This is a genomic window from Streptomyces sp. JLYT201 (genome assembly GCF_059448825.1).
Genome location: NZ_CM182551.1, coordinates 5,018,204 through 5,075,874 on the forward strand (window position 1 = coordinate 5,018,204; position 57,671 = coordinate 5,075,874).

Annotated in this window: 47 protein-coding genes (2 of these 47 running past the window's edge); 24 read left to right on the top strand and 23 right to left on the bottom strand. The window is 70.2% G+C overall.

Features of this window, described 5'->3' with window-relative positions; genetic code table 11:
• Nucleotides 1-1,999, bottom strand: the 5' portion of a protein-coding gene (locus AC5WAM_RS20825) for a DUF6049 family protein (protein WP_495518453.1). The gene continues 422 nt to the left of window position 1, outside the view; 1,999 of the gene's 2,421 nt are visible here — the first part of the coding sequence; it begins with the start codon at nt 1,997-1,999; the stop codon falls past the left edge of the window.
• A gap of 227 nt (nt 2,000-2,226) precedes the next feature.
• On the opposite strand from AC5WAM_RS20825, the gene AC5WAM_RS20830 reads away from it, so the two are divergent.
• A complete protein-coding gene (locus AC5WAM_RS20830) occupies nt 2,227-3,702 on the top strand; it encodes a CCA tRNA nucleotidyltransferase (protein WP_495518454.1) in 1,476 nt (491 codons plus the stop codon).
• 214 nt (nt 3,703-3,916) lie between these two features.
• Here AC5WAM_RS20830 and AC5WAM_RS20835 read toward each other — a convergent pair whose 3' ends face one another.
• From AC5WAM_RS20835 to AC5WAM_RS20850, 4 genes are all read right to left on the bottom strand, one after another.
• Nucleotides 3,917-4,450: an LppU/SCO3897 family protein gene (locus tag AC5WAM_RS20835; RefSeq protein WP_495518455.1), complete on the bottom strand. Its 534-nt coding sequence runs from the start codon at nt 4,448-4,450 to the stop codon at nt 3,917-3,919.
• Between the two features lie 128 nt (nt 4,451-4,578).
• Nucleotides 4,579-5,835 carry an MFS transporter gene (locus tag AC5WAM_RS20840; protein WP_495518456.1) on the bottom strand — a complete coding sequence of 419 codons (1,257 nt, stop codon included), beginning with the start codon at nt 5,833-5,835 and terminating at the stop codon, nt 4,579-4,581.
• A gap of 78 nt (nt 5,836-5,913) precedes the next feature.
• Entirely contained in the window at nt 5,914-6,996 is a 1,083-nt protein-coding gene (locus AC5WAM_RS20845) for an inositol-3-phosphate synthase (protein ID WP_138960684.1), read from the bottom strand.
• A 58-nt stretch (nt 6,997-7,054) separates the two neighbouring features.
• Entirely contained in the window at nt 7,055-7,744 is a 690-nt protein-coding gene (locus AC5WAM_RS20850; protein WP_495518457.1) for a PadR family transcriptional regulator, read from the bottom strand.
• Between the two features lie 374 nt (nt 7,745-8,118).
• Between AC5WAM_RS20850 and AC5WAM_RS20855 the strand changes: the two genes are divergently transcribed.
• Together AC5WAM_RS20855 and AC5WAM_RS20860 are read left to right on the top strand one after the other, a co-directional pair.
• The gene (locus tag AC5WAM_RS20855; RefSeq protein ID WP_495518458.1) at nt 8,119-10,824 is read left to right on the top strand and encodes a transglycosylase domain-containing protein; all 2,706 of its coding nucleotides are present in this window, start codon (nt 8,119-8,121) and stop codon (nt 10,822-10,824) included.
• A 233-nt stretch (nt 10,825-11,057) separates the two neighbouring features.
• Nucleotides 11,058-12,587, top strand: coding sequence for a glycosyltransferase family 87 protein (locus AC5WAM_RS20860; protein WP_495518459.1), 1,530 nt, complete (start codon nt 11,058-11,060; stop codon nt 12,585-12,587).
• A 230-nt stretch (nt 12,588-12,817) separates the two neighbouring features.
• Here AC5WAM_RS20860 and AC5WAM_RS20865 read toward each other — a convergent pair whose 3' ends face one another.
• From AC5WAM_RS20865 to AC5WAM_RS20875, 3 genes are all read right to left on the bottom strand, one after another.
• Nucleotides 12,818-13,849 (bottom strand): alanine racemase, encoded by a 1,032-nt coding sequence (locus AC5WAM_RS20865; protein ID WP_172382871.1) that lies wholly within the window; start codon nt 13,847-13,849, stop codon nt 12,818-12,820.
• A gap of 78 nt (nt 13,850-13,927) precedes the next feature.
• Nucleotides 13,928-15,049, bottom strand: coding sequence for a lipid II:glycine glycyltransferase FemX (locus AC5WAM_RS20870; RefSeq protein WP_030676906.1), 1,122 nt, complete (start codon nt 15,047-15,049; stop codon nt 13,928-13,930).
• A 208-nt stretch (nt 15,050-15,257) separates the two neighbouring features.
• A complete protein-coding gene (locus tag AC5WAM_RS20875) occupies nt 15,258-15,569 on the bottom strand; it encodes a hypothetical protein (protein ID WP_030676909.1) in 312 nt (103 codons plus the stop codon).
• Between the two features lie 310 nt (nt 15,570-15,879).
• On the opposite strand from AC5WAM_RS20875, the gene rpsF reads away from it, so the two are divergent.
• The 4 genes from rpsF to rplI all read left to right on the top strand — a co-directional run bounded on the left by rpsF (nt 15,880) and on the right by rplI (nt 17,645).
• Nucleotides 15,880-16,170: a 30S ribosomal protein S6 gene (gene rpsF, locus AC5WAM_RS20880; protein ID WP_006604399.1), complete on the top strand. Its 291-nt coding sequence runs from the start codon at nt 15,880-15,882 to the stop codon at nt 16,168-16,170.
• A 101-nt stretch (nt 16,171-16,271) separates the two neighbouring features.
• The gene (locus AC5WAM_RS20885; protein ID WP_138960679.1) at nt 16,272-16,871 is read left to right on the top strand and encodes a single-stranded DNA-binding protein; all 600 of its coding nucleotides are present in this window, start codon (nt 16,272-16,274) and stop codon (nt 16,869-16,871) included.
• A 72-nt stretch (nt 16,872-16,943) separates the two neighbouring features.
• Nucleotides 16,944-17,180 (top strand): 30S ribosomal protein S18, encoded by a 237-nt coding sequence (gene rpsR / locus AC5WAM_RS20890; protein WP_003949403.1) that lies wholly within the window; start codon nt 16,944-16,946, stop codon nt 17,178-17,180.
• An 18-nt stretch (nt 17,181-17,198) separates the two neighbouring features.
• Nucleotides 17,199-17,645, top strand: a complete 447-nt coding sequence (gene rplI / locus AC5WAM_RS20895; RefSeq protein WP_366790805.1) for a 50S ribosomal protein L9 — start codon at nt 17,199-17,201, stop codon at nt 17,643-17,645.
• A gap of 206 nt (nt 17,646-17,851) precedes the next feature.
• Here the strand turns inward: rplI and AC5WAM_RS20900 are convergent, their stop codons facing one another.
• Entirely contained in the window at nt 17,852-19,189 is a 1,338-nt protein-coding gene (locus AC5WAM_RS20900; RefSeq protein WP_495518460.1) for an MATE family efflux transporter, read from the bottom strand.
• Nucleotides 19,190-19,649: 460 nt separating this feature from the next.
• Between AC5WAM_RS20900 and dnaB the strand changes: the two genes are divergently transcribed.
• A complete protein-coding gene (gene dnaB, locus AC5WAM_RS20905) occupies nt 19,650-21,113 on the top strand; it encodes a replicative DNA helicase (RefSeq protein WP_172382873.1) in 1,464 nt (487 codons plus the stop codon).
• Nucleotides 21,114-21,145: 32 nt separating this feature from the next.
• Here dnaB and AC5WAM_RS20910 read toward each other — a convergent pair whose 3' ends face one another.
• Nucleotides 21,146-22,276 carry an NAD(P)/FAD-dependent oxidoreductase gene (locus tag AC5WAM_RS20910; protein WP_495518461.1) on the bottom strand — a complete coding sequence of 377 codons (1,131 nt, stop codon included), beginning with the start codon at nt 22,274-22,276 and terminating at the stop codon, nt 21,146-21,148.
• Nucleotides 22,277-22,661: 385 nt separating this feature from the next.
• Between AC5WAM_RS20910 and AC5WAM_RS20915 the strand changes: the two genes are divergently transcribed.
• Nucleotides 22,662-24,035: a serine hydrolase domain-containing protein gene (locus tag AC5WAM_RS20915; protein ID WP_495518462.1), complete on the top strand. Its 1,374-nt coding sequence runs from the start codon at nt 22,662-22,664 to the stop codon at nt 24,033-24,035.
• 181 nt (nt 24,036-24,216) lie between these two features.
• Here the strand turns inward: AC5WAM_RS20915 and AC5WAM_RS20920 are convergent, their stop codons facing one another.
• Both AC5WAM_RS20920 and AC5WAM_RS20925 read right to left on the bottom strand, forming a co-directional pair.
• Nucleotides 24,217-24,669 carry a GNAT family N-acetyltransferase gene (locus tag AC5WAM_RS20920; RefSeq protein ID WP_030676931.1) on the bottom strand — a complete coding sequence of 151 codons (453 nt, stop codon included), beginning with the start codon at nt 24,667-24,669 and terminating at the stop codon, nt 24,217-24,219.
• A gap of 126 nt (nt 24,670-24,795) precedes the next feature.
• Complete coding sequence (locus AC5WAM_RS20925; RefSeq protein ID WP_495518463.1) at nt 24,796-25,254, bottom strand: MarR family winged helix-turn-helix transcriptional regulator; 459 nt, start codon at nt 25,252-25,254, stop codon at nt 24,796-24,798.
• Nucleotides 25,255-25,400: 146 nt separating this feature from the next.
• On the opposite strand from AC5WAM_RS20925, the gene AC5WAM_RS20930 reads away from it, so the two are divergent.
• The gene (locus tag AC5WAM_RS20930) at nt 25,401-26,612 is read left to right on the top strand and encodes an MFS transporter (RefSeq protein WP_242719886.1); all 1,212 of its coding nucleotides are present in this window, start codon (nt 25,401-25,403) and stop codon (nt 26,610-26,612) included.
• 84 nt (nt 26,613-26,696) lie between these two features.
• Complete coding sequence (locus tag AC5WAM_RS20935; RefSeq protein ID WP_495518464.1) at nt 26,697-27,128, top strand: GlcG/HbpS family heme-binding protein; 432 nt, start codon at nt 26,697-26,699, stop codon at nt 27,126-27,128.
• A gap of 113 nt (nt 27,129-27,241) precedes the next feature.
• On the opposite strand, the gene AC5WAM_RS20940 is transcribed toward AC5WAM_RS20935, so the two are convergent.
• Nucleotides 27,242-28,120 carry a GNAT family N-acetyltransferase gene (locus tag AC5WAM_RS20940; protein WP_495518465.1) on the bottom strand — a complete coding sequence of 293 codons (879 nt, stop codon included), beginning with the start codon at nt 28,118-28,120 and terminating at the stop codon, nt 27,242-27,244.
• Between the two features lie 5 nt (nt 28,121-28,125).
• Nucleotides 28,126-28,707, bottom strand: coding sequence for a DUF2269 domain-containing protein (locus tag AC5WAM_RS20945; protein ID WP_495523618.1), 582 nt, complete (start codon nt 28,705-28,707; stop codon nt 28,126-28,128).
• A gap of 76 nt (nt 28,708-28,783) precedes the next feature.
• Between AC5WAM_RS20945 and AC5WAM_RS20950 the strand changes: the two genes are divergently transcribed.
• Together AC5WAM_RS20950 and AC5WAM_RS20955 are read left to right on the top strand one after the other, a co-directional pair.
• A complete protein-coding gene (locus AC5WAM_RS20950) occupies nt 28,784-29,455 on the top strand; it encodes an HAD family hydrolase (protein WP_495518466.1) in 672 nt (223 codons plus the stop codon).
• A 349-nt stretch (nt 29,456-29,804) separates the two neighbouring features.
• Nucleotides 29,805-31,721: a globin domain-containing protein gene (locus AC5WAM_RS20955; protein ID WP_495518467.1), complete on the top strand. Its 1,917-nt coding sequence runs from the start codon at nt 29,805-29,807 to the stop codon at nt 31,719-31,721.
• A 105-nt stretch (nt 31,722-31,826) separates the two neighbouring features.
• Here the strand turns inward: AC5WAM_RS20955 and AC5WAM_RS20960 are convergent, their stop codons facing one another.
• The 5 genes from AC5WAM_RS20960 to AC5WAM_RS20980 form a co-directional block, all read right to left on the bottom strand.
• Entirely contained in the window at nt 31,827-32,309 is a 483-nt protein-coding gene (locus AC5WAM_RS20960; RefSeq protein WP_138960666.1) for an NUDIX domain-containing protein, read from the bottom strand.
• A 59-nt stretch (nt 32,310-32,368) separates the two neighbouring features.
• Nucleotides 32,369-33,274: a LysR family transcriptional regulator gene (locus tag AC5WAM_RS20965; RefSeq protein ID WP_366790816.1), complete on the bottom strand. Its 906-nt coding sequence runs from the start codon at nt 33,272-33,274 to the stop codon at nt 32,369-32,371.
• Between the two features lie 250 nt (nt 33,275-33,524).
• On the bottom strand, nt 33,525-34,853 hold the full coding sequence (locus AC5WAM_RS20970; protein ID WP_495518468.1) for a cystathionine gamma-lyase: 1,329 nt from the start codon (nt 34,851-34,853) through the stop codon (nt 33,525-33,527).
• On the bottom strand, nt 34,850-35,383 hold the full coding sequence (locus AC5WAM_RS20975; protein WP_495518469.1) for a low molecular weight protein-tyrosine-phosphatase: 534 nt from the start codon (nt 35,381-35,383) through the stop codon (nt 34,850-34,852). Before AC5WAM_RS20975 ends, AC5WAM_RS20970 begins: the two co-directional genes overlap by 4 nt.
• Before the next feature lie 8 nt (nt 35,384-35,391).
• On the bottom strand, nt 35,392-35,772 hold the full coding sequence (locus AC5WAM_RS20980) for a phage holin family protein (RefSeq protein ID WP_138960663.1): 381 nt from the start codon (nt 35,770-35,772) through the stop codon (nt 35,392-35,394).
• A 71-nt stretch (nt 35,773-35,843) separates the two neighbouring features.
• Between AC5WAM_RS20980 and AC5WAM_RS20985 the strand changes: the two genes are divergently transcribed.
• The 4 genes from AC5WAM_RS20985 to AC5WAM_RS21000 all read left to right on the top strand — a co-directional run bounded on the left by AC5WAM_RS20985 (nt 35,844) and on the right by AC5WAM_RS21000 (nt 39,025).
• The gene (locus AC5WAM_RS20985; protein WP_144319868.1) at nt 35,844-36,161 is read left to right on the top strand and encodes a cupin domain-containing protein; all 318 of its coding nucleotides are present in this window, start codon (nt 35,844-35,846) and stop codon (nt 36,159-36,161) included.
• Between the two features lie 382 nt (nt 36,162-36,543).
• Nucleotides 36,544-36,771 carry a DUF5326 family protein gene (locus tag AC5WAM_RS20990; RefSeq protein ID WP_138960661.1) on the top strand — a complete coding sequence of 76 codons (228 nt, stop codon included), beginning with the start codon at nt 36,544-36,546 and terminating at the stop codon, nt 36,769-36,771.
• A gap of 977 nt (nt 36,772-37,748) precedes the next feature.
• A complete protein-coding gene (locus AC5WAM_RS20995) occupies nt 37,749-38,486 on the top strand; it encodes an IclR family transcriptional regulator (RefSeq protein WP_366790948.1) in 738 nt (245 codons plus the stop codon).
• Nucleotides 38,487-38,587: 101 nt separating this feature from the next.
• Nucleotides 38,588-39,025: an SsgA family sporulation/cell division regulator gene (locus tag AC5WAM_RS21000; protein WP_172382886.1), complete on the top strand. Its 438-nt coding sequence runs from the start codon at nt 38,588-38,590 to the stop codon at nt 39,023-39,025.
• Nucleotides 39,026-39,179: 154 nt separating this feature from the next.
• Here the strand turns inward: AC5WAM_RS21000 and AC5WAM_RS21005 are convergent, their stop codons facing one another.
• A complete protein-coding gene (locus tag AC5WAM_RS21005; RefSeq protein WP_495518470.1) occupies nt 39,180-40,742 on the bottom strand; it encodes a YibE/F family protein in 1,563 nt (520 codons plus the stop codon).
• Between the two features lie 209 nt (nt 40,743-40,951).
• Between AC5WAM_RS21005 and thiC the strand changes: the two genes are divergently transcribed.
• Nucleotides 40,952-42,763, top strand: coding sequence for a phosphomethylpyrimidine synthase ThiC (gene thiC, locus AC5WAM_RS21010; protein ID WP_495518471.1), 1,812 nt, complete (start codon nt 40,952-40,954; stop codon nt 42,761-42,763).
• 235 nt (nt 42,764-42,998) lie between these two features.
• Here the strand turns inward: thiC and AC5WAM_RS21015 are convergent, their stop codons facing one another.
• The 3 genes from AC5WAM_RS21015 to AC5WAM_RS21025 form a co-directional block, all read right to left on the bottom strand.
• On the bottom strand, nt 42,999-43,877 hold the full coding sequence (locus tag AC5WAM_RS21015; protein ID WP_366790821.1) for a hypothetical protein: 879 nt from the start codon (nt 43,875-43,877) through the stop codon (nt 42,999-43,001).
• 205 nt (nt 43,878-44,082) lie between these two features.
• Complete coding sequence (locus tag AC5WAM_RS21020; RefSeq protein ID WP_495523619.1) at nt 44,083-45,501, bottom strand: metallophosphoesterase; 1,419 nt, start codon at nt 45,499-45,501, stop codon at nt 44,083-44,085.
• Between the two features lie 232 nt (nt 45,502-45,733).
• Complete coding sequence (locus AC5WAM_RS21025; protein WP_030677002.1) at nt 45,734-46,855, bottom strand: LacI family DNA-binding transcriptional regulator; 1,122 nt, start codon at nt 46,853-46,855, stop codon at nt 45,734-45,736.
• 449 nt (nt 46,856-47,304) lie between these two features.
• On the opposite strand from AC5WAM_RS21025, the gene hisC reads away from it, so the two are divergent.
• The 6 genes from hisC to AC5WAM_RS21055 form a co-directional block, all read left to right on the top strand.
• Nucleotides 47,305-48,384, top strand: a complete 1,080-nt coding sequence (hisC, locus tag AC5WAM_RS21030; protein ID WP_495518472.1) for a histidinol-phosphate transaminase — start codon at nt 47,305-47,307, stop codon at nt 48,382-48,384.
• 419 nt (nt 48,385-48,803) lie between these two features.
• Entirely contained in the window at nt 48,804-50,339 is a 1,536-nt protein-coding gene (locus tag AC5WAM_RS21035; RefSeq protein WP_495518473.1) for a cytochrome ubiquinol oxidase subunit I, read from the top strand.
• A gap of 14 nt (nt 50,340-50,353) precedes the next feature.
• Nucleotides 50,354-51,373 carry a cytochrome d ubiquinol oxidase subunit II gene (gene cydB / locus AC5WAM_RS21040; RefSeq protein WP_495518474.1) on the top strand — a complete coding sequence of 340 codons (1,020 nt, stop codon included), beginning with the start codon at nt 50,354-50,356 and terminating at the stop codon, nt 51,371-51,373.
• Between the two features lie 65 nt (nt 51,374-51,438).
• Complete coding sequence (gene cydD / locus AC5WAM_RS21045; protein WP_495518475.1) at nt 51,439-55,134, top strand: thiol reductant ABC exporter subunit CydD; 3,696 nt, start codon at nt 51,439-51,441, stop codon at nt 55,132-55,134.
• A 205-nt stretch (nt 55,135-55,339) separates the two neighbouring features.
• Nucleotides 55,340-57,334, top strand: a complete 1,995-nt coding sequence (locus AC5WAM_RS21050) for a GAF domain-containing sensor histidine kinase (protein ID WP_495518476.1) — start codon at nt 55,340-55,342, stop codon at nt 57,332-57,334.
• A 300-nt stretch (nt 57,335-57,634) separates the two neighbouring features.
• Nucleotides 57,635-57,671, top strand: the 5' portion of a protein-coding gene (locus AC5WAM_RS21055; protein WP_495518477.1) for a M23 family metallopeptidase. It continues 1,022 nt past the right edge of the window; 37 of the gene's 1,059 nt are visible here — the first part of the coding sequence; its start codon is at nt 57,635-57,637; the stop codon falls past the right edge of the window.

A 57,671-nucleotide genomic window follows, 5' to 3' on the forward strand; every position in this document is an offset into this window, starting at 1 on the left:
CCGGCTGCTCCTCGTAGAGGCCGTCGCCGATCTTCAGACGCGTGGGGTTCGTCGACGTCAGCCGGAGCCTGAGGTGGTCGACGCCCTGGACGAGGTTGTTCTGGACCGTCACCGGGATCGTCGCGCTGCGGCCCGACAGCTTGGCGTCGGACTTCTTGATCAGTGAGACCTGGCCCATGAGGCTGGTCAGATAGCTCTGCACGCTCTTGCGGTAGTCCTGCCCCGCCTCCGCGCGACCGCGCCACGACGTCGACATCTCGCGGTCCATGGCCCGCCCGAAGGGCGTGATCACCCGGTCCGGCTCGGAGAGGACCATCTTGAAGACGTCGAGCTCGTCCTGCGTCTCCCGGATCTCCTCGAACGCCGACCGGGGCAGCTCCTGCTTGCGGAGCGACGCCGGGTAGGAGGCGGCCGACGGCACCTGGGTGGTGGCGTCCGGGTCCGGCTTGGCCTTCGCTGCCGCGGTCAGGTCCTGCGGCTGCGACCAGCGCTCGTCGTCGAGGGCGGTGAGTGCCTTGGCCATCGCCTGGGCCTGGCTCGCGGTGGGCGTGCGCTGCGGGGCGACGACGATGTTGCGCTGCTTGGTGTCCTGGAGCGTGATCATGAAGCTCTGGGCGAGGAACTCCTGGACCGCGAGAGTGGAGTTCTCGGCCCGCGTCATGTCGCCCTGGAAGGCCGTGGAGAGCCGGGCGTCGGCGACCACGGCGGTGGTGCCGCCGCCGATGGGCCGTGCGGCGCTGGGCGTGTACGGCAGGCCGTGGGTCTCGCGCAGGCTGTCGCTGCGGGTGATCACCCGGTGGGCGCCCGCGGACGTGGCGACGTCGACGACGGACGGGTCGATGGCGCCGTCGGCGGGCCAGGCGAAGTCGGTGGTCGGCTTCACGAAGAGGATGTCGCGCACGGCCTTGGCGCCGACCTCGGTGGCCTCCTTGAGGTGGCCGAGCGACCCGGAGACCGCCTTGCCGTTGTGCGCGAGCGAGGCGAGGTCGGGGTCGGCGAAGGGCAGCGCGACGACCTTCTTGTCCTTCACCGTCTGCTGGAGCTCGGTGAGCCACTGCTGCGCGACGGCCTCGTAGCGGCCGGGAACTGTCGTCCCGTCCGGCCCCTCGACCTCGTACTTGTCCGCCATCGCCTCCACGGAGACCAGCAGGTCCGGGTCGATGACCCAGGTGACGTCGAGCTGCTCGCCGAGCGTCACCAGCTGCTCCAGGCGGCCGCCCGGCTGGATCTCCTTGGCGAGGTCCTCGTTCTTGAAGACGGGGGTCTGCTGTTCGTCGGAGCGCGTCTGCGCGGTGAGGTGCGTGGTGGAGATGAGCGGCCACAGGTACGTGGTCTTCGTCTTCGTCTCCGCGGACCCGTCCTGCCACGGAAGGAAGGTCCGCTCGATGCCGAGCACCTGCGGGTACGGCTGGGCCGCCGTCTGGCCCGTCAGTGTCACACCGAGCTGGTAGACGCCGTCCATGCCGAGGTCGAGGGCGCTGACGGGCACGGAGATGCTGAAGCGCTGCGGGACGCCCGGGGCGAGCTTGGTGATCTTCTTGACGTACTTGCCGCCGACCTCGGTGCCGTCGGTGCCGGGCTGGAATCCCTTGCGCTGCGCGGCGGTGTCGATCGCGGTGCGGCTGCCGAGGGGGGGAGCGATGCGCAGTCCGACCTGTGCCGCGGTGACCGGCTGACGGCCCTCGTTCGTGACCGTGCCGGAGACGGTGATGGTGTCGCCCTTGCGGGGCGCGCTGGGCGTCAGGGCGTCCAGGGAGACGTCGACGGTCCGGGAGCCCGTGGCGGCGGCCTTCAGGTCCGTCCGCACGCCTGCGGCGGCGCTCTTCGCGCCCGTGGCCGCGGTCTTCACGTCCGGTGTGGCGGCGAGCGCGGCGGAGCCCGCGGGCACCTGGAGCAGACCGGCCAGTAGGGGTGCTCCGGCCAGCAGTGCCGCTGTGCGCCGGAGCCACCGGCGGGCAGGTGAGGGGGTGGTCCCCGGGAAGTCTGCCGCCTCGGCCACGCGTTGCCCGTCCCTCGTCGTCGTCAGCTGTGTCGGTGGTTGTCGGATGCTGCGTCCACGCATGGTAACGAGGCGCGCCGGGCCTGAGTGCCGCGGACCACTCCACAAGATCGCGAGACCGCGCCACCCGTGCCGTAAGGGCCGAGGTGAGCGCTGTGGACGGGCTCCGCGGAGGCCGGGGAAATCGAGGCGGCCGCGGGGCGCCGGGGCACGTACCCTTTTCTGTTGTGCCGAACGCCAACGAAGACAACCCCCGTGCCCTGAGTCAGGTCCAGCAGCGCGCCGTGAGCGAGCTGCTGCGCGTGTCCCCTGTCGCAGACGACCTCGCCCGCCGCTTCCAGGAGGCCGGGTTCTCGCTCGCCCTGGTCGGCGGGTCGGTCCGGGACGCCCTCCTCGGCAGGCTCGGCAACGACCTGGACTTCACGACGGACGCCCGCCCCGAGGACGTCCTGAAGATCGTCCGTCCGTGGGCGGACGCGGTGTGGGAGGTCGGGATCGCCTTCGGCACGGTGGGCTGTCAGAAGGATGCCCGCGTGGACGGCGTCGAGCAGCGCTTCGAGATCGAGGTGACGACATATCGATCGGAGGCGTACGACAGGACCTCCCGCAAGCCCGAGGTGTCGTACGGCGACTCCATCGAGGACGATCTCGTGCGCCGCGACTTCACGGTGAACGCCATGGCCGTGGCGCTCCCGGAGAAGGAGTTCATCGACCCGCACGGAGGTCTCGACGACCTGGCGGAGCGGGTCCTGCGCACCCCCGGCACCCCCGAGGAGTCGTTCTCGGACGACCCGCTGCGGATGATGCGGGCCGCGCGCTTCGCCGCGCAGCTGGACTTCGAGGTGGCCCCGGACGTCGTCGCCGCGATGACGGCGATGGCCGAGCGCATTGAGATCGTGTCCGCCGAGCGGGTCCGGGACGAGCTGAACAAGCTGATCCTGGCCGCGCACCCCCGCAAGGGCCTGGCCCTTCTGGTCGACACCGGTCTCGCGGCCCACGTGCTGCCGGAGCTTCCGGCGCTGCGCCTGGAGCGCGACGAGCACCACCGGCACAAGGACGTCTACGACCACACCCTGATCGTCCTCGAGCAGGCGATGGCCCTGGAGACGGACGGCCCGGACCTGACGCTCCGGCTCGCCGCGCTGCTGCACGACATCGGCAAGCCGAGGACTCGCCGCTTCGAGACGGACGGCCGGGTCTCCTTCCACCACCACGAGGTGGTGGGCGCGAAGATGACCAAGAAGCGCATGACGGCTCTCAAGTACTCCAACGAGCTCGTCAAGGACGTCTCGCGCCTGGTGGAGCTGCATCTGCGCTTCCACGGCTACGGCACGGGCGAGTGGACGGACTCCGCCGTCCGCCGCTACGTACGCGACGCTGGCCCGCTCCTGGAGCGCCTGCACAAGCTGACCCGCTCCGACTGCACGACCCGTAACAAGCGCAAGGCCAACGCGCTGTCGCGGGCGTACGACGGCCTGGAGGAGCGCATCGCCCGCTTGCAGGAGCAGGAGGAGCTGGACGCGATCCGCCCTGATCTCGATGGCAACGAGATCATGGAGGTCCTGAACGTGGGCCCCGGCCCGGTGATCGGCCAGGCCTACAAGTTCCTGCTGGAGCTGCGGCTGGAGAACGGCCCCATGGAGCGGGACGCGGCGATCGCGGAGCTCAAGGAATGGTGGGCCGCACAGAACGCGGACAGCTGACGCTCAGCTGACAACGAGAAGGGGCGCGGTGTTTCACGTGAAACACCGCGCCCCTTCTCGTTGCACTCGACTTCTGGTTGCACTCGAGGCTCGTACGACGAGGTCGCCTATGCCGAGGGGTCATGTTTCACGTGAAACATGACCCCTCGGCAGGTGCACTGCCATAGGAGTCATCGGCAGAGGCACATGGGTCAGCCTCGCGATGCGACCGGCTCTACCTGTCTGCCGAGCCGGACGGCACGTACAGCTTCAGGCAGAGGACGAAGTCATCGCCGCCGCCGGTCTCCCGGTACTCGGCGTACTTCGTGCGGTCGCAGCTCCCGCTGTCCTTCTTCTCCATGACCTTGTACTTGGCCTTCTTGTCGCCGCAGTCCACGATCTTCAGGTCCGGGTCCGTGGAGCTCTCCGGCTTGCCGATGCTCATGCAGTCGCCGACCTCGGCCGCGGAGGCCTCGTCCTGGCCCGCCAGGACGGCCGCGCCGCCGAGGCCGAGGACGGCGAGGACCGCCACCCCGATGAATATGAACTTCTTCTTGCTCTTGCGCGGGGCCACCGGGTCCGGGCCGCCCTGGTAGAAGGGCATGCCCTGCTGCGGAGCGCCCGGGTGCTGCGGGTACGGCGGCGGGGGCGTCTGGCCGTACGGGGCCGCGCCCGGGTGCTGCGGAGCGCCCGGGCCCTGCGGCGGCTGACCGTAGGGCTGCTGGCCCTGGGCGAATGGGTTCTGGCCCTGGGGCGGCGGAGTGGACACGGGGATCCCCCTAGAAGAGAAGCAGGACGAAGGGATTGCGACGCGAGGGCGCGAAGGACTTGCGTAAGTTATCCGGCTCGCGCGGGCGCGATGAACCTCAGCCGGGCTCTGTGGCATTGATGTGACACTTACTGGACGTCAAACCTGGTCATAGCGCCAGCAATCGTTGCGTAGACCAGAGCGATCGAGGCAACCAACGCGACCGATTTGCCGTCCGGGGGGAGCATCAGTGCCGCGACGCTCGCCGCTCCGACGAAGGCGACGTTGAAGAGCACGTCGTACAGGGAGAAGATCCGGCCGCGGAAGCCGTCGTCGGCCGCCGACTGCACGACCGTGTCCGTGGCGATCTTCGCGCCCTGGGTGGTGAGCCCGATGACGAAGGCGGCGACGAGTATCGGACCCGGCGCGAAGGGCAGCAGGAGCGCGGGACCCAGGATCGCGGCGGCGGCCGCGCAGACGACCATCCAGCGCCGTGCGCCGAGCCTCCCGACGGCCCACGGGGTCACCAGGGCAGCCGCGAAGAACCCGGCGCCGGAGACCACCACGGCGACGCCGAGCAGCGCGAGCCCGTCGTCCTCGGTCGTCGACCAGGCGTACCGGCACAGCATCAGCACTATGACCGTCAGGGCGCCGAAGCAGAACCGCATCAGGGTCATCGACACCAGGGCGTGCGCGGCCGTGCGGCGCTCGGCGAGGTGGCGTACGCCCGCCAGAAGCCCGCGTGCGGTGCCGGCGAGCGCCACCCCCAGCCGTGGTTGCACCCACTCCTTCTCGGGGCCGAGCAGGTCACGCGGCATGCGCAGGGAGGCGAGCGCCGAGCACAGGTAGAGCGCGGCTCCCAGGAGGACGACGGCCGCGTCCGAGTCGGCGGCGACGATGCGGACGAGGAAGGCGAGGCCCCCGCCCGCTGTCGCCGCGAGGGTTCCGGCGGTCGGCGACAGGGAGTTGGCCATGACCAGGCGGTCCTCGTCCACCACGCGTGGCAGCGCCGCCGAGAGCCCCGCCAGGACGAAGCGGTTGACGGCGGTGACGCACAGCGCGGAGGCGTAGAAGAGCCCGTCAGGCGCGCCGCTGAGCATCAGCACGGCCGTGAGGGACGCCAGCACGGCTCGCAGGACGTTGCCGTACACGAGGACCTGTCGGCGCCGCCAGCGGTCGAGCAGGACGCCCGCGAACGGGCCGACGAGGGAGTACGGCAGCAGCAGCACCGCCATCGCGGAGGCGATCGCCGCGGGGGAGGCCTCCTTCTCCGGCGCGAAGACCACATACGTGGCGAGCGCGACCTGGTAGACGCCGTCCGCGCCCTGGGAGAGGAGGCGCACGGCGAGCAGCCGCCGGAAGTCCCGAAGGCGCAGTAGAACGCGCAGGTCACCGACGACAGCCATGGCGCACAGCCTCACATACGACGAGGGTCCCCGGGTCGACGACCCGGGGACCCTCGGCAGGTCAGGTGTTCAGCGCGGTCAGCGCTCGACCTCGCCCTTGATGAACTTCTCGACGTTCGCGAAGGCCTCGTCGTCGAAGTACTGCACCGGCGGGGACTTCATGAAGTACGACGACGCCGACAGGATCGGGCCGCCGATGCCGCGGTCCTTGGCGATCTTCGCGGCGCGCAGGGCGTCGATGATGACACCCGCCGAGTTCGGGGAGTCCCAGACCTCGAGCTTGTACTCCAGGTTCAGCGGGACGTCGCCGAAGGCGCGGCCCTCGAGGCGGACGTACGCCCACTTGCGGTCGTCGAGCCACGCCACGTAGTCGGACGGGCCGATGTGGACGTTCTTCTCGCCCAGCTCGCGGTCGGGGATCTGCGAGGTGACGGCCTGCGTCTTCGAGATCTTCTTCGACTCGAGGCGGTCGCGCTCCAGCATGTTCTTGAAGTCCATGTTGCCGCCGACGTTCAGCTGCATGGTGCGCTCGAGACGGACGCCGCGGTCCTCGAACAGCTTCGCCATGACGCGGTGCGTGATGGTGGCGCCGACCTGGGACTTGATGTCGTCACCGACGATCGGGACGCCGGCCTCGGTGAACTTGTCCGCCCACTCCTTGGTGCCCGCGATGAACACCGGCAGGGCGTTGACGAAGGCGACCTTGGCGTCGATGGCGCACTGCGCGTAGAACTTCGCGGCGTCCTCGGAACCGACGGGCAGGTAGCAGACGAGGACGTCGACCTGCTTGTCCTTGAGGACCTGGACGACGTCGACGGGGGCCTCGGTGGACTCCTCGATGGTCTGGCGGTAGTACTTGCCCAGACCGTCGTGGGTGTGGCCACGCTGGACCTGCACGCCGGTGTTCGGCACGTCGCAGATCTTGATGGTGTTGTTCTCGCTGGCGCCGATGGCGTCCGCCAGGTCGAGGCCGACCTTCTTCGCGTCGACGTCGAAGGCGGCGACGAACTCGACGTCACCGACGTGGTAGTCGCCGAACTGGACGTGCATCAGGCCCGGGACCTTGCTGTCCGGGTCGGCGTCCTTGTAGTACTCGACGCCCTGGACCAGCGAGGCGGCGCAGTTGCCCACGCCGACGATGGCTACGCGAACCGAACCCATTCCGGTTGCTCCCTGTGTGATCTCGGTATTCCGGATGGCACCCCGCGAGTGCGGGGTGTCACTTGGCGGTGTCGCCGGACGCATCCGGCGGCGGGTTGTCCCCCCGCCGCCGGGGCAGGACGTCCGACTCCCCAGATGTGCTGTTCTGCTGAGCGGAGCTCCCGGGACCGGACCGTTGCTGGTCGCGTCCCGCGCGCTCGCTCTCGATGAGCTCGTTCAGCCAGCGCACTTCGCGCTCCACGGACTCCATTCCGTGGCGCTGCAGCTCAAGCGTGTAGTCGTCGAGGCGCTCCCGGGTGCGGGCCAGAGAGGCGCGCATCTTTTCCAGGCGCTCCTCCAGGCGGCTGCGGCGGCCCTCGAGCACCCGCATCCGCACGTCCCGCGAGGTCTGGCCGAAGAAGGCGAAGCGGGCGGCGAAGTGCTCGTCCTCGTACGCGTCGGGGCCGGTCTGCGAGAGCAGTTCCTCGAAGTGTTCCTTACCTTCCGCGGTCAGCCGGTAGACGATCTTGGCGCGGCGTCCCGCGAGCGGAGCCGCCGTCAGGGCCTCTGCGGTGGCGGTTCCCGACTCCTCGATCAACCAGCCGTTGGCCACCAGTGTCTTCAGACAGGGGTACAGCGACCCATAGCTGAAGGCGCGGAACACGCCCAGTGAGGTATTGAGCCGTTTGCGCAGCTCGTAGCCGTGCATCGGGGACTCGCGGAGCAGGCCGAGCACAGCGAACTCGAGGATGCCGGAGCGCCTGCTCATGGTGTCCTCCCGTCTGTCCCGGTCTGCCTGACACGGACCTTTATGCCGACCTGATGTATCGACTCGATACATCACGACGATAGAACGAGGTTCCTGCTGCGACAAGAGGGGGAACGGTGAACGGCGTCACATCACCGATTCGTAGGAAGTAACTTGCCTGATTTGGGGTGAACTTCAGCGCTAAGAGGGTTTTGACGGTGCGTAGTCTGTGCGCCATGCATACCGCCGGGAACCAAGTGACGTGAGGTGGCGTTACTGTCCCGGTGCCGTGCGGACGAGTGCCGGAATGGACTCGTCCGTACGTCGGGGGGACCGGAAACCAGCTGCCGTTTCCAGGTGCGGACCACCGCGCCTGCCCGAGGAGTAGTCGTTCGATGAGCGAGCACCGTCGCAAGCCGCCACAGGGCGGCGGACGCGCCGCGGCCAGGCGGGGCGCGTCCGGCGCGCCGTCCGGCCGTCGCGCAGCACCGCGAGGCGCCACCGGATCGCCGTCTTCGCCGCACGGACCTTCGTCTTCGTACGAATCCGGCGTCCCCGAGGACGAGGAGCGTTCCTACGGGGGGCGCGCGGAGGCCAGGCGCGCCGCCCGCAATGGCTCCGTGGGCGGAGGCCGGCGCCGGGCGCCGGAGAGCGGCGGACGCGGCCGCGGGCGGGGCTACGGCCCGCCCAAGAAGCGCTTCATCGACTATCCGCGCGCGGGCCGGAGCGGGCCGCGCCGCTGGATCCCGTCGTGGCGCCTGATCTCGGGCCTGGTCATCGGGTTCTTCGGCAGCCTGTTGGCGGTCGCGGGCATCGCGTACGCGCTCGTCGAGATCCCCGAGGTCGCCAACGCGGCCAAGGCGCAGAACAACGTCTACTACTGGGCCGACGGCTCACAGATGGTCGCGACCGGTGGGGAGACCAACCGCCAGATCATCAAGTACGAGGACATCCCCGAGGCGATGCGCAACGCCGTCATCTCGGCGGAGAACAAGACGTTCTACAAGGACAAGGGCGTCGACCCGATGGGCATCGCCCGCGCCGTGGTGAACATGGCCAAGGGCGGCCAGACCCAGGGCGGCTCGACCATCACGCAGCAGTACGTGAAGAACGCCCGGCTCGACGACCAGTCGCAGACGTTCAGCCGGAAGTTCAAGGAGCTGTTCATCTCCATAAAGGTCGGCCGGACCGTCAGCAAGGAAGACATCATGGCGGGGTACCTCAACACCGCCTACTACGGCCGCAACGCCTACGGCATCCAGGCCGCCGCGCGCGCCTACTTCGGCAAGGAGGCGCAGAAGCTGAACCCCAGCGAGTGCGCCCTGCTCGCCACGGTCCTCAAGGGCGCCACCTACTACGACCCGGCGGGCTACCCGGAGATCGACCCCTCGGCCAGCCAGCAGGCGAACACCGAGCGAGCCAAGAAGCGCTGGGCGTGGATCCTCGACGAGGAGGTCAAGGACGGCAGCATGGAGGCGTCCGAACGGGAGAAGTACACCAAGTTCCCGACGCCGCAGAACCCGCGCTCCAACGTCAAGCTGAGCGGCCAGATCGGCTACCTCGTCTCGCTCGCCAAGGCGTACGTCGTCAACAACACCGACATCTCCGCCCGGGAGCTGGACCAGGGCGGCTACGAGATCCACACGACCTTCAGCAAGAAGAAGGTCACGGAACTCGAAAAGGCAGTGAAGAAGGTCCGCAAGGAGAACATCAAGCCGAAGCTGCGCCCGGACAAGGACAAGTACGTCCAGTTCGGCGGCGCCTCGGTCAACCCCAGGACCGGCGCGATCGAGGCCATCTACGGCGGTGAGGACGCGACCAAGCACTTCACCAACAACGCGGACACGACGGGCGCCCAGGTCGGCTCCACGTACAAGCCCTTCGTACTGGCGGCGGCCTTCAAGAACGGCATCCGGGACAAGAGCGGAAGCGCGAACCAGGACGACGCCCAGCGCACCGTCATCAACCCGAAGAGCCTGTACAGCGGCAAGGACAAGCTCAAGATCAAGAACTACGACGGCACGGTCTGGACGGACAAGGACGGCAAGGAGTGGCTGCAGAGCAACGACGGCCACCGGTCCTACAACCCGCCGAGCTACAAGATCGACCTGCGTGAGGCCATGCGGGAGTCGGTCAACTCCGCCTACGTCCAGCTCGGCATGGACGTCGGGCTCGACAAGGTGAAGGCCGCGGCCATAGACGCGGGCCTGCGGGACGACAATTCCATGGCGGGCGCCACCTACCCGTCCTTCTCCCTGGGTACCTCGTCCCCGAGCGCGATCCGGATGGCTGGCGCCTATGCCACGTTCGCGGCCAGCGGCAAGCAGCGTGACCCGTTCTCGGTGAAGGAGATCGAGAAGGAGGGCCAGTCGGTCTACACCCACCCGTCCAAGACGAAGTCCGCCTTCTCCCCCGAGGTCGCGGACAACGTCACGGACGTCCTGCGGACCGTCGTGGAGAAGGGCACGGGCACCTCGGCGAAGCTGCCCGGCCGTCAGGTGGCCGGCAAGACCGGTACGACCGACGGCAACAAGTCCGCCTGGTTCGTCGGCTACACCCCGCAGTTGTCCACGGCGATCAGCATGTACCGGATGGACGACGACGAGTCCAACAAGAAGCGCCAGTTCCTGGAGATGTTCGGCACGGGCGGCCAGGAGAAGATCCACGGCGCCTCGTTCCCCGCGGAGATCTGGCAGGACTACATGTCGGCCGCGCTCAAGGGCCAGCCCGTCCTGACGTTCCCGACGCCGCAGCCCATCGGCGAGATCGTCGGCCAGCCGGTGGTGCCCACGCCCACCCAGACCGAGGAGGAAGAGGAGCCGAGCGACTCCCCGTCGCCCACGCCCACGGAGACGAAGTCCTCCGAGCCTCCGCCGACGAAGACCCCCGACCCGACCGAGACCTGTAAGGCCTCGGATCCGAGGTGCGAGGACGACGGCGGGGCCTCCGAAGGCGGAGACGACAACGGCGGCATCATCGGCGACCCGGGCGGTGAGTCACCACCGCCCACGGGTGACGCGAACGGCGGCAACGGAAACGGCAACGGGAACGGCCACAACGGCAACGGTGGCGGGATCTTCGAGGGCCCGACCGGAGGCTGACCGCCGAGCACATCGCGTGTTTCACGTGAAACAAGGCCGCCGCACCCCCGTGGTGCGGCGGCCTTGCCCGTGTCTGAAGGGACTGCCGGAGGGCGCGCACGGCCCCGCTGCGGCGGGGTTGAGGGCCCGCTGCGGCCCAGAGCGCTCCGTCGCCGCTGGGGGCGCTTCCGATCGATGCCACAGGGTGTGGACGCGTCGGTGCTTCCAGGGCCTGACAGGGTCCGTACGGCAGGATGTGCGCCATGCCCAGCGCAGAGAAGACGCCCCCCACACGCGCACATCCGCCCCTGAGCGAGCGGGTGCCGCAGCCCGTGCTTCCCACGAGGCAGGACGAGGTCGCCGCCTCCGGCAGCGAACTGATCGGCGGGCCCATCGGCCGCAGAGCGCTCCTCGCGGCGACCTGGTGGACGCCCGTGCGCGTCATCGCGCTCGTCGCCCTCGGAATGTTCGCACTCGGCATGGTGCAGAAGGCCCCGTGCTACAACGGCTCCTGGTTCGTCGGCGCGAGCTCGCAGTACACCCACGCGTGCTACTCCGACATCCCCCACCTCTACCAGGGCCGTGGCTTCGCCGACGGACTCGTGCCGTACTTCGACAAGCTGCCCGGCGACATGGAGTACCTCGAGTACCCGGTGCTCACGGGGCTGTTCATGGAGGTGGCCGCCTGGCTGACGCCGGGCAGTGGCAGCCTCCAGCACCAGGAGAAGTTCTACTGGATGGTCAACGCCGGGATGCTGATGGCCTGCACGGCCGTCATCGCCGTCTGCGTGACGCGCATCCACCGGCGTCGGCCCTGGGACGCGCTGCTCGTCGCTCTGGCGCCCGCCTTCGCGCTGACGGCCACGATCAACTGGGACCTGTTCGCCGTCGCCCTCACCGCTGCCGCGATGCTGATGTGGTCGCGCGGTCGCGCGGTCGCCTTCGGCATCCTGCTGGGGCTCGCGACGGCGGCCAAGCTCTATCCCGTGCTGCTCCTCGGCCCGCTGCTCGTGCTGTGCTGGCGCGCGGGCAAGTGGCGGGAGTTCGGGAGCGCGCTCATCGCGACGACCGCCGCCTGGCTGGCGGTGAACCTGCCGGTGATGATCCAGGCGCCGGACGGCTGGGCGAAGTTCTACAGCTTCAGCCGGGAGCGGGGCGTCGACTTCGGCTCGTTCTGGCTCATCCTCGCCCAGCGCATGGACGACCCGCCGACCACGGACACGGTGAACAGGCTGGCGGTGGTGCTCATGGTGCTTGCCTGCCTGGGAATCGCCGCGCTCGGCTTCACCGCTCCCAGGCGCCCGCGCTTCGCGCAGCTGGCCTTCCTGGTGGTCGCCGCCTTCATCCTCACCAACAAGGTGTACTCGCCGCAGTACGTGCTGTGGTTGATCCCGCTCGCCGCACTGGCGCGTCCCCGCTGGCGGGACTTCCTGATCTGGCAGGCGTGCGAGGTCGCGTACTTCCTGGGCATCTGGATGTACCTCGCGTACACGACGAGCGGAGACGCCCACAAGGGGCTGCCGACCGAGGGCTACCAAGTGGCCATCGCCATCCACCTGCTGGGGACGCTGTACCTGTGCGCCGTGGTCGTACGCGACATCCTCATGCCGGAGCGGGACGTGGTGCGGCGGACCGGCGAGGACGATCCTTCGGGCGGGGTCCTGGACGGTGCCCCGGACGTGTTCGTGCTCAGTCCCAGCGGTCGGGCGCCGCGGTACGACGGCGCGCGTGACGGCGGGGAGACGTACGTGGAATGGGGGACGACAGGGAAGCGTTCGCCCTGAGCGAACGTGGTGACGCCCGGATGGCGGTGGACCGGAACGGCTGTGGGCTGCAGCAGGAGGGCCGGAACGCTGGAGGCCGGTGAAGGGGCGGGGAGGGGGCTCGGAGGGCGCTGAGACCACGGTCTGAGGCGCTGGAGGACCGGCACGTGAAAGGGCCGGACGTGACAACTGTCGCGTCCGGCCCTTTCACCGTTGAGGGTCGCGCCCCTCGGCACGGGTGCCGCGTGGGGTCAGCGGTCGACGATCCGGTCGAACTGCGTGGTGGTGTGCCGCAGATGCGCCACCAGCTCCTCGCCCACCGTCGGCTCCGGCGCGTCCGACGGCACGAACAGGATCGAGACCTGCATGTGCGGCGGCTCCGCGAACCAGCGCTGCTTGGCGCCCCAGACGAAGGGCGAGAGGTTGCGGTTCACGGTCGCGAGTCCCGCACGGGCCACGCCCTTCGCGCGCGGCATCATCCCGTGCAGCGCCTTCGGCGCCTCCAGGCCGACGCCGTGCGAGGTGCCGCCCGCGACGACGACGAGCCAGCCGTCGGACGCGGCCTTCTGCTGCCGGTAGCCGAAACGGTCCCCCTTGGCGACGCGCGTCACGTCCAGGACGGAGCCCCGGTACTCGGTCGCGTGGTGGTCGCCCAGCCACAGGTGCGTGCCGATCCGCGCCCGGAAGCGGGTCTGCGGGAACTGCTGCTGCAGGCGGGCGAGTTCATCGGCCTTGAGGTGGCTGACAAACATCGTGTGCAGCGGCAGCCGCGCCGTGCGCAGCCGGTCCATCCAGCCGATGACCTCGTTGACGGCGTCCGTGCCGTCGGGCCGGTCGAGCGGAAGGTGGATCGCGAAGCCTTCGAGGCGCACGTCCTCGATGGCGGCGTGCAGATGCGGCAGGTCCTGCTCGGTGATGCCGTGGCGCTTCATCGAGGACATGACCTCGATGACGACACGGGCGCCCACGAGCCCGTGCACGCCGTCGAGCGACGACACGGAGCGGATGACGCGGTCAGGCAGCGGCACGGGCTCCTCGCCCCGGCGGAACGGGGTGAGGACCAGCAGGTCGCCGCCGAACCAGTCCTTGATCCGAGCGGCTTCGTAGGTCGTGCCGACGGCAAGGACATCGGCGCCGAATCGCGTGGCTTCCTCGGCGAGGCGCTCGTGGCCGAACCCGTAGCCGTTGCCCTTGCAGACCGGGACGATGCCTGGGAATTGGTCAAGCACGTGCTTCTGGTGTGCCCGCCAGCGCGCGGTGTCGACATAGAGCGTGAGCGCCATGGCTGGTCCCGGAACCTTTCTGGTGGCTGCGGTGTAACAGAGATGTGGAAGGAATTGCGGAAGGCGACTGCGCGGGGATCAGCGACGCGACATGTAGATGTCGAGCGCCTTGTGCAGCAGCTTGTTCAGCGGGAAGTCCCACTCGCCGACGTACTCGACGGCCTCGCCGCCGGTGCCGACCTTGAACTGGATCAGGCCGAAGAGGTGGTCCGTCTCGTCCAGCGAGTCGGAGATGCCGCGCAGGTCGTAGACCGAGGCGCCGAGCGCGTAGGCGTCGCGCAGCATCCGCCACTGCATCGCGTTCGAGGGCCGGACCTCGCGGCCGATGTTGTCGGAGGCGCCGTAGGAGTACCAGACGTGCCCGCCCACGACGAGCATCGTCGCCGCCGAAAGGTTCACGCCGTTGTGCCGCGCGAAGTACAGCCGCATGCGGTTGGGGTCCTCGGAGTTGAGGGCCCGCCACTGCTGCTGGAAGTAGCTCAGCGGCCGCGGCCGGAACTTGTCGCGGATCGCCGTGATCTCGTACAGGCGCTGCCACTCGGGAAGGTCGTTGTAACCGCCCTGGACGACCTCGACGCCGGCCTTCTCGGCCTTCTTGATGTTGCGGCGCCACAGCTGGTTGAAGTTTTTGAGGACCTCGTCCAGCGAGCGGTTGGCCAGCGGCACCTGGAAGACATAGCGGGGCTGCACGTCGCCGAAGCCGGCGCCGCCGTCCTCGCCCTGCTGCCAGCCCATGCGCCGCAGCTTGTCGGAGACTTCGAAGGCGCGCGGCTCGATGTGCGTGGCCTCGATGTCGCGCAGGCGCTTCACGTCGGGGTTCTGGATGCCCGCCTTGATCGCGGGGGCGTTCCAGCGGCGGATGACGACCGGCGGGCCCATCTTCACCGAGAAGGCGCCCTGCTTCTTCAGGTGCGCGAGCATCGGCTGGAGCCACTCGTCCAGGTTCGGCGCGTACCAGTTGATGACCGGACCCTCGGGGAGATACGCGAGATAGCGCTTCACCTTGGGCAGCTGGCGGTAGAGCACCAGGCCCGCGCCCACCATGTGACCGGTCCTGTCGTCGAACCAACCGAGGTTCTCCGAACGCCATTCACTCTTCACGTCTGCCCATGCGGGGACCTGGCAATGGCTCGCCGACGGCAGGCTCTGGATGTACGCCAGATGTTGCTCTCGGCTGATGGTCCTCAGGGTCAGGCTCATTCGCGGCGCTCCTCGGGCTGGTGTGTCCCCATGGGTACAGGGGCTCCGGCTCTAGCGCCGAAGCCTACTGCGCCCTGCGAGCGCCCCGTCTGGGCGTATCGCACCTTCGCCCCTGGCCCGTGTCTGACCAGGGGTGGTGCGGACCGGTCAACAGCCGGTTCGGAGAAGGCGGCGCGGCCGGGGACGGCTCATCCGCGGCCGTCGCAGGTCACCAGAGTCCACCGAAGAGGCCGCCGTGCGCCATGCCCAGGAAGAAGCCGACCGCACAGGCACCGAGGCCGACGATCAGGAAGAAGCGCTCCCGCGTCGTCACCGAGATGAACTGTCCGTACGCGCCGGTGAAGATGCCCACCAGGCCGGTCCAGGAACTGAGCAGATGGAGGTTGTGGAACATCGCGGACACGAAGGCGATCGCGCCGAGGATCAGCGTCACGCCGAGCAGTGTGTCCTGGAGGGGATGGGGCTTGCCGTCGGTCGCGAAGAGGGAACCGGCGGTGTCACGTCGCAATGTCTGTGCCATGGAGGCACCTCCTGCGGAAAGGCAGCGCATCGTAGCGCCATACACACCCGATGTGTACAGATTCTGCCCGCCCGCCGCCGGATTTCAACCGGAAGCCTAGGTGCGGGTACTCTGTACCGTCTGCACCGGTGTCTGCCCAGGCCAGTCACTGATCCGTCACTGACTGGTACAGCCACACGACGCGACTCCCCCTCGCACCTCCGCTCGGGGCGGTCGATTGTCAGTGGCGGCCGATACCGTTGCGTACGCATCACGACCCTCCTGCCACGGAACGACCGTGGCCGCTGAGTCCAAAGGAGGTGGGTTCCACATGCGTCACTACGAGGTGATGGTCATCCTCGACCCCGATCTCGAGGAGCGCGCTGTCTCCCCGCTGATCGAGAACTTCCTCTCCGTCGTCCGTGAGGGCAACGGAAAGGTCGAGAAGGTCGACACCTGGGGCCGTCGTCGTCTCTCGTACGAGATCAAGAAGAAGCCCGAGGGCATCTACTCGGTCATCGACCTGCAGGCCGAGCCTGCGGTCGTCAAGGAGCTCGACCGCCAGATGAACCTGAACGAGTCGGTCCTCCGGACCAAGGTCCTCCGCCCCGAGACCCACTGAGCCCCCTGGCTCGGACCCGCTGAGCCGCGAGGCCCGGCGGTACTCGGGATTCGAGTAGCAGCACCAGCAGCCAGCAGCAAACCCGCCGAGAGGTTCCCCCAATGGCAGGCGAGACCGTCATCACGGTCGTCGGCAATCTTGTCGACGACCCCGAGCTGCGCTTCACCCCGTCCGGTGCGGCGGTCGCGAAGTTCCGCGTCGCGTCCACTCCCCGCACCTTCGACCGGCAGACCAATGAGTGGAAGGACGGCGAGAGCCTGTTCCTGACCTGCTCGGTCTGGCGTCAGGCGGCGGAGAACGTCGCCGAGTCGCTCCAGCGAGGCATGCGCGTCATCGTGCAGGGCCGGCTGAAGCAGCGGTCCTACGAGGACCGTGAGGGCATCAAGCGCACGGTCTACGAGCTGGACGTCGAGGAAGTCGGCGCCAGCTTGAAGAACGCCACGGCCAAGGTCACCAAGACCACCGGTCGCGGCGGCCAGGGCGGGTACGGCGGCGGTGGCGGCGGTCAGCAGGGCGGCGGCTGGGGCGGTGGCCCCGGTGGCGGTCAGCAGCAGGGTGGCGGCGGTGCTCCCGCCGACGACCCCTGGGCGACCGGTGCGCCGGCCGGTGGCGGCCAGCAGGGCGGCAGCGGCGGCGGTGGCGGCTGGGGCGGAAGCTCCGGCGGCTCCGGCGGCGGCTACTCGGACGAGCCCCCCTTCTAAGACCCAGGGCCCCGGTCCCGGGACGAGAAGGCGGGGCGCACCCACACTTCTTGATCACACAGGAGAAACACCATGGCGAAGCCGCCTGTGCGCAAGCCTAAGAAGAAGGTCTGCGCATTCTGCAAGGACAAGGTCACGTACGTGGACTACAAGGACACGAACATGCTGCGGAAGTTCATTTCCGACCGCGGCAAGATCCGTGCCCGCCGCGTGACCGGCAACTGCACGCAGCACCAGCGTGACGTCGCCACGGCCGTGAAGAACAGCCGTGAGATGGCGCTGCTGCCCTACACGTCCACCGCGCGATAAGGGAAGGGTGACCGAAACATGAAGATCATCCTCACCCACGAGGTCTCTGGCCTCGGTGCCGCTGGCGACGTCGTCGACGTCAAGGACGGCTACGCTCGCAACTACCTGATCCCGCGGAACTTCGCGATCCGCTGGACCAAGGGTGGCGAGAAGGACGTCGCGCAGATCCGTCGTGCGCGCAAGATCCACGAGATCGCGACCATCGAGCAGGCCAACGAGATCAAGGCCCAGCTCGAGAGCGTCAAGGTCCGTCTGGCCGTCCGCTCCGGCGACGCCGGTCGTCTCTTCGGTTCCGTCACCCCGGCTGACGTCGCTTCGGCGATCGCGGCTGCCGGTGGCCCGAAGGTCGACAAGCGCCGCATCGAGCTCGGCGCGCCGATCAAGACGCTGGGCGCCCACGCGACGTCCGTGCGTCTGCACCCCGAGGTGGCCGCCAAGGTCAACGTCGAGGTCGTCGCTGCCTGAACGCCGCGCTAGCGCTGCGTTTCGCAGGACTGAGCAAGAGGGCCGCACCTACTGGTGCGGCCCTCTTGTCATGCGTGGACAGCGTGGAATGCGCGGATGGTGCTGAGCAGAAGTGCTTCCCTCGGCCGCGGCTGGAACGCCGTGACGCGGCTGTGGATCAGGAGACGGTGCTCAGACGCAGGGCACGTTTCACGTGAAACATCGCCTCAGCGCGTGGCCCCTGTGACGATCCAGCGGCCCGAGCGGGAGCGTAGCCACAGGGTGAGCATGCGCACGGTCATCATGAGCGTCATCGCGACCCACAGGGAGGTCAGCGCGCCGCCGAGGGTGGGGACGAGCAGGGCTGCGGGTGCGAACACCGCAAGGGTGATCAACATGGCCCAGGCCAGATACGGCCCGTCTCCCGCGCCCATGAGGACACCGTCGAGTACGTAGACGACGCCGCAGATCGGCTGCGCGAGGGCTATCACGATCAGCGCGGGCAGAGCGGCGTCCTGGACGGCGGTGTCGCTGGAGAAGAGCGGGACGAACACGGGCCGGGCCAGGACGACCAGCAGGCCGAGGACGACACCCGAGGCGATGCCCCACTGCACCATGCGGCGGCAGGCGTCGCGGGCGCCCTGGGCATCGCCCGCTCCCAGATAGCGGCCGATGATGGCCTGCCCGGCGATCGCGATGGCATCGAGGGCGAAGGACAGCAGGCTCCACAGGGACAGGACGATCTGGTGCGCGGCTATGTCGGCGTCGCCGAGCCGGGCGGCCACGGCGGTGGCGATGATGACGATCGCCTTGAGGGAGAGCGTGCGGGCCAGCAGAGGGACACCCGCCTGTGCGCAGGCTCTGATGCCTGCGGCGTCCGGGCGCAGCGAGGCGCCATGGCGTCGGGCGCCGCGGACGACGACGGTCAGATAGACGGCGGCCATCGCGCACTGGGCGAGGACGGTGCCCCAGGCGGACCCGGCGATGCCGAGGCCCGCTCCGTAGACGAGGAGCACGTTGAGCACGCCGTTGGCGACGAAGCCGCCGATGGCGACGTACAGCGGCGTCTTGGTGTCCTGGAGGCCACGCAGGACGCCGGTGGCGGCGAGGACAGCCAGCATCGCGGGTATCCCGAGGGCCGAGATCCTCAGATAGGTGACCGCGTGGGGCGTGGCGGCGTCCGAGGCTCCGAAGAGGCCCACGAGCGCGGGTGCCGTGGGCAGGGCGACGGCGATCACGGCCACGCCGAGCAGAAGGGCGAGCCAGATGCCGTCCATGCCCTGCCGGATGGCGGCCGGGAGGTCACCGGCGCCCACACGGCGGGCGACTGCGGCGGTGGTGGCGTACGCGAGGAAGACGAAGACGCTGACGGCGGTTGTCAGAAGGGCCGAGGCGATGCCGAGGCCGGCGAGCTGAGCCGTGCCGAGGTGGCCGACGATGGCACTGTCGGCCATGACGAAGAGGGGCTCGGCCACGAGTGCGCCGAAGGCGGGAACGGCGAGTGCGACGATCTCTCGGTCGTGTCGTCGCCGGGCGGCCTTGGGCGCCGCGGGAGCCTGTGTCATGAGCACCAATCTAATCTTCCACAGGTAAGAGATGCAATTGACTTAGGACCCTTACCTGAGCCGAGAGTGGGCGTGCGGACGGGCGCAGTTCGACGAGATCTTGGGCCGACTGGGGAAGTTTTTCTTCTGCACAGCCAGTGGATGGGAAAGGCGCAGGTCAGAGCGGCTGTGGAAAGTCGCCTGAGGGCTTGTTCACAGGGCTGTCCACCGGGCCGTGCACAGGTTTCCCGGGGTTCTCCACAGCATCGGGGCAGTCATCCACAGCGCCTGTGGATAACCAGATTGGCTGACGGTGCCGACGGGCCTACGGTTGTGCGGCGCCCGCCTCGTCCTGTCATCGGGGAAACCACGCAAATCCGACGCGTCAGAACCGGAGTTGGGCCCCCTTATTTGTCAGTGTCGTGCCGTAGGAAAGAGGGGCACGGCGAGGTCCGCGCGGCGGACGGGAGGAGGTGGCCCGGTGAGTATTTCCGAGCCCTTGGACGACCCGTGGGCCGACAGCGGACCGGGGGACCGGCTGCCCGCGTCCCGCCCGCGCCGCGACGGCGGCCAGGGCCGTGATGAGCAGCACGAGCGAGGCTGGGACGGAGGGAGCCCTTCCTTCGAGCGCGTGCCGCCCCAGGACCTGGACGCGGAACAGTCCGTGCTCGGTGGCATGCTCCTGTCGAAGGACGCCATCGCCGATGTCGTCGAGGTGCTCAAGGGCCACGACTTCTACCGCCCGGCCCACGAGACGGTCTTCACCGCGATCCTCGACCTGTACGCCAAGGGCGAGCCCGCCGACCCCATCACGGTCGCCGCCGAGCTCACCAAGCGCGGCGAGATCACCAAGGTCGGCGGCCCTTCCTATCTGCACTCCCTGGTCCAGACGGTCCCGACCGCGGCGAACGCCGAGTACTACGCGGAGATCGTGCACGAGCGCGCGGTCCTGCGCCGCCTGGTCGAGGCGGGCACCCGCATCACGCAGATGGGATACGCGGCGGACGGCGACGTCGACGAGATCGTCAACAGCGCCCAGGCCGAGATCTACGCCGTCACCGAGCAGCGCACCAGCGAGGACTATCTGCCGCTCGGCGACATCATGGAGGGCGCCCTCGACGAGATCGAGGCGATCGGCTCCCGCAGCGGCGAGATGACGGGTGTGCCGACGGGCTTCACCGACTTCGACTCGCTCACCAACGGTCTGCACCCCGGCCAGATGATCGTCATCGCGGCCCGCCCCGCCATGGGTAAGTCCACGCTGGCCCTGGACTTCGCGCGCGCCGCCTCCATCAAGCACAACCTGCCCAGCGTGATCTTCTCCCTGGAAATGGGGCGCAACGAGATCGCGATGCGTCTGCTGTCCGCGGAGGCGCGCGTAGCGCTGCACCACATGCGCTCCGGCACGATGACGGACGAGGACTGGACCCGGCTCGCCCGCCGGATGCCCGAGGTCTCGGCGGCGCCGCTCTACATCGACGACTCCCCGAACCTGTCGATGATGGAGATCCGCGCGAAGTGTCGGCGCCTCAAGCAGCGCAGCGACATCAAGCTCGTGATCATCGACTATCTGCAGCTGATGCAGTCCGGTGGCTCGAAGCGCGCCGAGAGCCGTCAGCAGGAAGTCTCGGACATGTCGCGAAACCTGAAGCTGCTGGCCAAGGAGCTCGAGGTCCCGGTCATCGCGCTCTCGCAGCTGAACCGTGGTCCCGAGCAGCGCACGGACAAGAAGCCCCAGGTCTCCGACCTGCGTGAGTCCGGCTCCATCGAGCAGGACGCCGACATGGTCATCCTGCTGCACCGCGAGGACGCGTACGAGAAGGAGTCGCCGCGCGCGGGCGAGGCGGACATCATCGTGGGCAAGCACCGTAATGGCCCCACGGCGACGATCACTGTCGCCTTCCAGGGCCACTACTCGCGCTTCGTGGACATGGCCCAGACGTAACGCGCGCGGCAGGGCGGTGCCTGCCTGTCGGGCTATGCGGCCTTGCTCCCGCGCGGGGTCAGCTTCACGAGGCCCGGGTGGCGCTGGGCCGACAGGGCGCCCCGGACGATGAACTCCTTGTACCAGGCGGCGGCGCGGCCCGTGAGCACGCGTTCGACCGCGCTGTCGTCGTCCCGGACGAACTGGATGAGGCCGTCGCGGCGGCCCAGGCTGACGCACTGGTTGAGGTACCGGAAGCGCAGCGGGCTCGGGGTGCGGCCCGCCAGACGGTCGCTGATCGACCGCGCCACATGGGCCGCGGACGGCAGGCCGGTCGCGCAGGCCATGCGCAGTTCCTGCCCGTCCTGCCGACGGGCGGCGGCCGCGTCGCCGATGGCGTAGACGTCCGGGTGGGACACCGAGCGCAGCGTCGGGTCGACGAGCACGCGCCCGTGGTCGTCGACGGCCAGACCGGCCTCGCGTGCGATCTCCGGTACTCGGAAGCCTGTCGTCCACACCACCGTGTCCGAGGGCAGCAGCGCGCCGTCGGCGAGAAGTACGCCGTCCGCGCGGACCTCGGTGACCTTGGCGTTGTCCCGTACCTCGATACCGAGGCGGGCGAAGACGCGCCGCAGGTGCTGCCGACCCCGCTCGGAGAGCGCCGCGCCGAGCGCACCACCGGTGACCAGGCGTACCTTCAACTCCGGCCGTGTCTCGGCCAGTTCGGCCGCAGCCTCGATGCCGGTCAGGCCGCCGCCGACGACCGTGACGGTGCCGCCCGCGGCCAGCCGTGCCCGCAGGCGGTCGGCGTCCTCGGCGACGGCCAGCGGATACGCGTGCTCGGCGGCCCCCGGTACGGCGTCGTGGGCGGCGAGGCTGCCGAGCGCGTAGACCAGCGTGTCGTAGCCGAGGGGCGCGGCATCGGCCAGGACGACCTCGCGACGCTCGGCGTCGATGGCGACGACGCGGTCGACGACGAACTCCACGGGGGCGCCTGTGAGCAGTTCGGCGATCGGCCGCTGGCGCACCTGCTGGCCCACCGCGACCTGGTGCATCCGCACCCGCTCGACGAACCGGTCGCTCGCGTTCACCAAGGTCACCCGGGTGCCTGACTGCTTGGCGATCGACTTGGCCGCGACCACGCCCGCGTAACCCGCTCCCAGAACCACGATGTGCGCTGCCATCACGCTCTCCCTCCGATGTCCGCCGCCGGTGCGGCGTCGAAAGGTAGACAGAGCGGGGCTGCGGATTCGTGACATGCATCGATGAGACGTGGGTCACAGGTGCGACCGTGTGGGGCGTGCGGCGATTCCGATGAGCAGGCGGGCGACCTTGTCCGACCGAGCAGCCGGGCGTCCTGAAGCACGTCCTCGGCTTCCTCGCCCAGGGGCCCGGCGGCCGACCGAACCTCCCGTACGCAAGCGCGCACGTTTCACGTGAAACATGGCGTGGCCAGGCACGCGAAGCATGGTGTGGCCAGGCATGACGTGGACCGGAAGCGCTCCCGCGGGCACGGATGCGTTCGTAATGGGCTCGACGCCCGGGCACACGCCCGTATGAACTGGCCCCATGACAAACGAAGAGCTGCTTCCCTCTACGCGCCGCGCCTTGACCCATCGGATTGCCACCGCTCAGACGGAGGGGCGAGCACCGTCCCTGGTCGCTGCCGTTGTGCGGGGAGGTGAGCTGGTGTGGACGGGGAGCCGGACCTCGGTCGACGGCCATGGGCCGGACGAGAACGTGCAGTACCGCATCGGATCGATCACCAAGACGTTCACCGCGGTTCTGGTGATGCGGCTGCGCGACGAGGGCTTGCTCGATCTCTCCGATCCGCTGGAGAAGCATCTGCCGGGCACCGGCGTAGGGGAGGTCACGATCGCTGAACTCCTGTCGCACCGGGGCGGACTCGCGGCCGAGACGCCGGGGCAGTGGTGGGAGCGCAGCCCCGCGTCACTGCGGCCCGAGCTGAGTGACGTCCTTGGGGAGCAGCCCTTCAAGCACCCGGTGGGGCGCCGCTTCCATTACTCCAACCCCGGCTACACGCTCCTGGGTTCGCTGATCGAGGCGTTGCGCGGTGCGCCGTGGGAGGAGGTGCTGCGCAGGGAGGTCCTGGAACCGCTCGGTCTGAACCGTACGAGCGGGCAGCCGGTGGCTCCGCACGCGGGTGGCTGGGCGGTGCATCCGTGGGCCGACGTGTTGCTGCCGGAGGCCGTGGAGGACCTGGGGCTCATGGCTCCGGCAGGGCAGCTGTGGTCGACGACGGCCGACCTGGCGCGCTTCGCCGTGTTCCTGATGCGGGGTGATGACCGGGTGCTCTGTCTCGACACGGTCCGGGAGATGAAGGCGCCGGCGGCGGTCGCGGAGTTCGGTGACGCGGAACAGACGTACGGGCTCGGTGTCGGCATCGTCCGGTTCAGCGGTGGCGTGCTCATCGGGCACACGGGCTCGCTGCCGGGATTCCTCGCCAGCCTGTGGACCTGTGAGGAGGCCGACGTCGCGGCCGTGGTCCTCGCCAACTGCACCTCCGGCCTTCCGGTGGCCATGGTGGCGGCCGAGCTCGTGGGGATCGTGGCGGAGGCGGAGCCGCGCATCCCTGAGCCCTGGCGGCCGCTGCGCGAGGTCGACCCGGCCGTACTGGAGCTGACCGGGCCTTGGTACTGGGGGACGAGCGCCCAGGCGCTGCGCCTCGCGGCGGACGGCGCGGTCCAGCTGGGCCCGCTCGCGGGCGGCGGCCGTGGTTCGCGCTTCCGGCCGAACGGCGACGGGACGTGGACCGGGCTCGACGGGTACTACGCGGGCGAGCTCCTGCGGGCGGTCCGGCGGCCGGACGGTTCGGTGAGCCATCTCGACCTGGGGTCGTTCGTCTTCACACGGGAGCCGTACGACGCGAAGGCTCCGGTGCCCGGCGGGGTGGACCCGGAGGGGTGGCGGGGCCTCGCGTAACCCCCGAACAGGGACTGACTGCGGTCGAGGGCCGATCGTGGTCAAGGACCGGCCGCGCGGACGAGGACCGACTGCGGACACGAAGGCCAGGTTGTCCTGTTTCACGTGAAACAGCGAAGCAGGACACCCTGGGCCTTTCGCTGCGCATGGCAGCGGCCGTTCAACGGCGTCGGAGCCCGCTTCAGAGCTGGAGCTTGAAGCCCACGTGTGAGGCTGTGAACCCCAGGCGCTCGTAGAAGCGATGGGCGTCGGTGCGGGTGGCGTCCGAGGTCAGCTGCACCAACTGGCAGCCTTGGCGCCGGGATTCATCGACGGCCCACTCGATGAACCGGGTGCCGAGGCCGCTGCCGCGCTCCTCGGCGTGCACGCGTACCGCTTCGATGATCGACCGCGTGGCACCCTTCCGGGAAAGGCCCGGAATGATCGTGAGCTGGAGCGTGCCGACGACGCGGCCTTCGCGGACGGCGACGACCAGGTGCTGGTTCGGGTCCTCGGCGAGCCGCTGGAAGGCGGGGAAGTACGGGGTGAGGTCGTCCAGCGACTCGCGCTGGGCGCCCAGGGGGTCGTCCGCCAGCATGGCCACGATCGCGGGGATGTCATCGGCGACGGCAGGTCGTATCTCAAGATCTCCCATGGCCGCAGCCTATGCGGAGGCTGCGGGACACGGGCTTGCAGGCCGCGGGCTGCAAGCCGCTGGGCCCCCGGCCGCTGGGCCCCCGGCCGCTTGCCGCCCGACGCTCGCCGCCCGGCAGGCCGTGCCTCACGCAGGCGCGCGCACCGTTTCGACGACCCGGACCAGCGGGGCGAGCTCGGGATTCTGCGCGGCCTCGTCCAGGGCTTCGCGCAGGGCCGCGTCGTTGGTGGGCCGGGCCTCGGCGAGGAGCTGGATGCCGCTCTCGCTGACGTTCGTGTAGATGCCGCGCCGGTCGGTGGGGCACAGGTAGCGCAGGAGGAGACCGCGCTCCTCGAGCCGGGTGACCAGGCGGGTGGTGGCGCTCTGGCTGAGGACCACGGCATCGGCGACCTGCTTCATCTGCAGATGGCCGCCCTCGCCGTCGTGCTGGCGGCTGAGCACGTCGAGCAGGCTGTACTCCCGCACGCTCAGTCCGTGCTTGGCCTGGAGCGCCCGCTCCACATGGGACTCGATCTTCCCGTGGAGCAGGGAGAGCGCGCACCAGCCCTGGGCCAGCGCGGTGAGTGCGGGGTCGGTCGCGGTCATGGCGGTTCCTCCGTCTTCCTGCGTCCCAGAGCGGCTGCGTCCAGGATAGTCCACCGCTGCAATATCCAGCGCTTGCAATTAACCAGCGTCTGCAACTATTGTGGACGCACGTTAAGCGCTCCCGCAACCGTTTGGAAGGTAGCTCCATGCCTCTCGCGCTTCTGGCCCTAGCGATCGGGGCCTTCGGAATCGGAACCACCGAGTTCGTGATCATGGGACTCCTTCCCGAGGTCGCGGGTGACTTCGACGTCTCCATCCCCACGGCAGGGTTCCTCGTGACCGGCTATGCCCTGGGCGTCGTGCTGGGTGCCCCGCTGATGACCGCCCTCGGCACCCGCATCTCGCGCAAGCGGATGCTCATGCTGCTGATGGGCCTGTTCATCGCGGGCAATCTGCTCTCGGCCGTCGCACCGGCCTTCGGCGTGATGCTCGCCGGACGCGTCGTCGCCTCCCTGGCCCACGGTGCCTTCTTCGGCATCGGCTCGGTCGTCGCGGCCGAGCTGGTCGCCCCCGAGAAGAAGGCCGGGGCCATCGCCACCATGTTCTCGGGTCTGACCGTGGCCAATGTGGTCGGCGTCCCGCTGGGTACGTTCGTGGGCCAGGCCATCGGCTGGCGGATCACCTTCGTCATCGTCGCCGCCCTGGGCGTGGTCGGCCTCGCCGGTGTCGCCAAGCTCGTGCCGGACCTGCCCAAGCCCGCGGGCGTGAGCCTGCGCCACGAGATCGGCGCGTTCCGCAACGTGCAGGTGCTGCTCGCCATGGCGATGACCGTGCTCGGCTTCGGCGGAGTGTTCGCGGCCATCACCTACATCACGCCGATGATGACGGAGGTCGCCGGCTACTCGGAGTCCTCCGTGACCTGGCTGCTCGTTCTGTTCGGCCTCGGCATGGTCGGTGGCAATCTGATCGGCGGCCGGTTCGCGGACCGTGCGCTGATGCCCATGCTGTACGTCTCGCTCGGCGCGCTGGCCCTCGTCCTCGGTGTCTTCACGCTCACCGCGCACAACAAGATCGCTTCGGCCGTGACCATCATGCTGATCGGCGCCCTGGGCTTCGCCACCGTGCCGCCGCTGCAGAAGCGGGTCCTCGACCAGGCCTCCGGAGCGCCCACGCTCGCCTCCGCCGTCAACATCGGCGCCTTCAACCTGGGCAACGCCCTCTCGGCCTGGCTCGGCGGCATCGTGATCTCCGCGGGCTTCGGTTACACCGCTCCGAACTGGGTCGGTGCCGTGCTCGCCGCGTCCGCCCTGGTCCTCGCCTTCCTGTCGGCGGCGCTGGAGCGCCGGTCCCCCGCGCCCACCAAGGTCGTCACCGGCGCCACCCCCGTGCCCGAGCACGCAGCGGCCGCCCACCACTGACCCCAAGCCTCCCTCGCCCCGGCTTCCACTGGCCCGGGGCGAGGGGCCTCACCGAAACACCGTTCCATCAAGGAGAGACCCCTCGTGAGCACCACCCCCGCCCCCACCGCCGTCGCCCCGCTGACCATCTCCGACGCCGAGGCCCTCGTGAGTGCCGCACACCGCGCCGCCGACACCGCCGGAGTCCACGTCAGCGTCACCGTCCTCGACGCCGGTGGCCATCTCCTCGCCTTCCGGCGTGACGACCGGGCGGTGCTGATCGCCGGCGAGACCAGCACGCGCAAGGCGTACACCGCGCTCCAGCTGAACACCCCGACCGCCGACCTCGTGGACGCGGTCCAGCCCGGCGGCCTCTTCCACACGCTGCCGACGGCCCTCGACCGGCCGCTGCTGTTCATCGCGGGCGGCGTGCCCGTCCACCGCGACGGCCGGCTCATCGGCGCCATCGGTGTCGGTGGTGGCGCCCCGGAGCAGGACCACGGATTCGCGACGACGGCCGTGGAGGCCCTCGTCTAGCCCCTGCCCCACCTCCCCGGGCCCGACCGGGACCCATGGGAAAGCCCGCCCTCACTGCCGGAAGAGTCACGGCACGTGAGGGCGGGCTTCGGCGTGGAAGCGGTCCTACGCGCTCAGCCCGCCGCCACCGTCAGCGGGGCGAACCGGCGCGTCCAGTCCCCGAGCAGCTCCGGGATGCCGTACGTCATCACGGAGTTGAAGGCGATGGACTCCAGCCCGTGCGCCTTCACCCACGCAATCAGTTCCTCGTGGCGGACGTCGATGTCCGTGCGCAGCGGGCGGTCGGTGCGGGCGCCGAGCGAGGCGATGAGCGCCTTGGCCGTGTCCGTGTCCCGGGCGATCAGCGGGCCGACGACGTGGGTCTCCATGTTCGGCCAGGCCCCCGCGTAGCCGATGATCTCGCCGTCCGCCTCCGCAACGCGCAGCTGATCGGTGAAGGCAGGGAGGCGGGTGATGATGTGGGTCCGGTCGAGGCCGAAGACCTCCGTGTCGAGCCGGACCAGGGTGGGCAGGTCCTCCGCGGTCGCCGCCCGGGTGGAGATGCCCGGCACCTGCGCGTCCGAGCCGTCGACGGCGAAGCGGCCGCGGACCATTTCGGCGCGGCCGGTCGTCTTGAAGCCGAGCTCTTCGTAGAGCGGGCGGCCGTTGGGCGTCGCGTGCAGGGTCAGCGGGGTGGTGCCCGCGCCCTCGATGACGGAGCGCATCAGATGGCGGCCGATGCCCTTGCGGGCGTGCCGTTCGGCGACCAGCACCATGCCGATCGCCGACAGTCCTGGGTTCTCGTACGGTCCGTACTGCGTCACGACGCACGCGGCGATGAGGCCGGAGCCGTCGGGGTCGTCGATGCCGTAGCCCGTCCCGGCCGAGAGCAGCAGCCCCCATTTGTGTTCCTCGCGGGGCCAGCCGCGGTCTTCGGACAGATCGGCACAGGCAGTGAGGTCGCGGGGCGTGAGCCTGCGGATGGGCAGTGCGGAGAGGGAAGGTGTCGACACGCGGGTCAGGCTGTCTGACGCATGACCTCGGCGTCCACCTCTTTGTGGGGAGAAGCACGCTGCTTTTCGCCAAGTTTCCTCTGACCACGCTGGTGAGCGGCGCGCAGGTGGCGGCCCCGCCGGGTCAGCCCCCAGGGCTTGAGCACGGAGATGACCGTCATGAACAGGTAAGCGCTGAGGGAGACGATCGGTCCCATGATGAGGTCGGTCGAACTGGCCAGGCCGTCCCCCGCAGACACGGTCGCGACCGCTTCGTTGACCCCTGGCCGTAGCGCGAAGGTCGACGCGGCCGTAGTCGCCAGCGTCAGCCAGAACTTCGTGTACACCCAGCGATGCCGGGCGAGCCCCCAAGACGTACCGAGTGAGAGCAGCAGGCCGCTCAGCAGGGTGAGGAGTGCCAGGGGGAGGACGAGCCAGTCCGTGAAGACCTTCATCGCACGGACGGAGGCCTCAATGGTCGGGTGGGAGTCGGTGGTGATCGCGGCCGTGGCGAGCGCGAGCAGCCCGAGGGTGAGCCCGAGCCAGCCCGCCGAGGCGGTGACATGGACAACGAGGGTGGCCCGGCGTGCGGGGCGACGTAGTTTCACGTGAAACACCGTGCCGGGAGCGCCGGACCACGGCGTCTGACAGCGGGAGTAACCGCGGGTACTAGCCTCGGCGTACATGGCACGTCTACACCTCTTCGACCTGGACGGAACGCTGCTGTACGGCACAGCGGCACCCGTGGAGATTTCCCGGCAACTGGGGCTGGAACAAGAAATAGCCGCACTTGAACGGGATTTCGTCTCGGGTCGTATCGATTCGGCTCAGTACGGAGTACGGGTCCACGGGCTGTGGGCGGATCTCACGGATGCCCAGGTGGGGACGGCCTTCGACGGTGCGCCCTGGTTGTCCGGCATCCAGGACACCTGGGCCGAGATCCGGGCGAACGGCGACTATTGCGCCGTGGTCTCGCTCTCGCCCTCGTTCTTCGTCGAGCGGCTGCTCGGCTGGGGCGCCCATGCCGCGCTCGGCTCCCGCTTCCCCTCGGTGCCGTTCCGCGAGCCCGTGGACCCCACGGGCATCCTCAACGCGGCGGCCAAGGTGAAGGTCGCGAACCGGCTCTGTGAAGAGTTCGGCGTGGACCCGGCCGACTGCGTTGCCTATGGCGACTCGCTCTCCGACCTGGATCTGTTCGCCGCGGTGCCGGTTTCGGTCGCGGTCAACGCGGATGCGCGGCTGGTCGACCTGGCCACTCACTCCTACGTCGGGCGGGATCTTCGGCAGGCGTACGCATTGGTGCGCGCTTCGGCGAGGGAAGCGGTCGGAGAGGGTGGACCCCGGAATTCCAAATGAAAGAAGGGCACTTGTGTGTTCGACGGGTGCCGGTATGGTCGAGTCCGGTTCAAGCCGGACGGGATTCGGTGCGCGCCGGGTGCGCGGGCGACGCACCCCTGGAGGCGCGCACGGATCAGCAAAGTTTAACGGGGTAAAGAGATCGACGACCCGTTCTTCCGGCTAAGGGCCCCGCGCGACGGGCGTGGATGCGATGCTGCGGGAGAGGTGACTGCGGCCAATGTCACATCTTTCCCTGCTTGTCCGTAAAGCGTGGGGCGTCAGGGTTCAATGTGATCAACATGGGTTGCCGAGGCAAGGCGGGAAAGCAGGCACCTTCCGGCGAGGAAGTGCGCGGACCGACTGAGAGATGTTCGAGGCGAGGCACAGCATGGACGCTCCGACCACCACGTCGGCGGGCAACGGCACTTCCGGGCACGGCAGCAACTGGTTCACGCCGCGGAGGCCGCCTGAGCGGCCTCAGGAGGCGACTGCCGCCGACGAGGGCGCGGGCAGCGCGGAGCCTGCCGAGCCGGGCCATGAGGGGCCGGAGGGCCTTGAGCGCACGCGCCGCCAAGTGCCCGAGGGACGCCGCGTAGCGACCATACGGCCTCTCGGCAGACCGGCCGCCGGGCCCGCCGAAGCCGAGGCGGGGCGAATACCGCCTGCCCGGTCCGCCGTGCCGGAGCCGAAACCTGAGCCGGGCCCGAAATCGGCGGAAGCCACCCAGGAGCCCCCGCCCGACGCGTCCTTCCGTACGGCTACTGAGACTTCGTGGTGGACGGTGGCAGGGCGCACGCCAACCAGCGCCGGGAGCACCGGGGTTGCCACGACGGGCGGCGGCACGGCGACGCTTCCGGCTCCCGAAGACGGCGCCAGGCCTCCGGTGCCCGACGCCGTGGCCACAGCTCCGGCTGCCGAGCACGAGGTGGCTACGGAGGACGCGGGCCCGGAAGACAGCGCTCCGGCCGCAGGAAGCGTGGCTCCCGAAGCCGACGTTCCGACCGCGGAGAGCGCGGGCGCGGAACTCGGCGCTCCGACCACAGACGGCAGAGGCGACGCCCCGACCACAGGGGGCACGGGCCCGGAAAGCAACGCTGCGGCCGCAGCAAGCGCGTCCCCCGAAGCCGGTGCTCAAGCCCACCCCGACCTCCCCAAGGCCCCTCCCGGGCCAGCACCGTCCCCCGACGCCGTTCTGGTCCAGCGCACCATGGCCGAAATCGCCCCCATCGCCGACAAGGTCACCTCGTACTTCTACGCGCTGCTCTTCACCCGCCACCCCGACCTGCGCGCGCTGTTCCCCGCGGCGATGGACACCCAGCGCGACCGGCTTCTGACGGCCCTGCTGACCGCCGCAGAGCACATCGACCAGGCCGACGTCCTCGTCGACTACCTGCGCAACCTCGGTCGCGGGCATCGCAAGTACGGCACCCAGTCCGAGCACTACCCGGCCGTCGGGGAGTGTCTGATCGGGGCGCTGAGCCGGTACGCGAGCGCGGTCTGGGACGACGACACCGAGGCCGCGTGGGTCCGTACGTACACGACGATCTCCCAGGTGATGATCGACGCGGCGGCCGAGGACGAGCTGCGCGCACCGGCTTGGTGGTACGCCGAGGTGGTCGCGCACGACCTGCGGACGTCCGACATCGCCGTCATCACCGTCCGCCCGGACCAGCCCTACCCCTTCCTCGCCGGGCAGTACACGAGCCTGGAGACGCCGTGGTGGCCGCGCATCTGGCGGCACTACTCCTTCGCTTCGGCGCCGCGCTCCGACGGGCTGCTCTCCTTCCACGTCAAGGCGGTCCCGGCAGGCTGGGTCTCCAACGCGCTGGTGCACCACGCGCGCCCCGGCGACGTACTCCGGCTCGGGCCGCCGTCGGGCTCCATGACCGTCGACCACAGCACGGACAGCGGGTTGCTCTGTCTCGGCGGCGGAACCGGCATCGCCCCCATCAAAGCCCTCGTGGAGGACGTCGCCGAGCACGGCAGACGGCGTCCCGTCGAAGTCTTCTACGGCGCCCGCACCAGCCACGACCTGTACGACATCGACACCATGCTGCGGCTCCAGCAGACGCACCCCTGGCTGGCCGTCCGCCCTGTCGTCGACACCCGCGCGCAACTGCCGGACGCGGTGCGCGAGTACGGCCCATGGAACGAGTACGACGCGTATCTGTCAGGCCCGCCCGGAATGATCCGCAGTGGTGTCGACGCGCTGCGGGAGGTGGGCATACCGGAGGGCCGGATCAGGCACGACGCGGTGGAGGAACTGGTCGCCGCGGGCGGCTGACCGCCGTGGGCGGCTGTTGAACAGCGGCTGTTGAACAGGGCGGATGACCACCACGGTGCCAAAGACGGCACCAAGGACGGCGCCAAAGCCCCTTGCCAGGAGCGTTCAGCCCAGGTCAGGCGCGTGCATCGCGCGTACGCCCTCGATGTTGCCGTCCAGATAGTGCCGTAGCGACAGCGGCACGAGGTGGACCGAGGCGATGCCGACACGGGTGAACGGCACCCGGACGATCTCGTACTCGCCGCTCGGCTCCTCGACTTCGGGACCGTGCCGCTGGCCCGGGTCCATGGATTCCAGACGGCAGACGAAGAAGTGCTGCACCTTCACGCCGGTGGCGCCACCGTCCTCGCCGATGTGCTCGACCGTGTCCACGAAGCACGGCACCACATCAGTGATCTTGGCGCCCAGTTCCTCGTGCACCTCGCGGTGGAGCGCGTCGACCACCGTCGCGTCCTCGGCCTCCACCCCGCCACCGGGGGTGACCCAGTACGGATCCACGCCGGGCTTGGTCCGCTTGATGAGGATCAGATGGTTCCCGTCCAGAAGGACGGCACGTGCGGTGCGCTTGACCACTGGTCGGACGGTCATGGGAGAAATGTGGCCCGGACTGTTCCACGTGAAACATCGCGAACCAGTCGGGGCTCGCCTTATGTCCAGTCGACCGCAGCGCGCAGTAGCCACTCGTGCGCCCGCGCGATGTGCGGCATGGCGAGTGTGCCGGTGCGTACGACGAGGAAGTACGTCCGCAGCGGGGGCACCGCGGGGTCGAGCAGCGCCACGACCTCGCACCGCTCCAGGGCGGGCGTGCACAGATAGCGGGGCAGGACGGCGAGCCCTGCGCCCTGGATCACACAGGCCAGAACGGCCCGCAGATCCGGCACGATGACGGCGCCCGACGTGGCCGGGCGGGAGTCGAAGACGGCGGCCCAGTAGCGGGAGACGAGCGGCAGCGACTCGTGGACTTCCACGACCGGCAGGTTCTCGACCGTCAGGGCGCCCTTGCGGCGCAGTTTGCCGGGGCCGATCAGGGCGGCCCAGCGCGGTGCCGCGACCAGGACGTGTTCCTCGTCGCAGAGCGGTGTCGCGGTGAGCAGAGCGCCACGGGGGCGGGCAGCGGTGATGGCCAGGTCGTGGTGTCCGGCGGCGAGCCCCTCCAGGACCTCCTCGGCGTTGCCGAACGACGCGCGCAGGGCGAAGCCCTGACCGTCGGCCCCGGTCAGCGCGGTGAGGGTCGGAAGGGCCCGCTCCGCCGTGAACTCGGGTGGTCCCGCAAGGTGCAGGGTGCGAATCGACGAGTCCTCGTCGAGCCCGGCCTCGGCGATCTCCACCAGCGCGTCGAGGTGCGGGGCGGCCTTGTGGGCGAGCTCGTCGCCGATGGTCGTCGGGGTGACGCCTCGGGCTTGGCGCAGAAAGAGCGGGCGGCCCAGCTGGCGCTCCAGGGTGCGGATCTGCGAGGTCACGGCGGGCTGGGACAGACCGAGGAGGGCGGCGGCACGGGTGAACGAGCCGGCTCGGTGCACCGTGACGAATGTGCGCAACAGGGCCAGATCCATGATCTCACCCTCTCCTCCCTGTCGGCCCCCGGCGCAGCACAACTATAAATTTGTCGATAGGTTGCTGTCGCTACTGTGATTGGACACTGACACAGAGTCAACTAGCCTTGTTCGCGCGGTTCTTCGCGCGCAGAACCGAGGGCGGTCCGAGCCACGAGGGGGGAGGCTCGGACCGTCCGATGTGCGTAGCCCGGTACGTCCGCGCCGGAGGCCGAGTACGGGAAAGGCCCTGGTCGGGCGGTGGCGGAGCTCAGACCGCCGTCTCGTCCAGCGCGCGCAGCACATCGGCCACCAGGTCCTCGGCGTCCTCAGCACCGGCCGAGAAGCGGATGAACCCTTCCGGAACGGCGTCCCCGCCCCAGCGGCCACGCCGCTCGGCGGTGGAACGCACGCCTCCGAAGCTCGTCGCGTCGTCCACGAGCCGCAGTGCGTCGAGGAAGCGGTCCGCACGCGCGCGTGAGGGCAGCACGAACGAGACCACACACCCGAAGCGCCGCATCTGCCGGGCCGCGATCTTGTGCGAGGGGTCGTCGGGCAGGCCCGGGTAGCGCAGGCCGGTCACGTCGGCGCGGCCGCGCAGCGCCTCGGCGACAGCCAGGGCGTTCGCGTTCTGCCGGTCGACGCGCAGCTGGAGCGTGGCGAGCGAGCGGTGCGCCAGCCAGGCCTCCATGGGCCCCGGAATGGCACCGACGATCTTGCGCCAGCGCCGCACGGCGGCCGCGGGCTCGGCATCACGGCAGGTCACGTAGCCGAGCAGGAGGTCGCCGTGGCCGGTGAGCTGCTTGGTGCCGCTGGCCACGGAGAAGTCGGCACCGAGGTCGAGCGGGCGCTGGCCGAGCGGGGTGGCGAGGGTGTTGTCGACGGCGACCAGGGCCCCACGCGCGTGTGCCGCGTCGACGAGCCGACGGACGTCGCAGACGTCGAGGCCGGGGTTCGACGGGGTCTCCAGCCACAGCAGCCGGGCGCCGTCGAGCACGTCCAGCTGCGCGTCGTCGGCCGTGGGCGCGGTGCGGACCTCGATGCCGTACGCGGTGAGCTGCTCACGGACCAGCGGCAGCGCCTGATAGCCGTCGCTCGGCAGCACCACGGCGTCGCCGGTGCGCAGCTGGGAGAAGAGCACCGCGGAGATCGCGGCAATGCCGGAGGCGAAGACCAGCGTCTCCACGACGCCGTTCGCGTCGTCCGGGGCCTCGAGCTGCCCGATGGCTCGCTCCAGGAGCGTCCAGGTCGGGTTCTCGTCGCGGCCGTAGGTGTACGGACCCGTGGGGTCACCGGGCAGATGGAAGTGCGCGGCGAAGACGGGGCCCGGCAGTGTCGGCTCGTGCTTCACGGGCTCGGGGAGCCCGGCGCGCACGGCGCGCGTGCCGTCGCCCGTACCCAGCGGTCGCGCACGGCCGGGTGCGGCGGTGGGGCTCGCCGCTGGAGGGGAGCCCGTGTCACCCGTGGCCGTCGTCGGCGAAGGAGTCGTGCCGTCGCTGGAGCCCGGGGCCGGTGTTGGCGATGGAGCCGTGCCCTCACCGGAGCCCGTGGCCGCCGCGGTGCCCGCGTCCGCCGCGCGTATCCGCTCCGATTCCGTCATGCCGGCCGCCCTTCCACCGCTTCCCGTACGACGTCGAGCAGACCCTCGCACGCCGCTTCGACCATCTTCAGGCACTCCTCGAAGCCCACGAAGTCCCCGTAGTACGGATCAGGAACGTCGAGGTCACCTACGGCTTCGGCCGAGGGATCGAACGAGCGCAGCAGCCGCACCTTGTCCGCGTCCTGCGGAGTCCGCGCCAGTCGGCGCAGGGCGCGCTCGTGGCCGCGGTCGAGCGCGACCACGAGGTCGAGCCGCGCGAACCAGTCCTCCCGGAACTGCCGGGCCACGTGCGTGGTGTCGAAGCCCGCCGACGCCAGGACGGCGACGGTACGCGGATCGGCCGCGTCCCCTTCGTGCCAGCCGTCGGTGCCCGCGCTGTCCACCAGGACGAGGCCTTCGAGGCCCGCGTCGCGCACCAGGGCGCGGAAGACCGACTCGGCCATGGGCGAGCGGCAGATGTTGCCGGTGCACACGAAGCAGACGCCGAACGGCGTGGCGGCGGGGCGGGACGACGGGGCGGCGGAGGGCATCGGTCGGGTCAGTCCTTGTGGTCGGGCAGGGCGACGTTCAGCGCCCAGGAGACGATCGAAATGATCAGGCCACCGAACACAGCGGTCCAGAAGCCCTCGACGTGGAAACTGACATCCAGTTTGTCGGAGAGCCACGACGTCAGCAGCAGCATCAAGGCGTTGACCACCAGGGTGATCAGGCCGAGCGTCAGCACGAACAGCGGGAAGGTGAGCACCTGTACGACGGGCTTGACCAGGAAGTTCACCAAGCCGAAGAGCAGTGCGACGACGAGCAGCGTGAGCGCCTTCCCGCCCGTGCTGTCGCCAGTGAGCGTGATCTTGTCGAGCAGCCAGACCGCGACGGCCAGGGCCACCGCGTTGGCGATCGTCTTGACTACGAAATTCTTCATGTGTCTGATCGTGGCAGACGTACGTAGACAGCGGTCGGTCCACGACCTGGGGCAAGGGGCGCACAAGAGCGATGAAGGCATTCCGACTGGACGAGCTGGAAGCGGAGCGAGCCGCGAACGACGGCGCGTATCTGCAGTTTCTGCGGGAGCGGAACATGTCGGTCGGGCTCTACGCGCTGGACGCCGGGGAGACCGACCCGCAGCAGCCCCACCGCCAGGACGAGGTGTACATGATCGTCAGCGGCCGTGCGTCGATCACGGTGGGCATGGAGACGACGGCGGTCGCGCGCGGCAGCGTGGTGTACGTCCCGGCCGGGGTGCCGCACAAGTTCCACCACATCACCGAGGACCTGAGGGTTCTCGTCGTGTTCTCGCCGCCGGAGCGGTGACCCGCGTGTTCTCACCGCCGGAGTGCTGACCCGCGTGTTCTCACCGCCCGGGAGGTGAGCTACGTCTCTCCGGGCTCGGGCCGACGGCGTGGGATCCGCCCGGTCGCCGGGCTGTCGGCCTCAAGGAGTGGGGCGGCTCGGCCTCCGGTCCGCAGGCTGTCAGGCCGTGGGGCCTGGGGAGGCATGGGCGCGCGGGCCAGGGGCAGGGGCTGGATCAGGGTCTGAACCCCGGGGTTCCCTAGGGGACGAGTCAGGGGCGGACAAGGGATCTCGCGGCCCCGAACGGGCTCTTTCCGTCCTAGCATCGAATGCGAGACACAAGGAATCCGCCCAGCGGCGGAGAACTGAACGCAGTGATGGAGAAACGGGAAAGGGCGAGGCAATGCGAGAGATCTTCGCGGGTATGCCGTGGTGGGTGAAGTGGGTCGCGGTGCCGATCGTCGCTCTGGTCGTGTTCGGCGGGCTGATAGCGAGCGTCATCGGCTTCGTGTTCGCCCTGCTCTTCAAGGTGCTGCTCTTCGTGGCCCTGGTCGGCGGACTGATCTACCTGGTGCGGAAGTTCATATCCCGCTCGCCTTCGTCCCGGGGCTCGTCGCACGCCGACTGGTGAGCCCGTCCCGCGTGGACGGGGCTTCGCAGCGGGCCGACGGGGGAGCTCGTGGGAGATCGGCGAGGCGTCTCGGGGCAGGCCGGCTGGGCACCTCGGAGCAAGCCGCCTGGGGAAAGCGTCGTGCTCGCCGGTGACCTTGTCGCACCGACTGCCGGTACCTTGTCGCACCGACTGGTGGAGCTGCGCCCATCGACCGGCGAAGTACGCCGACCGACAGGTGCTGTCACGCCCACCGACTGCTGAGGCCATGCGGCCGACGGGTGCAGTCGTCGTCCAACGGCCGTCGAAGCCAGGCCCATCGACCAGCCAAGTCGCCCCCACCGATCGGTGAAGTCGTCACCCATGGACCAACCAGCCCGCACATACCGATCAGCCAACCCACACACTCACCGATCAACCAAACCCGCGCTCATCGATCAGCGAGGCCGTCGTCAATCGATCAGCGAAGCGGACGCACAGAGATCAGCCACGTCACACCCGCCGATTAGTGAAGCCGTCGCGCACCGATCAGTAAATCCTCGCGCAGTGACCCCCGAAGTCATCGGGCACCGTTTGGGGAAAGCCATCGCACACCGACAGGTGAAGTAGCACGCGATTCCCTCCCGAGGGGGAAGTTTCCCCACGCGGGACCCCGGAGCGGTGGCCAACGGTTAGAGTCCGAAAACCGACGCGGGGCCGCCCCCGCAGGCGGGACCACTGCCCCCTCCCGTGTATCCCCGGCACGGGTGGATCCCCATGTGCACCGGGAGTGACCCATGGCCACGGTTGACGCCTCACCCCCACACGCCTCCCCCCATGCCAACACCCCTGCACGCGAAGCCACCTCGTGCGGGAACGCCTCGACTCCCGCTTCGGCACCTGAAGCTCCGGCACCCGAAGCGTCCGCACCGGGCGCTTCCGCGCCTGACGCTTCGGCAACCAAGGCTTCGACGGAGTCGACTTCGCCCGACACCGGCCCAGCCGGCGTCGGCCCCACACTGATCGGCTCCGTGCAGCGGGCGATGCGTCTGCTGGAGGCCGCCGCGTCCCACCAGGACGGGGCGCCCGCGAAGCAGTTGGCCCGTGAGTCGGGGCTCGCGCTCCCGACGGCATACCACCTGCTCAGAACGCTGACGCACGAAGGCTATCTACGCCGGGAGCACGGGGTGTTCGTGCTCGGCGAGGCGGCCGAGCGTCTGGGGGCCAGCGCGGCGCAGCAGAACCGGCGCTCCATGATCGGGGACGTCCTGGCGCACTGGCGCGATGCCATCGGCGTGCCGGTGTACTTCGCCATCTATCGCGACGGCGAGATCGAGGTCGTCTCGATCGCCGACACCTCGGGCAATCCGGCCGTCGAGGAGTGGGCGGACTTCCGGGAGACCGGTCACGCCCATGCGATCGGGCAGTGCCTGCTGGCGCAGCTCGACGATGAGGCGCGGCGCGACCATCTCGAGCGCTACCCAGTACGGTCGCTCACACCGAACACGGTCTGTGACGAACGGACGTTGCTGCGCAGGCTGGACGCACTGGGGCGGATGGCGCCGGTGGTGGAGCACCAGGAGTACGCGCTGGGGACGGTCTGCGCCGCCATCCCGATCACGGTGGGGACCACGGCGGCCACGATGGCCATCTCCGTGCCGTCGGGTCAGGCTGACCGGCTGATGCCCGCGGCACACATCCTGCAGGGCGAGCTCGGAAAGCTACTAAGGACACTCGCCTTCTCTATCAGCATCTGAAAACTCACTCCTTGTGATCTGGTGTGCACGTTGAGCAAGATGACACGAGTGTCAGGGAGTTGGTTCCTGGCCACGGAAGGCTACTGACGGGGTAGGCGGCGATGCGAGAGTCGGTCCAGGCAGAGGTCATGATGAGCTTCCTTGTGTCGGAGGATCTCTCGTTCCGGATCCCGGTGGAGCTGCGGTACGAGACGTGTGATCCCTACGCGGTGCGGCTGACCTTCCACCTGCCCGGAGACGCCCCGGTGACCTGGGCCTTCGGGCGGGAGTTGCTGGTGGACGGCGTGGGCAGGGCCTGCGGCGACGGAGATGTGCACATCGCGCCCACCGGCCACGACGAGCTCGACGAGGCGGTCATCAGGCTGCAAGTGGGGGGCGACCAGGCCCTGTTCAGGGTGGGGATCGCGCCGCTGCTCGCCTTCCTCGACCGGACGGACAAGCTGGTGCCGCTGGGCCAGGAGCGGACGCTGGCCGACTTCGACACGCATCTGGACGAGGCGCTGTACCGCATCCTCGCGGAGGAGCAGAGCGCGGGCTGAGCACCGCCCGGCGCACGGGGCGCGAAGCGTGATGGCGGATTGGTGCTTTTCACGGGGAGTGACCGGACGACGGTGAGCGGCCGCAAGGCGGTCGGTGACCGGAGGGCGGTTGGTGACCGAAGGGGAGGGTGAGGGACCGGCCCGAAGAGGGAGTTCAGGGTTTTCGGCGGCGGCCCGTGCCGCCACGGGTGAGGCGTGGCCGGGCCGGAGAGGCGCCCGTGCGGGGCGAGGCGACACTGGCGGGTCCCGTGGGACCCACCGGCCCTGGCCCGGCCGTTCCACCAGGCCCACCAGGCCCACCAGAGCCGTCAGGCCCGCCCGGGCCCTCGGGCCCCACCGGGCTACCCGGTCCTCCGGGCCCCGCCGGAGGGAAGGAGCCCGCTGAGGAGCCCACCACGGCGCCCGGTGCCGCGGCCGGTACCGCCGGACCCGGGCGGTCGGCGGAGACGACCAGCGCGGCGAGCGCGGTCGTGACGGGGACGGAGGCGACGAGGCCGATCGAGCCGATCAGGGTGCGGACGATCTCCTCGGCGACCAACTCGCTGTTGGCAACGGTGCCCACGCTGCTCTGGGCGATGGAGAAGAGCAGCAGAAGGGGGAGCGCGGCGCCCGCGTAGGCGAGGACCAGGGTGTTCACGACCGACGCGATGTGATCGCGGCCGATGCGGATGCCCGCGCGGTACAGACCGCGCCAGCCCATCGTCGGGTTGGCCTGGTGCAGCTCCCAGACCGCGGAGGTCTGGGTGACGGTGACGTCGTCGAGCACGCCGAGGGAGCCGATGATGACGCCCGCGAGCAGCAGGCCGCTCATGTCGATGGACGGGTAGAGGCCGTGGATCAGGCCGGTGTTGTCGTCCGTGTTGCCGGTCAGGGAGGCCCAGCCGATGAAGAGCGAACCGAGCAGACCGATGAGGAGGAGGGAGATCAGGGTGCCGAGCACCGCCACCGATGTGCGCGCGGTCAGGCCGTGGCACATATAGAGCGCGATCAGCATGATGGCGCTGGCCCCGACGATCGCGACGAGCAGGGGGTTCGAGCCCTGGAGGATCGCGGGCAGGATGAAGAAGGTCAGGATCAGGAAGCTCACCGCGAGGGCGACCAGGGCCATGACGCCGCGCAACCGTCCCACCACGACGACGGCCAGGGCGAAGATGCCCGCGAGCAGGGCCATCGGGACCTTGCGGTTCACGTCGGCGATCGAATACTGCAGCCCCTTGGGCGCCTTGGGCTCGTAGGCGACCACCACGCCCTGGCCCAGCTTCAGCTGCCGGGGGGAGTCGGGCTGGACGATCTCCGTGAAGGTGTAGCCCTTGTCCGGGCCGCTGGTCACCTTGATCGTGGCCTTCTTGCAGGTGCCCTCGGCGCGCGACTGCGCGGACCGGCCCTCGGCGGTGGAGGTGTCACCGTTGGGCGGGGTCTGCGAGGCGTTCACGTCCTCGCAGGGGAGCGTGTCCATCTTCGTCACGGTGGCCGACTGGGTCTGCCGGTCGAAGCCGACGCCGGTGCGCTCGTGGTCGGGGGTGCCCCCGGGCCAGAGCACCACGAGGCCGACGAGGACGGCCGTGGCGAAGGGGATCAGTACGGCGGCGATGACCTTGCGCAGATGCCGGGAGACGGGCGCGGCGGGGCCGTGGCTGTGCGCATGGCCGTGCCCGTGCCCGTGCCCATGCGGATCCGGCGGGGACGGCGGCGGTGTGGGGGGCTCTGTGGTGGTCACGGCCCGATCATCGCAAGAACGGAGGGGGCCCTCTGTTCACCGCGCCCGATATGACGCTAGCGTGGAGGCACCTTTGCACACGCGGGAGCTCGGAGCACCGGGCTGAGAGGGCGCTGACCTCCGTACGAACGGGAATCGGACCGTACGGAAGCCGCTGCGTCGACCGCCGAACCTGTTACCGGGTAATGCCGGCGTAGGGAGTAGGTCTCATGACCACATCGGACACACGCACGCCTGCCTCCATGCAGCCCGAAAGCGGACAGACTGCGCCCAGCGGACAGAACGCTTCGGAGGTCGGGAAGTCCACCGGCTGGCACAAGGCGTACATCGAGGGCTCGCGCCCCGATCTGCGCGTGCCGGTCCGCCAGGTGCACCTCACCAACGGCAAGGCCGTGACCCTGTACGACACCTCGGGTCCGTACACGGACCCGGAGATCGACACCGACGTACGCCGGGGGCTCACCCCCCTGCGGGAGAACTGGATCATCGGCCGCGGCGACACGGAGGAGTACGCGGGCCGCCCGGTCCGCCCCGAGGACGACGGCCTCAAGCACACCTCGCCGCGCGGCGGCCTGCGCAACCTCGACGCGGTCTTCCCCGGCCGCCCGCGCCAGCCGCGCCGCGCCCGCGCGGGCCAGGCGGTGACGCAGCTCGCGTACGCGCGCCGCGGGGAGATCACGCCGGAGATGGAGTACGTGGCCATCCGGGAGAGCATGGCGCCCGAGGTCGTCCGCGACGAGATCGCGGCGGGCCGCGCGGTGCTCCCGGCCAACGTGAACCACCCGGAGATCGAGCCGATGATCATCGGCAAGAAGTTCCTGGTCAAGGTCAACGCCAACATCGGCAACTCCGCGGTCACCTCCTCCATCGAGGAGGAGGTCGACAAGATGACGTGGGCGACCCAGTGGGGCGCCGACACGGTCATGGACCTGTCCACCGGCCGCAACATCCACACGACCCGCGAGTGGGTCCTGCGCAACTCCCCCGTGCCCATCGGCACCGTGCCGCTCTACCAGGCCCTGGAGAAGGTCGACGGCAAGGCCGAGGAGCTGACCTGGGAGATCTACAAGGACACGGTCATCGAGCAGGCCGAGCAGGGCGTGGACTACATGACGGTGCACGCGGGCGTCCGCCTGCCGTACGTCCCGCTCACCGCGAACCGCAAGACGGGCATCGTCTCGCGCGGCGGCTCGATCATGGCGGCCTGGTGCCTGGCGCACCACAAGGAGAGCTTCCTCTACGAGCACTTCGAGGAGCTCTGCGAGATCCTCGCGGCGTACGACGTCACGTACTCGCTCGGGGACGGCCTGCGGCCCGGCTCCATCGCGGACGCCAACGACCGCGCCCAGTTCGCCGAGCTGGAGACCCTGGGCGAGCTGAACAAGATCGCCAAGGCTCATGACGTGCAGACGATGATCGAGGGCCCGGGCCACGTCCCGATGCACAAGATCAAGGAGAACATCGACCTTCAGCAGGAGATCTGCGAGGAGGCGCCGTTCTATACGCTCGGCCCGCTGACCACCGACATCGCGCCCGCGTACGACCACATCACCTCCGGCATCGGCGCCGCGATGATCGGCTGGTGGGGCACGGCGATGCTCTGCTACGTCACGCCGAAGGAGCACCTCGGCCTGCCCAACCGCGACGACGTGAAGACCGGCGTCATCACGTACAAGATCGCGGCGCACGCGGCGGACCTCGCCAAGGGGCACCCGGGCGCGCAGGACTGGGACGACGCGCTGTCGGACGCGCGCTTCGAATTCCGCTGGGAGGACCAGTTCAACCTGGCCCTCGACCCGGTGACGGCCCGTGAGTTCCACGACGAGACGCTGCCCGCGGAGCCCGCGAAGACGGCGCACTTCTGCTCGATGTGCGGGCCGAAGTTCTGCTCGATGAAGATCTCCCAGGACATCCGCAGGGAGCACGGCAGCTCGCAGGCCGAGATCGAGCAGGGGATGGCGGAGAAGTCCGCGGAGTTCGCGGCGGCGGGGAACCGGGTCTATCTGCCCATCGCCGACTGAGCCGGCCGACCTGGGCCGGTGGCCGCGCGGCGGTGTCCGTACCGCGTAGGTGCCCGCGCCGCGCAGGTGTCCGTACCGCGTACGGGCAGGGCGGAGCGGCCTCTTGGCGCGCCGGGGCGGGGGCCCGGCGCGTCGGCCCCGTGCGAGGACCGGTGCCCGTCCGGAGTGGCCCCGTCGCCGGGCGGCGACCGGGCCGCTCCCGTCGCCTGTCGGCGACCGGATGACGTCCGTCGGGTCAATCGGGCCGGTGCTCGGGACCGCCGTAGTCCGGACTGGAGAAGTCCGGGCTGGAGTAGCTCGGCCGGGTGCCCGTGGTGGAACCGCTCTCGGGGCTGCTGAATCCCGGCCTGTGATAGCCGAGTTGTGGCATGCGCCCGGTCGGTCCCGCCGACGGCGGCCGGGGTGCGGGCGGTCCGCCCGGGTCCGCGAGTGCCTCCCGCAGGAACGGCAGGATGCCGCGCTCCAGGAGTGCCCGGCTCCAGGCTTCCCTGGCCCGTTCCACCTCTGCGTTCCGCTCGTCGTGCGAGCCTGCCTGGAGGGAGGTGGAGCCGTTGCGCAGGGCCGTCAGGAGCAGGCCGACCGCAGCGACCAGAATGGCGCCCGCAGTGAGCGCGCCGAACAGCCACCCGGCGGTGAGCAGGGTGTCCGCGAAGGCGGGCTCGGGGTTGAGCATCTTCAGGATGTAGCCGACGAGGAGGAAGATCGCGGCGGCCGCACCGGCGAGGACCGGTGCGAGAACCGCGATCACGGCGACCGCTCCGGCACCGGCGGTCTCGGTGACCTCGCCCATCGTGGCGAGGCCGACGCCGCCGGAACCGGATTCGGCCGGGGTGGAGCCGGAACCGCTCCCTTCACGGATCGATCGTGGCGTGGAGCGTCCGGAGTTCCTCAGATCCTCACGGACCTTCACATATTGGCGGTATTCGGTCGCTGCCGCGGCCGTGATCAGTGCGGTGGCGTTGAGAGCCATCGTGCGCAGCTGCTCGGGGTTGAGTCGCTGGCCCACCGCGGCCAGCTCCGGGCGGTTCGGTGCGGTGCGCAGCGCCTCATCGAGGATCCGCGCGTATTCGGGGCGGTCCTCATTGAGCAGGTGTGGAGCGCTGTTCATGTGCATCCCCCGATGCTCCGTAGGGCTTGGGGCTCGCAGGATCACGAGCCGTCGGGCAGAAACGGAGGGGAGCCTGCTACGGATAGAGCGATGGTAGAGCCGTGACGGCACGCGGTGACAGGGGGTTTCCAGAATTGGCCCGCTGGCCAGCGAGATCCTGTAGCGACATGCCGTAACGACGTGTTTACTCGTGCCCTTGCCCGGTGAACGCTCAGTTAGCCAGCGGCAACTGACAGACCAGTAGCTTTCCGGCCATGGTCACTCCGCCGTCCATGGCGATGGCCAGGCCGTCGGCGTAGACGTGCGGGCCCTCGATCACCGGGCGGCCGTCGTCGTCCCCGTCGTACTCGGAGCCGACCTCGCCCAGGAGGTACGGGATGGGGCTGTGGCCGTGGACGATGCGGCTGCCGCCGTAGACGTCGAGGAGTTCGCGTACGGCGGCCGGGCCGGAGTCGTCGCGGAAGGCGAAGCGCTTGGTGAACTTGCGGAAGAGGTCCCAGTATTCGTCCGCGTCGTTGCGTGTGAGGGCCTCGCGGATGGTGTCGTTGACCTCTTCGATCGAGTCGCCGTAGTCGAGGTACGCGGTGGTGTCGGAGTGCACGAGCAGATGCCCGTCCGCCTCCTCGATGGCGTCGAGGCGGGCCATCCACTGCAGGTGGTGGTCCTCCAGGCGCTCCATGTCGGTCTTCTGCCCGCCGTTCAGGAGCCAGGCGGCCTGGAACGTGGCGGTGCCCGCGCCGGAGTTGACCGGGGTGTCGCCGAAGCGCTTGGCGCCGATGAGCAGCAGCTCGTGGTTGCCCATGAGCGCCTTGCAGTAGCCGCCGGCGGCGGCGGCCTCGGCGGACAGGCGCATCACGAGGTCGATGACGCCGATGCCGTCGGGCCCCCGGTCGGTGAAGTCACCGAGGAACCACAGCCGGGTGTTGCCCGCGCACCAGGTGAGGTCGGCGTCGATGAGCCCCTCCGCCTGGAGCGCCCCGACCAGCTCGTCCAGATAGCCGTGGACGTCGCCCACGACGTAGAGCGGACCGAGCTCGTCCGTGCTGGGCGCGGGCGGCGGCTCGGGCATCTCGCGCACCTCGACCTGCACGGTGTCCCCGCGATTGATGACGGGAAGGTCGCGTTCGGTCGGGGTGTAGCCGTCGGGCAGGTCGCCCGCGCCGGGGTGGGCCGGGGCGGACATGGCCTCCGGCGGGGCCGCGGGGGCCTGCCCGGCCATGGGATGTCCCAGCTGGTCGGGGGTGTGCGCGGGGACGGGGTGCCCCGGGGCTTCGGGGGCGGGCGGGGCCATCGGGTGCGCCTGGGGTTCGGGAGCGTGCGCGTGGCGCCCGGGGCCCGGCTGGACGGGAACCCGGGGCGGGACGGCGCCCGGTGCCCCGGAGGGGGCCTCAGGGGCGTGCGGGGCGTGTCCGGCGTGGAACTGCCCCTGGGCGGGGCCGGGCCCCTGGCCTGCGGCGGGTGCCGGAGCGGACTGCTCCTGTTCGGCGGCCTGGTCGCCGCGTTCGGCAGCCTGGATGCCGGTCTCGCGGACGCCCTCGTACACGTACGCGGGAACGCGGAAGTCGCGCAGCGTCGCCGTCCGCACCTCGGGTCCCTGACCGGCCCCCTGAGTCATCGACCCCTCCACCACCATTGCGCCGCATCTGCACCGTGATCGGACTGCCTGGTCGCAGCGGCCCGCGGTGTCGTCCGCCCATCATAGGAATGCGGCTGTCGCTGTGTGGTGCACCAGGGGTGGTGAATCGATGGGGAGACCCAGTTCACCACGGTTTTCTCCCGAATTGGCCCGAGGTTTCCCCGCAGGCCACGGGCCCGGGACGATGGCCCCGGGCCCCTGGTCGGGCGGCCGGGAGCGCGGGGAGTCAGCCGTGGCCGGGGGCGCGGGGCGGACTGACGGTTGTGCGCGGGGGGCGTCGCTCGGACGAGGTGCGCACGATCAGCTCGGTCGGTATCACCTGCTCGACGGGACGGCCGGTGTCCAGGCCCTCGATGGCGTCGATGAGCAGCTGGACCACGGCGGTGCCGATGCGGCGCGGCTTCAGCGAGAGCGTGGTGATGGGCGGCTCGGTGGTGGCGTACACGGTCGACTCGCTGCAGCACACGAGCAGCAGGTCGTCCGGTACGCGCAGGCCGTAGCGGCGGGCCGCGGCGAGCAGGTCGGTGCCGTTGGGGTCGAACAGGCCGTAGACGGCGTCGGGCCGGTCGGGCCGGGCGAGCAGCCGGTCGGCGGCGACGGCGCCCGCGCACGGGTCGTGGGCGGGGTAGGACTCGTACACCGGGTCCTGGCCGACGCGCTCGCACCAGCGCAGATAGGCGGTGGTGGACAGATGGGTGTACGTGTCCGTGGTGGTGCCGGTGAGCAGGCCGATGCGGCGGGCACCGGCCGCGGCGAGGTGTTCGAGGATCTCCAGGACTGCGGCCTCGTGGTCGTTGTCGACCCAGGCCGTGACCGGCAGGGAGCCGGCCGGGCGGCCGTCGGAGACCACCGGCAGGCCCTGCCTGACCAGCTCGCTGACCACGGGGTCGTGGTCGGAGGGGTCGACGACGACGGTGCCGTCGAGCGCCACGTTCGACCAGACGTCGACGGGGCTGCGGCGCGAGGTCGCGGGCAGGATGACCAGGGCGTAGCCCCGGGCGAGGGCGGCGGATGTGGCGGCTCTCGCCATTTCCGCGAAGTACGCGAACTCGGTGAAGGTGAAAGGTTCATCCCCGTACGTCGTCACGGTCAGGCCGATGAGGCCCGACTTGCCGGTACGGAGTGTTCGGGCGGCCGCCGACGGGCGATAGCCGAGGCGGTCGGCGACCTCGCGGACATGGCGTCGAGTGGCATCGGGCAGTCGCCCTTTGCCGTTGAGCGCGTCGGAGACCGTTGTGATGGAGACACCGGCTGCGGCGGCGACGTCTCTGATGCCGGCTCGGCTTTGCCGGTTGCCCCGGCGGGCGGTCTCCGCTCGGCTCACCTGGTGCTTCCCTGCTGCTGTCATGGCGAGCCGATAGTAGGGCTCATGGGGGTGGGTAGTGCGGGCGCATATTCACCCGTTGACAGGCACGATTCTGCATGGTGATTTTCCCTCAATGACCTTGGATTGCAAGGGAGTTGGGCGCCTCGTCCAGCATCGTCCCCTTGTCGTCGCGTGGGGGCCTGCCAAATGAGCGAGGTCTCGAAGAGGTCTCAACTCACCTTCACGGGTGATGCGCGCCACGGAGCGAGCCACCGGCGTGCGCTTCTGCCGGGGGCGCCCCCTGAGATCACGCGCGGCGGGCGTGAGCCGGGCCGCGCCCCCGGCTCGGGCCGGAGCGGCCCCGGAGGCCCGTGGGGCGGGCCACCGGGACGGCATACGCGCTGATTGGGGCCGCCAGGGCATTCGCAGCGGCCGCGAATCCTCATAAGGTGAGAATCATTGAAGGCCGGATGATCACGAGGAGGACCGCGGTGAGCGAGACGAGCCCGAGGCTGCGCGCCGAGTTGGAGGGTATTCCCACCTACAAGCCGGGCAAGCCCGCCGCGGCCGAGGGCCGACAGGCGTACAAGCTGTCCTCGAACGAGAACCCCTACCCGCCGCTGCCGGGCGTGCTTGAGACCGCGATGGAGAGCGTGCGGGCCTTCAACCGGTACCCGGACATGGCCTGCACGGGGCTGTTGAGCGAGCTGGCCGACCGCTTCGGGGTGCCCGTGTCGCACGTCGCGACGGGCACCGGCTCCGTCGGCGTCGCCCAGCAGCTGATCCAGGCGACGTCGGGCCCGGGCGACGAGGTGATCTACGCCTGGCGGTCCTTCGAGGCGTACCCGATCATCACGCAGATCAGCGGGGCCACGTCGGTGCGGGTGCCGCTGACCTCCGGGGAGGTGCACGACCTCGACGCGATGGCGGCGGCCATCACCGAGCGCACGCGCCTGATCTTCGTCTGCAACCCCAACAACCCGACCGGCACCACGGTCCGCAAGGCCGAGCTCGAGCGCTTCCTCGACCGGGTGCCGAGCGACATCCTGGTGGTGCTCGACGAGGCCTACCGGGAGTTCGTCAGGGATCCGGAGGTCCCGGACGGCATCGAGCTCTACCGCGACCGGCCGAACGTCTGCGTCCTGCGGACCTTCTCCAAGGCGTACGGCCTCGCGGGCCTGCGCGTCGGCTTCGCGATCGCGCACGAGCCGGTGGCGGCCGCGCTGCGCAAGACGGCGGTGCCCTTCGGGGTCAGCCAGCTCGCCCAGGACGCGGCGGTGGCCTCGCTGCGGGCCGAGGACGAACTGCTCGGCCGGGTCGGCGTGCTGGTCGGCGAGCGCACGCGGGTCCTGGAGGGGCTGCGGACGCAGGGCTGGACGGTGCCCGACACCCAGGCGAACTTCGTGTGGCTGCGGACCGGTGAGCGGACCGTGGACTTCGCCGGGGTGTGCGAGCAGGCCGGCGTCACCGTGCGGCCGTTCCCCGGCGAGGGCGTCCGCGTCACGATCGGTGAGGTGGAGGCCAACGACATCTTCCTGAAGGTGGCGGAGGAGTTCCTCAAGGAGCTCTAGGCATCCGGCTGGATCTGCTCGGTCCGGCCCTGACGCCCCGCGTGGACCGTCGCGTCCGCGCGGGGCGTTCTTGTTGCGGCCGAGAGCCTCGCAAACGCTCGGGAATCGGCGTTTCTCCAGGTCACAGCGGTGGTGCCCCCTCGGGGCTACGTGGCATCGCGGGGGCCGCGCCAGGGCCGAACAGCCGCCATGAGACCCCTGCCGACCGCCGCGCCGGGGCCGAACGGCCCCACCCGCGACCGCGTCGCCTACCCCGTTCCTTGCGGTAACGGGACCCCCCTTTCAAGCCTCGACAGCCCGTACGACATAATGCTTGTGAATGTGAACGCGTTCACAAGCGTGTCCCACTTGCTCCGCAGTTGTCTATGACATAAGGGGCAAACTGCCGCTATGACGACGGCACGTAAGGAGAAGTCGACGTGGACCTGGCTCTAGCGCCGGAAACCCTGGCGCGATGGCAGTTCGGCATCACCACCGTCTACCACTTCCTCTTTGTCCCCCTGACGATCTCCCTGGCCGCCCTCACGGCGATCCTTGAGACGGCCTGGGTGCGGACGGGCAAGGAGCACTACCTCAGAGCGACCAAGTTCTGGGGCAAGCTGTTCCTGATCAACATCGCGATGGGTGTCGTCACCGGCATCGTGCAGGAGTTCCAGTTCGGCATGAACTGGTCCGACTACTCACGGTTCGTCGGGGACGTCTTCGGCGCTCCGCTCGCCTTCGAGGCCCTGATCGCCTTCTTCTTCGAGTCGACCTTCATCGGCCTGTGGATCTTCGGCTGGGACAAGCTCCCGAAGAAGCTGCACTGCGCGACGATCTGGATGGTGTCGATCGGCACGGTCCTCTCGGCGTACTTCATCATCGCCGCGAACGCCTTTATGCAGCACCCGGTGGGCTACAAGATCACTGAGCGCGACGGCAAGAAGCGCGCCGAGCTCACCGACTTCGCCAAGGTGCTGTTCCAGGAGACGACGCTCGTCAACTTCTTCCACGTCATCGCGGCGACCATCCTGGTCGGCGGCGCCTTCATGACCGGCATCGCCATCTTCCACCTGCGCAAGAAGCGGCACGTCCGCACGATGCGGATGTCGCTGCGGCTCGGCCTGGTCACCGCGTTCGTCGGCACCCTGCTCACCCTGATCAGTGCCGACACCCTCGGCAAGGTCATGTACGAGCAGCAGCCGATGAAGATGTCGGCCGCCGAGGCGCTGTGGGAGTCGGAGAAGCCCGCGCCGTTCTCGCTGTTCGCCTACGGAGACGTGGCCAAGGGCCACAACGATGTCGCCATAGAGATCCCCGGGGTCCTCTCCTTCCTCGCCAAGAACAACTTCAGCGCGGAGATCCCCGGCATCAACGACCTCAACAAGGCGGCGCAGGAGAAGTTCGGCCCCGGTGACTACCGGCCCAACATCCCCACCGCCTACTGGTCCTACCGCTGGATGATCGGCTTCGGCGGGGTCTCCATGGCCCTGTGCACCGCCGGACTCTGGCTCACCCGGCGGAAGGTCTGGCTCGCCCCGGAGCACCGGACGGGCGACGACGAGATGCCGAAGCTGATGCTCACCAAGAACAAGGAGCTGGCGCCGAAGCTCGGCATCTGGTGGTGGCGCCTGTCGCAGTGGACGCTGATCTTCCCGCTCATCGGCACGGCCTGGGGCTGGATCTTCACCGAGACGGGCCGGCAGCCCTGGGTGGTCTACGGCGTCCTGAAGACCGAGGACGCGGTCTCCCCCGGTGTCTCGCAGGGTGAGGTGCTCACCTCGCTGATCGTCTTCACGCTGATCTACGCGATCCTCGCCGTGGTCGAGGTCAAGCTGCTGCTCAAGTACGTGCGCAAGGGCCCGCCCGAGCTCACCGAGGCCGACCTCAACCCGCCCACCAAGATCGGCGGCCCGCCCGGTGGCGGCACCGGCACGGACGCCGACGCCGACCGGCCCATGGCCTTCTCGTACTAAGGAGCTGGGCGCACATGGAACTGCACGACGTCTGGTTCGTCCTGATCGCCGTCCTGTGGATCGGCTACTTCTTCCTCGAAGGCTTCGACTTCGGGGTCGGGGTCCTCACCAAGCTGCTCGCCCGTGACCGGACCGAGAAGCGGGTGCTCATCAACACCATCGGCCCGGTCTGGGACGGCAACGAGGTGTGGCTGCTCTCGGCGGGCGGCGCGACCTTCGCCGCCTTCCCCGAGTGGTACGCGACGCTCTTCTCCGGCTTCTATCTGCCGCTGCTGCTGATCCTGCTCTGCCTGATCGTGCGCGGTGTCGCCTTCGAGTACCGGGCGAAGCGCCCCGAGGAGCGCTGGCAGACCAACTGGGAGCACGCGATCTTCTGGACCTCGCTCCTCCCGGCGTTCCTGTGGGGCGTGGCCTTCGGCAACATCGTGCGCGGCGTGAAGATCGACGCGCAGAAGGAGTACGTGGGCAACGTCTGGGACCTGCTCAACCCGTACTCGATCCTCGGTGGCCTGGTCACGCTGACGCTCTTCACCTTCCACGGCACGGTGTTCACCGCGCTCAAGACGGTGGGCGACATCCGGATGCGGGCCCGCAAGCTCGCGGTCGTGCTCGGACTCGTCACGGCGGCGCTCGCGCTCGGCTTCCTCATCTGGACCCAGCTGGACAACGGCGACGGCAAGAGCCTGGCTGCGATGATCGTCGCCGTCGTGGCTCTCGTGGCCGCCATCGGGGCGATCCAACTCGGCCGTGAAGGCTGGTCATTCGCCCTGTCCGGCATCACGATCGTCGCCGCCGTCGCGATGCTCTTCCTGACGCTCTTCCCGAACGTCATGCCGTCGTCGCTGAACGAGGACTGGAGCCTCACGGTCACCAACGCCTCGTCGACGCCCTACACCCTGAAGATCATGACCTGGTGCGCGGGCATCGCGACGCCCGTCGTGCTGCTCTACCAGTCGTGGACGTACTGGGTGTTCCGCAAGCGCATCGGTACCCAGCACATCGCTCCCGACCTTCCGGTCGGCGGCGCCCACTAGTCCACGACCGCGTCCGCCGCGGCAACTGGCCCTGCTTCCCCGGTCCTTGGGAGGGTGTGTTTCACGTGAAACCAATCGACCCGCGCCTGCTCCGGTATGCCCGTGCCACGCGCTTCTTCCTGGCCGCGGTGGTGGTTCTCGGCCTCGCCGGGGCGGGGCTCGTCGTGGCCCAGGCGATGCTCATCGCCGAGATCGTGGTGGGCTCCTTCCAGCGCGGGCTCTCGGTCGGCGAGTTGCGCACCCCGATCCTGCTGCTCACGGCGGTCGCCGTGGGCCGGGGGATCGTGGCCTGGCTGACCGAACTCGCCGCGCACCGGGCCAGCGCGGCGGTCAAGTCGGAGCTGCGCAGGCGCTTGGTCGAGCGGGCCGGAGCACTGGGGCCCGGGTGGCTGACGGGGCAGCGGACGGGCTCACTGATCAACCTGGCCACCCGGGGCGTGGACGCGCTCGACGACTACTTCTCGCGCTACCTGCCGCAGTTGGGCCTCGCGGTGGTGGTCCCGGTGGCGGTGCTCGCACGCGTCGTCACCGAGGACTGGGTATCGGCGGCGATCATCACCGGCACGCTGCCGCTGATCCCGGTCTTCATGATCCTGATCGGCTGGGCGACCCAGGCCCGGATGGACCGCCAGTGGCGGCTCCTCTCGCGCCTTTCGGGTCACTTCCTCGATGTGGTGGCGGGCCTGCCGACCCTCAAGGTGTTCGGCCGTGCCAAGGCGCAGGCCGAGGCGATCCGCAAGATCACCGGGGAGTACCGGCGGGCGACCATGCGGACGCTGCGCATCGCGTTCCTGTCGTCGTTCGCCCTGGAACTGCTCGCCACCATCTCCGTGGCCCTGGTGGCGGTCACCATCGGCATGCGGCTCGTGCACGGCGACATGGCGCTGTACGACGGCCTGGTCATCCTGATCCTCGCGCCCGAGGCCTACTTGCCGCTGCGGCAGGTCGGCGCGCGGTACCACGCGGCGGCGGAGGGGCTCGCGGCGGCGGAGGAGATCTTCGAGGTCCTGGAGACGCCCGTTCCGGCCGGGGGGAGCGCGCCGGCGCCCGCGGGCCCGCTGCGCGTGGAGGACCTGGCCGTCCGCTACCCGGGCCGGGCCGCGGACGCCGTCAGCGGGGTCTCGTTCACCGTGGGGCGCGGGGAGACCGTCGCTCTGGTCGGGCCCAGCGGCTCCGGCAAGTCGACCCTGCTGAACGTACTGCTCGGTTTCGTCGAGCCCTCCGCGGGGCGGGTGTGCGTCGGCGATACGGACCTGGCGGACGTGTCCCTGGAGCGGTGGCGGGAGCAGGTGGCGTGGGTGCCGCAGCGGCCGCATCTCTTCGCGGGGTCCATCGCCGACAACGTACGGCTCGCGCGGCCGGACGCGGAGGACGGGGCCGTGCGGGAGGCCCTGCGCGCGGCCGGGGCGCTGGAGTTCGTGGACGCCCTGCCGCTGGGGGCGGAGACCGCCCTCGGCGAGGACGGGGCCGGCCTCTCCGCCGGGCAGCGGCAGCGGGTCGCGCTGGCGCGGGCGTTCCTCGCGGACCGGCCCGTGGTGCTGCTCGACGAGCCGACCGCCGCCCTGGACGGGGCGACCGAGGCAGGGGTCGTCGAGGCCGTCCGGCGGCTGGCCGTGGGGCGGACCGTGGTGCTGGTCGTGCACCGGCCCGCGCTGCTGGCCGTCGCGGACCGGGTGGTCCGGGTGGGGGCCGCGGAAACGGCGGACTTGCGGGGGGCGTCGCGCTCGCCCGGGGTGTCTACCGGCCTGGTGGGCCACGGCGGGGGCCAGGCTGTCGCTCTCTACGAGGGCAGCGCGGTGCCTGGGGAGCGGTCGGGCGCGGGGGAGTCGGGTGGGTCGGAATCGGATTCAGGGGCGCGGGATTCGGGCGCGCAGGATCCGGGGGTGCGACAGCCGGGTGCGCGGGGTTCTGGTGAGCGGGAGCCGGGGGCGCGGGACTCGGGTGCGTGGGAGTCAGGTGCGTGGGAGGAGACCCGTCCGAAGGGCGGTGTCCTCGCGCGCGTGCGGGCCGTGGCGCGTCCCCGCAGGGGGCGGCTGAGCCTCGCCCTGCTGCTCGGCAGCCTCGCGCTGGGCAGCGCCGTGGGCCTCATGGCCACCTCCGGCTGGCTGATCTCGCGGGCCTCGGAGCAGCCGCCCGTGATGTACCTGATGATCGCCGTCACGGCGACCCGCGCCTTCGGCATCGGGCGGGCCTGCTTCCGCTACGCCGAGCGCCTGGTGTCGCACGACGCGGTGCTGCGGATGCTGGCCGACATGCGGGTCACCGTGTTCCGGCGCCTCGAACGCCTCGCCCCCGCGGGTCTGCGCGGCACGCGCCGCGGTGATCTGCTGTCCCGGCTCGTCGCCGACGTGGACGCGCTCCAGGACTACTGGCTGCGCTGGCTGCTGCCCGCCGGCGCCGCCGCGGTCGTGAGCGTCGGCGCGGTCGGCTTCACCGCCTGGCTGCTGCCGGAGGCAGGCGCGGTGCTCGCCGTCGGCCTGCTGGTCGCCGGGGTCGGGGTGCCGCTGGTCAGCGGCGCCGTGGCCCGCCGCGCGGAGCGGAAGCTGGCTCCCGCGCGCGGGGTGCTCGCCACCCGCGTGGCCGATCTGCTCACGGGGACGGCCGAGTTGACGGTCGCGGGCGCGCTGCGGCGCCGTACCGCGCACGTCCAGGACGCCGACGCCGAGCTGACCCGGATCGCGTCCCGGACCGCGAGCGCCACCGCGCTCGGCGACGGGCTCGGCGCGCTCGCGACGGGCCTCACCGTGGCCGCCGCGGCGGTCGTCGGCGTCCAGGGCCTGCACGACGGACGGCTCAGCGGCGTCGCGCTCGCCGTGGTCGTCCTGACGCCGCTCGCCGCCTTCGAGGCCGTGATGGGGCTGCCGCTGGCCGTGCAGTACCGCCAGCGCGTCAAGAAGAGCGCCGAGCGGGTCCACGAGGTCCTGGACGCGCCCGACCCGCTGCCGGACCCCTGCCCGGCGCCCTCGGCCGCTCCCGGGACCGAGGGGCCCCGGGCGCCGCGCTCGCCCTTCCCGCTGCGCCTCGACGGTCTGCGGGTCCGCTACGAGGGGCAGGAGCGGGACGCGCTCGCGGGCGTGTCCCTGGCCCTCGAACGCGGCCGCCGCGTCGCCGTCGTCGGCCCCTCCGGCTCGGGCAAGACCACGCTCGCCCACGTCCTGCTGCGTTTCCTGGGCGCGTACGAGGGGACGTACGCCCTCGGTGACACCGACACCTCCCGGCTCGACGGTGACGACGTGCGGCGCCTGGTCGGCCTCTGCGCGCAGGACGCGCACGTCTTCGACAGCTCCGTGCGCGAGAACCTGCTGCTCGCCCGCAAGGACGCGAGCGACGACGAGCTGTACGGGGCCCTGGCGCGCGCCCGGCTCGACGGCTGGGTGCGGTCCCTGCCCGACGGCCTGGACACGCTCGTCGGCGAGCACGGGGCCCGCCTCTCCGGAGGCCAGCGACAGCGGCTCGCGCTGGCCCGCGCGCTCCTCGCGGACTTCCCCGTCCTCGTCCTCGACGAGCCCGCCGAACACCTCGACCTGCCGACGGCCGACGCCCTCACCGCCGATCTGCTCGCGGCCACCGAGGGGCGGACGACGCTGCTCATCACGCACCGTCTCGCCGGACTGGACAAAGTTGACGAGGTGATCGTGCTGGAGGCCGGTCACGTCGTGCAGCGCGGCGCGTACGAGGAGCTGGTGGCCGTCGAGGGGCCGCTGCGGCGGATGCGGGAGCGCGAGGCGGCGGCGGACCTGCTGACGCACGCGGTCGGCTGACGCCATGGGGCCGGGGCCGGGCCGGAGGGTGAGGCCGAGCCTGGGGCGCGGGCCAGGACTGGGCCCGGGGGCTGGGCCTGGTGCTGGGTCGGGTTCCGGGCCGGGGCCTGGGCCGGGGGCGGTGGCGGGATCGCGAGCGGCGCGGCGGCCGACGGCACCGTCGCCTCGGCGTGCCACGGCAAAACGGACTAACTACGCTCAAGGCATGTCCGTCCCCCCGGCCTCCGCCGCGCCGCCGCCTTCCGAAGGCGCGTCGGCCCCGGCAGACGCGGCCGGGGGCGGGACGGGGCCGTCCGGGGACGCTGCCGACGCGTCGGGTGCCCTCGGCCCGCCCGGAGCGCCGGGCCCGCCGGGGGTCTCGGGCCCACCGGAGGCGTCGGGACCACCCGGCTCCGCTGATCCGTCCGGCTCCGCGGCTCCACCCGGCCCCACCAGCCCCACCGGTCCGACTGGCCCCACCAGCCCCACCGACCCACCCGCCCCCATCGACCCGGCCGACCCGGCCGAAGCCGCCGCGCGGGCCAGTCACAGTCTTCAGGGGCTCTCCACGGAGCTCACCGCGCGCGTACCGCAGCTCCTGGAGGCGATGCGGTCCGTCGGCGCTGGGCTGGAGCTGCACACGACCCTGAACCGCATCTGTGAGACCGCGGCCAAGCTGACGAACGCCCGCTACGCCGCGATCGGCGTCGTGGCCGAGGACGGCGAGGGGCTCGCGGACTTCGTCTCCTTCGGCATCGACGAGGCCACCGCCGAGCGCATCGGCCACCTGCCCGACGGCCACCGCGGGCTGCTCGGCGCGCTCATCCACCAGCCCGAGACGCTGTGCCTCGCCGACCTCTCCACCGACCCGCGCTCCTGCGGCTTCCCCGCCCACCACCCGCCGATGCGCACCTTCCTGGGGGTGCCGATCCGCGTCCAGGGCGAGATCTTCGGGAACCTGTACCTCACGGAGAAGCGCACCTCCGAGGCCGCCGGGGAGGCCGCCGAGTTCAACGACTACGACATGCACATGGTGCGGGTGCTCGCCACGGAGGCGGGCATCGCGATCGGCAACGCCCGCCTGTACGAGGCCGCCAAGCAGCGCGAGCGGTGGATCGACGGCTCCGTGGCGGTCACCACGGCACTGCTCTCGGGCTCCGACGCGGAGGACGCCCTCGCGGTCGTCGCGGAGCAGGCCCGGCACCTCGCGGACTCGGCGGCGGGGATCGTGCTGCTCCCGGACGACGAGGGTGGCATGGAGATCGTCGCCGTCTCCTCGGACGAGCCCAACGGGGTGCTCGGCGTCACCGTCCCCCCGGAGAGCCGCATCATCGCCGACCTCCTCGACGGGCAGGCGGTGTTCATCGACGACGCGGCCACCGATCCGCGCATCATGACGGACCTCGCGCGCGGATACGGACCCGTGATGATGCTGCCCCTCCAGAGCGACGGCCGGGTCCTGGGGACCCTCGTCACCCCACGCGCGCGTGGGGGACGGCCGTTCACCGAGGTGGAGCGGACGCTCGCCACCCAGTTCGCCTCGCAGGCCGCGCTCGCCCTGATGATGGCCGAGGCGCAGCGCGACCGGGAGCGGCTCGCGGTGTACGAGGACCGCGACCGCATCGCCCGCGACCTGCACGACCTGGTCATCCAGCGGCTCTTCGCCACCGGGATGATGCTGGAGAGCGCCCAGCGCAGGTCCGTGGTGCCCGAGGTGGTCAGGGGCGTCGGCAAGGCCGTCGACGAGCTGGACGTGACCATCCAGGAGATCCGCACCGCGATCTTCGCGCTCCAGCAGGGGCCCGCCGAGGCGCCTTCGGGGCTGCGGACCCGGGTCCTGCGCGAGATCAACATGGCGGCCGTACCGCTCGGTTTCAAGCCCTCGCACCGCTTCCTGGGGCCCGTCGACACGGTCGTCGGCGAGCTCACCGGCAAGAACCTCATCGCGGCCCTGCGCGAGGCCCTGTCGAACGCGTTCCGGCACGCGGGCGCCGACCGCATCGACGTCGTCGTCGACGCCACCCACGTGCTGCCCGACGGCCGCCAGGGCGTGCGCCTGACAGTCGCCGACGACGGCGTGGGCATCACCGAGGGCGGTCGCCGCAGCGGCCTGAAGAACCTCAAGCGGCGGGCCGAGTCCCTGGGCGGCTCCAGCTGGTACGGGCCGGGCATCGGCGAGGACGGTGGCGGCACGACGGTGGTGTGGCAGGCGCCGCACTGAAGCCCGGCCCGCGCCCGGCCGCTGATCGGCACTCAGGCACGCACGCCTCCCCCGGTGTCCGACGCTCGGCGCGTAAGCCCGACGGCCGTACGGCGCTCAGGCGCGTACGTGCGGCCGCTGATCGGCGGTACGAGGGTGCGCCGTACGGGTCACCCGGCCCCCCGCGCGCACGAGTCCGCCGGGCGGCACGCGCGCGTGGGGGCAACGATCCGAGTCATGTGTGCCCGCCCGAGCCGCCCGAGCCGTCTCCGTACCCGTCCGAGCCGTCTCCGTACCCGCCGTCCGCGGCGCCTGGTCGCCGTGCCGGTGCTGCTGTGCGCGTTCCTCGCCCTGGGCA

Bases quoted from the DNA above. Each gene is read 5' to 3' on its own strand.
- AC5WAM_RS20840 (WP_495518456.1), bottom strand. From the start codon at position 5,835: ATGGCTGTCGTCGGTGACCTGCGCGTTCTACTGCGCCTTCGGGACTTC.
- AC5WAM_RS20845 (WP_138960684.1), bottom strand. From the start codon at position 6,996: ATGGGTTCGGTTCGCGTAGCCATCGTCGGCGTGGGCAACTGCGCCGCC.
- AC5WAM_RS20850 (WP_495518457.1), bottom strand. From the start codon at position 7,744: ATGAGCAGGCGCTCCGGCATCCTCGAGTTCGCTGTGCTCGGCCTGCTC.
- AC5WAM_RS20855 (WP_495518458.1), top strand. From the start codon at position 8,119: ATGAGCGAGCACCGTCGCAAGCCGCCACAGGGCGGCGGACGCGCCGCG.
- AC5WAM_RS20860 (WP_495518459.1), top strand. From the start codon at position 11,058: ATGTGCGCCATGCCCAGCGCAGAGAAGACGCCCCCCACACGCGCACAT.
- AC5WAM_RS20865 (WP_172382871.1), bottom strand. From the start codon at position 13,849: ATGGCGCTCACGCTCTATGTCGACACCGCGCGCTGGCGGGCACACCAG.
- AC5WAM_RS20870 (WP_030676906.1), bottom strand. From the start codon at position 15,049: ATGAGCCTGACCCTGAGGACCATCAGCCGAGAGCAACATCTGGCGTAC.
- AC5WAM_RS20875 (WP_030676909.1), bottom strand. From the start codon at position 15,569: ATGGCACAGACATTGCGACGTGACACCGCCGGTTCCCTCTTCGCGACC.
- rpsF (WP_006604399.1), top strand. From the start codon at position 15,880: ATGCGTCACTACGAGGTGATGGTCATCCTCGACCCCGATCTCGAGGAG.
- AC5WAM_RS20885 (WP_138960679.1), top strand. From the start codon at position 16,272: ATGGCAGGCGAGACCGTCATCACGGTCGTCGGCAATCTTGTCGACGAC.
- rpsR (WP_003949403.1), top strand. From the start codon at position 16,944: ATGGCGAAGCCGCCTGTGCGCAAGCCTAAGAAGAAGGTCTGCGCATTC.
- rplI (WP_366790805.1), top strand. From the start codon at position 17,199: ATGAAGATCATCCTCACCCACGAGGTCTCTGGCCTCGGTGCCGCTGGC.
- AC5WAM_RS20900 (WP_495518460.1), bottom strand. From the start codon at position 19,189: ATGACACAGGCTCCCGCGGCGCCCAAGGCCGCCCGGCGACGACACGAC.
- AC5WAM_RS20910 (WP_495518461.1), bottom strand. From the start codon at position 22,276: ATGGCAGCGCACATCGTGGTTCTGGGAGCGGGTTACGCGGGCGTGGTC.
- AC5WAM_RS20915 (WP_495518462.1), top strand. From the start codon at position 22,662: ATGACAAACGAAGAGCTGCTTCCCTCTACGCGCCGCGCCTTGACCCAT.
- AC5WAM_RS20920 (WP_030676931.1), bottom strand. From the start codon at position 24,669: ATGGGAGATCTTGAGATACGACCTGCCGTCGCCGATGACATCCCCGCG.
- AC5WAM_RS20925 (WP_495518463.1), bottom strand. From the start codon at position 25,254: ATGACCGCGACCGACCCCGCACTCACCGCGCTGGCCCAGGGCTGGTGC.
- AC5WAM_RS20930 (WP_242719886.1), top strand. From the start codon at position 25,401: ATGCCTCTCGCGCTTCTGGCCCTAGCGATCGGGGCCTTCGGAATCGGA.
- AC5WAM_RS20950 (WP_495518466.1), top strand. From the start codon at position 28,784: ATGGCACGTCTACACCTCTTCGACCTGGACGGAACGCTGCTGTACGGC.
- AC5WAM_RS20955 (WP_495518467.1), top strand. From the start codon at position 29,805: ATGTTCGAGGCGAGGCACAGCATGGACGCTCCGACCACCACGTCGGCG.
- AC5WAM_RS20960 (WP_138960666.1), bottom strand. From the start codon at position 32,309: ATGACCGTCCGACCAGTGGTCAAGCGCACCGCACGTGCCGTCCTTCTG.
- AC5WAM_RS20965 (WP_366790816.1), bottom strand. From the start codon at position 33,274: ATGGATCTGGCCCTGTTGCGCACATTCGTCACGGTGCACCGAGCCGGC.
- AC5WAM_RS20970 (WP_495518468.1), bottom strand. From the start codon at position 34,853: ATGACGGAATCGGAGCGGATACGCGCGGCGGACGCGGGCACCGCGGCG.
- AC5WAM_RS20975 (WP_495518469.1), bottom strand. From the start codon at position 35,383: ATGCCCTCCGCCGCCCCGTCGTCCCGCCCCGCCGCCACGCCGTTCGGC.
- AC5WAM_RS20980 (WP_138960663.1), bottom strand. From the start codon at position 35,772: ATGAAGAATTTCGTAGTCAAGACGATCGCCAACGCGGTGGCCCTGGCC.
- AC5WAM_RS20985 (WP_144319868.1), top strand. From the start codon at position 35,844: ATGAAGGCATTCCGACTGGACGAGCTGGAAGCGGAGCGAGCCGCGAAC.
- AC5WAM_RS20990 (WP_138960661.1), top strand. From the start codon at position 36,544: ATGCGAGAGATCTTCGCGGGTATGCCGTGGTGGGTGAAGTGGGTCGCG.
- AC5WAM_RS21000 (WP_172382886.1), top strand. From the start codon at position 38,588: ATGCGAGAGTCGGTCCAGGCAGAGGTCATGATGAGCTTCCTTGTGTCG.
- thiC (WP_495518471.1), top strand. From the start codon at position 40,952: ATGACCACATCGGACACACGCACGCCTGCCTCCATGCAGCCCGAAAGC.
- AC5WAM_RS21015 (WP_366790821.1), bottom strand. From the start codon at position 43,877: ATGCACATGAACAGCGCTCCACACCTGCTCAATGAGGACCGCCCCGAA.
- AC5WAM_RS21025 (WP_030677002.1), bottom strand. From the start codon at position 46,855: ATGACAGCAGCAGGGAAGCACCAGGTGAGCCGAGCGGAGACCGCCCGC.
- cydB (WP_495518474.1), top strand. From the start codon at position 50,354: ATGGAACTGCACGACGTCTGGTTCGTCCTGATCGCCGTCCTGTGGATC.
- AC5WAM_RS21050 (WP_495518476.1), top strand. From the start codon at position 55,340: ATGTCCGTCCCCCCGGCCTCCGCCGCGCCGCCGCCTTCCGAAGGCGCG.